This is a genomic window from Megasphaera indica, from assembly GCF_046614755.1.
Classification (GTDB): domain Bacteria; phylum Bacillota; class Negativicutes; order Veillonellales; family Megasphaeraceae; genus Megasphaera; species Megasphaera intestinihominis.
Genome location: NZ_JBKKJR010000022.1, coordinates 1 through 48238, shown reverse-complemented (window position 1 = coordinate 48238; position 48238 = coordinate 1). Strand labels below are relative to the sequence as shown.

Below are 48238 nucleotides of genomic sequence, written 5' to 3'. Positions count from 1 at the left end.
TGCTCAAGTATTCCAGCACTATTTTTTTCTTAAATTCATAACTGTGTTTTGCCATAAAAAAACTGACCCCCAATCGTTAGATTTTTGGTCTAACTATTGGGGGGCAGCTCAAATGTTTTCATGCGTCAGCTCTTTTGGTATGTACGGGCTTTGCGGGATTTCTACAAGCGAGGCGACGGGATTCCCACAAGCGGCCATAAGCGGGCGCCCCCACGGGTCGCCCCTACAAATCCTGAACCACGAGATATTTTAGTTGTAGGGGCTCGCACGTGGCGAGCCCGCTTCCGCATATGTCTGATTTTCCTAACCAGCTTGCCAGGAGAATCATCAAAATTCCAAACGGGTCGCCCACGTGGCGACCCACATCAGACATCAAACTTTCAACTTAAAACTCAAAAAAGGGCTGTCGCATTAAGCAATTTTTGCTTTGTGCGACAGCCCTTTTTTCCGTAGGGGTCATCCCCAAGCTTTTTCAGCCCGTCGGGTGCCGACCTATGGAAGGCACCCGACGGTTGCTGAAACGGACAGCTGAGGATGGATGGCACGCTTGTGGGAATTCCGCAACCTGATACCGCAGGCCGCCGATAAACCTCTCAGTCAGCTGCGCTGACAGCTCTCCTAGCAGGAGAGCCGGGCCGCCCACTGGGACGGCCCCTACGATGCAGCCATCAGGCTGTGAGACCTAACCACTAGCCACTAGCCACGAACCACTGCTTTTTCAAAGGCTGTGCGGGCGGCGGTTATGGTTTTTTCGATGTCTTCGTCGCTGTGGACGCCGGAGACGAAGTTCGTTTCAAACTGGGACGGTGCCAGGTAGATGCCTTGTTCCAGCATGGACAGGAAGTAGCGCCGGAAGGCTTCCTGGTCACTGGCTTCGGATGTGGCATAGTTGGTGACCGGGACGGCACTGAAGAAGACGCTGAACATGGTGCCGGCCCGATGGACCTGGACGGCGGCGCCGGCTTCGTCAGCAGCGGCTTTGAGGCCGTCTGTCAGGATTTTCGTTTTGGCGCAGGCTTTTTCGACGTAATCCGGGTCTTCTGTGATGATGCACAGTGTTTCTAATCCGGCTGCCATGGCCAGGGGATTGCCGCTGAGGGTACCGGCCTGATAGACCGGGCCGGCCGGCGAGACGCAGTCCATGATGTCCTTACGGCCGCCGTAGGCAGCGACGGGCAGGCCGCCGCCGATGATCTTGCCCAAGGTCGTCATGTCCGGGACGATGTGATAGATGCTCTGGGCGCCGTGCAGGGCCGTGCGGAAGCCACACATGACTTCGTCGAAGATGAGGACTGTGCCGTGTTTCTTCGTTTCATCGCGCAGGAGCTGCAAGTAGCCGTCTTCCGGCAGGACCAGGCCCATATTGCCGGCAATGGGTTCGACGATGACGGCGGCAATGTCGTCGCCGCAGCGGTCCATGAGTTCCCGGAAGGCGTCGGCATCGTTATAGGCGACGGTCAGCGTGTCTTTGGCCGTGCCGGCTGTGACGCCCGGGCTGTCAGGCTGACCGAAGGTAGCGGCACCGGAACCGGCCTTGACCAGCAGGCTGTCGCCGTGGCCGTGATAGCAGCCGATGAATTTCACGATTTTATCGCGGCCCGTATAGCCCCGGGCGACGCGGATGGCGCTCATCGTCGCTTCCGTACCGGAGTTGACCATGCGCAGTTTTTCGATGGACGGATAGATTTCTTTGACCAACTGGGCCAGCTGCGATTCAATCAGCGTCGGTGCACCATAGCTCGTGCCGCGGGTGGCCGCTTCCTGCAGGGCCTTGACGACGCGGGGATGGGCGTGGCCGACGATCATGGGGCCCCAGGAACCGACGTAGTCGATGTGCTGGTTGCCGTCGATGTCGCAGATGGTACTGCCTTTGGCCCAGGCAATGAACGGCGGCGGGCAGCCGATGCGGTTATACGAGCGGACCGGGCTGTTGACGCCACCCGGCATGAGGGTCTGCGCTTCTTCAAAAGCGGCAGCTGATTTTTCTAAGTGAAGCATGGAAAGGCCTCCTTATTCTTTGATGTCTAAATTGAAGACGTTCCGCAGTTCGCGGACGACCCGGTCTTCGTCAGGCGTGTTGGCTGCTTCGACCGTGCGGCGCAGGGGAGCACGCAGGATTTTGCGGACCAGGATATGGGATAAGTTCTCGACGACGCGGAACTGGTCATCGGTCAGTTCGGGCAGTTTGTTGCGGGCCCGTTTGACGAAATGGCGCCGTGTCCGTTCGGCCTGCTGGGACAGGCTGAGGACGACGGGGCGGACCGACAGGTATTGATAGCGTTCAATCATGGTGTTCACGGCTTCGTCGACGATATAGCTGGCGGCTACGGCTTCGCGCTGACGCGTGGCTTCATTGTCGTGGACAACTTCCTGGAGGTCGTCGATGTTGTATAAGGTGACGCCGGGCAGACGGGTCACGGCCGGGTCGACGTCGCGCGGTACGGCGATGTCGATGAGCAGCAGGGGCCGGCCCTGGCGTAGTTCCTGGAAGCGCTGCAGCCGGGGGACGGTGATGACGTAGTGCGGTGCCCCCGTCGAGGCGATGATGATGTCTACGTCGGAGACGACGGACTGGACTTCTTTATAGTGGACGGCCTGGCCGCCGACGTCAGCGGCCAGTTCCTGGGCCCGTTCCAGATGGCGGTTGACGATGTACAGTTTCCCGGCGCCTTTGCCTAAGAAATTCTGCGCCGTCAGGCGGGCCATCTGGCCGGCACCGTAGAGCAGGAGATTCCGGCCAGACAGGGAGCCGAGCTGTTTTTCGGCCATCTGGACGGCTGTATAGCTGACGGATACGGCGTTGTGGGCGATGTGCGTTTCCGTCCGGACCCGCTTGCCCGTGGCGATGGCCTGCTGGAAGAGCATGTTCAGGATGGCACTGGTCGCGCCGTTTTCGTGGGCCATGACGTAGGCCTGTTTGACCTGGCTGAGGATCTGACCTTCGCCGAGGACCAGCGAGTCCAGGCTGGCAGCGACGTTGAACAAGTGGTGGATGCAGGCTTTTCCCGTATAGCTGTAGAAATAGGACGGTTCATAAGCCGGACGGCCGGCTGCGTCGAGGAAGAAGTCGCGCAGGGCCTGTTCATTATCGCGCACGTCGTCGACGACGGCATAGACTTCGGCGCGGTTGCACGTCGACAGGATGACGGCTTCGCGCAGGCCGCCGTAATCGTCGAGATGCTGCAGGGCGTCGTGGATGGCGTCGGGTGTCATAGTGAAGTGTTCCCGGATGGCGACGGGGACGGTCTTATGATTGAGGCCGAGGATGACGAGGTCCATTTTATGCCTCGACTTCGCCGTTTTTCAGCCACTTGGCGACGTCGACGGCGTGGTAGGTGATGATGATATCGGCGCCGGCGCGTTTCATGCTGGTCAGTTCTTCCATGACGATGCGTTTTTCGTCGATCCAGCCGTTGCGGGCTGCGGCTTTGACCATGGCGTATTCGCCGCTGACGTTATAGGTCGCAATGGGGCGCTGGCAGCGCTGGCGGGCCTGATAGACGATATCCAGGTAGGAAAGGGCCGGTTTGACCATGATGATGTCGGCGCCTTCTTCCAGATCGAGGTCGATTTCCTTCATGGCTTCGCGGCCATTGGCCGGGTCCATCTGGTACTGGCGGCGGTCGCCGAAGTGCGGTGCCGAATCGGCGGCGTCGCGGAAGGGCCCGTAGAAGCCGGATGCGTATTTGGCGGCATAGGACATAATAATCGTATTGATGAAGCCTTCTTCGTCCAGGGCCTGGCGGATGGATGCGATGCGGCCGTCCATCATATCCGACGGGGCGACGATATCGGCACCGGCTTCGGCCTGGCTGACGGCGACTTTGTTGAGCAGCTTCAGCGTCGCGTCGTTATCGACGTAGTGGTCTTTGACCTGACCGCAGTGGCCGTGGTCGGTGTACTGGCAGAGGCAGACGTCGCCGACGATGACCATGTCCGGCAGGGCTTTCTTGATGGCGCGGATGGCACATTGGACCGGGCTCTGCGGGTCCCAGGCGCTGGAGCCGATTTCGTCTTTATAAGCCGGCAGGCCAAAGACTTCGATAGCCCGCAATCCCAAGGCATAGATGTCTTCGGCCAGGCGTACGGCGTTGTCTACGGACAGGTGATAACAACCGGGCATGCTGGGGATTTCTTCTTTGACATTCGTGCCGGGGACGACGAAGATAGGATAAATCAAATCGTTGAGACATACATGGTTTTCCCGGACCATAGCGCGCAGGGGAGCAGAAAGGCGCAGGCGGCGGGGGCGTAAGGTATTCAATTTCATGATTTTTGGATTCTCCAATCTGTAATACATTCAGCCAGACCGGCTGTGGTGTAGGTCTGGGCTGTGATTATTTTTTTCAGGCCTGCTTCCTGGCAGGTGCGGGCCGTGATGGGACCGATGCAGGCAAAGGTGATGTCGTCGAGGACGTCGGTCGGGGCCTGGTTCAGGGCCAGGAAGTTCTGGACGGCCGACGAACTGGTAAAGGTCACGACGTCGACGGCCCGGCGCGTCAAGAGGTCCGTCAGGGTCTCGCTGTTTTCGCTGGCTGCGACGGTACAGTAGGCCTGGCAGATGTCGACGACGGCACCCCAGCGGCGCAGGGTGTCAGGCAGGACGGACCGGGCTTCTTTGGCCCGAGGGATGAGGATGCGTTCTTTTCCTGACAAATGAGCCTCCAGGGCGGCGGCCAGGTCTTCGGCACAGTAGGCGTCAGGGACGACGTCGGCGCGAAGGCCGTACCGGTTCAGGGCCTCGGCCGTAGCGCTGCCGATGGCGGCCAGTTTGGCCCGGCCCAGGGCCCGGCTGTCGCGGCCGTGGTGCTGGAGGCGGTGGAAAAAGGCATCGACGCCGTTGGTGCTGGTGAAGATGACCCAGTCATAGCTGGCTAATCGGCCGATGGCTTCGTCCAGGGCCTGATAATCGTCAGTCGGCGGCGTGATGCGGATAGTCGGGACTTCCAGGCAGCGGGCGCCCAGTTCTTCCAGTCGGTGTGTCAAGGCCGGTGCCTGGGCATGGGTCCGGGTGACGGCGATGGTCAGGCCAAAGAGGGGCTTGGTATCGAACCACTGCATGGACGGCCGCAGGGCGACGACGTCGCCGACGATGAAGACAGCCGGTGCCTGGAAGTGGCAGGCTGCCGCTTTTTCAGCGATGTCGCCAACTGTGGCTACCAGCGTTTCCTGGTCGGCCTTGGTGCCCCAGCGGACCAGGGCGGCCGGCGTGGAAGCCGGGCGGCCGTAGGTGATGAGCTGTTTGGTAATGGACGGCAGGTTGTGGACGCCCATGAGGAAAATCAGGGTATCTACGGCTGTCGCCAGTTTGTCCCAGTGAATCGATGAATGGCCCTTGGTCGGGTCTTCGTGGCCTGTGACGACGGCAAAGGAAGAGGCCGCCGTTCTATCGGTCACGGGGATGCCGGCATAAGCCGGTGCGCCGATGGCCGATGTGACGCCTGGGATGATTTCAAAGGGCAGGCCGGCGTCGTGAAGGGCCCGGCTTTCTTCACCGCCGCGGCCGAAGACGAAGGGGTCGCCGCCTTTGAGGCGGACGACGGTCTTGCCTTCTTTGGCTTTGGCAATGAGCAGGTCGATGATTTTGTCCTGCGATAACGTATGGTCAGCGGCTTTTTTGCCGACGTAGATTTTTTCAGCATCTGGCGGGGCGAATTCTAGAAGGCGCGGATCGGCCAAGTAGTCGTAGATGACGACGTCGGCCCGGCCCAGGACTTCCTGGCCCCGCAGGGTGAGCAGGCGGTAGTCGCCGGGACCGGCGCCGGTGAGATAAACGATACCGTTCATGGAAAACCTCCTTAGTAAGTCGGCGTAATGCCTAAATCGGTGAGGATGCGGCGGCCGCCGTCATCGAGGAGCGTACAGGCCGCTTCTTTGCCGATGGCAGCGCTGTCGGCGACGGGACCTTGCGTCGTCGTGCGGCAGACCTGGCTGCCGTCTGGGGCGGCGATGATGCTCTGTAAAGTCAGCGTCCCGTCCTGGACCGTGCCGTAGACGCCGACCGGAACCTGACAGCTGCCATTGATGGCGGCCAGGAAGGCCCGTTCTGCTGTCGCAGCGGCGGCCGTGTCCTGGTCGTTGAGGAAGGCCAGGGCCTGCCTCAGTGACATATCGTCGGCGCGGGTTTCGATGGCCAGGGCTCCCTGGCCGACGGCGGGAATCATGGTCGTGACCGGCAGGAGCTGGCAGATGCGGTCGGCCCGGCCCAGGCGCTGCAGGCCGGCTTCGGCCAGGATGATGGCATCGTATTGGCCGTCATCGAGCTTTTTCAGGCGCGTATCGACGTTGCCCCGAAGGTTGCTGACGACCAGGTCCGGCCGGGTGTGGAGCAGCTGGGCTCTGCGGCGCAGGCTCGATGTGCCGATGCAGGCGCCGGCCGGCAGGGATTCCAGGGTGGTATACGTGTTGGAAATGAAGGCGTCGTGGACGTGGTGGCGGGCCGTGATGGCTGCCAGACAGAGGCCGTCCGGGACGTCGGCTGGCAGGTCTTTCAGGCTGTGGACGGCCAGGTCGATGGTGCCGTCCAGGAGGCGCCGTTCCAATTCCGTCGTAAACAGTCCCTTGCCGCCGATGCGGGCTAAGGGGACGTCTAGGATTTTATCGCCTTGCGTGACGATGTGCTGGAGCTGGACGGACAGCTCCGGGTCGTGGCGGCGCAGGGCGTCGGCGATGTAGTTGGCCTGCCACAGGGCCAGCTGGCTGCGCCGCGTACCGATGGTCAGATTACGTTTCATGGTTTTTCCTTTCCCAGGCGGCCAGCCGGTCCCGGAGCAGGGCGCTGGCTGCGTCGATTTCGTTGTTGTCTACCAGGACCATGACGTCGTCCGTCAGGGCCTGGCGCCAGAAGGCCTGGCGGGCCCGGCTGGTCGGGAGAACGGACTGCCCTTGGCGGCGGATAGCTGCTAATTCAGCGAGCCAGCGGCCATAGCGTTCGTCGAAGTGCTGTTCCAGCCGCTTACGGAGCCAGCGCGACAGCGCCGGTGCCTTGCCGTTGGTGGAAATGGTGAGTTGCAGGTCGCCCTGGCGGACGATGGACGGCAGGGTGAAGTTGCACAAATCCGGGACGTCACAGACGTTGAGCAGTTTCCCCTGGGATTTGGCAGCGGCTGTGACGGCGTGGCTGACGGCTTCGTCGTCAGTGGCGCAGATGATGAGGAAGAAGGCTGACTCATCACCGGCCTGGTATGTCCGCGGCTGCCAGGTCAGGCGGTGGCTTTCGGCCAGTTCCTGCAGCGGCCGGGTCAGGGACGGGGCAATGACCGTCACGGCAGCCCCTTCGGCCAGCAGGCGGCAGACCTTGCGTTCGGCGACGGCGCCGCCGCCGAGGACCAGACAGGACTGGCCGTTGAGATCGAGGTTGATTGGATACATAAGAGGAACTCCCTTTCAAAGTTGTACGCTTCTTATTATACCATTATAATGGAAAAAAGCTGTAGTAAATACAACATTTTATGAATGAAAAAGGAGCTGTCGCATCGCGACAGCTCCTTTTTAGCAGTCAGCGGCTAGCTGTTAGCCGTTAGCAGATGGCTTTGAATTTAAAGCCATCATTCCAATTTCTAACGGGTCGCCTACGTGGCGACCCCTGTACTCAAAAAATGCTTTGCGTGCGATAAAAAGAGCAACCTCTCAGTCAGCTTCGCTGACAGCTCTCCTATGAGGAGAGCCAGTGAGTAACGAGCCCTTAGCGGATGAAGTTGGTCATGATTTTGGCTTCTGTTGCCGGGGCATCGATGCCTGCTTTTTTGCCGGCTTCGATGCATTTCAGGATCCAAGCCATGTTGCGGCCGAGGGTACGCATGATCTGCAAGCCTTCTTCGTCTTTCTTGACTTCTTCCGGCGTGTTGCCGTGGACCATGGGCCAGTAGTTGGATGCGACGCTGACCATCTGGTGATAAGCCAGGTATTTATTGAGGACGTTCAGCGTTGCCGTCGTGCCGGCGCGGCGGGCCGAAGCGACGGTGGCGCCGACTTTATGGGTCAGGGCAGCGCCGGCTTTGCCAGCCAGTTTATCCATGAAGGAGATGATTTCACCAGACGGCGAAGCCCAGTAGACCGGCGAGCCGATGACCAGGCCGTCAGCAGCCTTCATTTTTTCAGCGACAGCGTCGACGGTAGCATCGTCGGGAACGGCGTGGACGATTTCAGCATCGATACCGTTTTCTTTGAGCGTGTCGGCGACGACGGATAAAGCCGTATACGTGCAGCCCTTTTCACGGCGGCTGCCATTTAACAAGATAACTTTCATGGGAATCCCTCCTGTAAATATCATGATTACATATAGAAATGATAGAAAACTACCATTCTTGCAAAGATACTATAGCACAGAAAGGGCAAAAAAGCAAATATGCAGGCCGCCGTTCGCAGTTCGCAGGCCGCTGTTCGCAAAACCAGCGGCTAGCCGCTAACTGCTAACGGCTGGTTTTTCCCCAGACGCATAGGGCACTCTGTTTCTATGATATAAAAGTATCAAAATATAAAATTTAAAATGATATTTTTATTGCATTTAGTCAACGGGAATGGTATCATAAAGTCATCGAAAAGATTCCTTACCAAGCTACGTGAAAGGGAGTATGACTCATGAATATCATTACGCCTATGGATTCGGCGAACCAGGAAGTGTGGATCGGCGTCGACGTCGGTACGACCGGGGTCCGGGCCATTGCTTATACGGAAGACGGGACCAACGTCTGCTCGTCGGAAGCCTTTTATCCGCTGTTGACACCTCATCCGGACTGGGCTGAAGAAAGCCCGCTCCAGATCCTCGAAGCTGTCCAGGAAGTCATCAGTAAGACGGCGGCTCAGCTGCGTTATAAGAACAAAGAACTGGCAGGCATCGCCTTGAGTACGGTCATGCACAGTTTTGCCGGCCTCGATGAAGGCAGAGAGCCCCTCATGGACATGCAGACCTGGGCAGACAGCCGCAGTGCGGCCATCGTCCGGGAGATGAAGAAAGACGAAGCCTTGTGCCGCTCCTTCTATGAACGGACGGGCTGCCCCATCCACGCCTGCTATCCCCTGGCCAAGATCATCTGGCTGCGCCAGAATCAGCCGGAACTCTTCCGCCAGATGCGCTATGTGGGCTCGCTGAAGGATTATTTATTCTATCATTTGACTGGCCAATGGGTCATCGATAAGTCTGCTGCCAGCACGAGCGGCATGTACAACGAACAGACTCTGGATTGGGACGATGAAATCCTGGCCTATGCCGGTATCACCAAGGACCAGCTGCCGCCTGTCGTGTCGACGACGTACAGCCAGGGGCTCTGTGAAGAAGCGGCCAAAGCCCTGCGCCTGCCTGTTGGCCTTCCCGTCGTCATCGGCGCTACCGACGGCGTCCTGGTCAATGTCGGCATCGGAGCCGTCGAACCGGGCCAGCTCAGCGGGACCATCGGGACCAGCGGCGCCCTGCGCATGCTGACCCGCCAGCCTAAGACAGACCCGCAGATGCGCACGTGGTGCTACAACCTGACCGACGACATGTGGGTCGCCGGCGGGGCCATCAACAACGGCGGCATGATTCTGCGCTGGGTCCGCGATAAAATCTGCCATTACGGCGGCAGTGCCCTGGAAACGCTGGACATCGACCCTTATGACCTGATGACCATGAAGGCAGAACATGTCGATGCCGGCGCCGACGGCCTCATCTGCCTGCCGTATTTCACGGGTGAACGGGCGCCGTACTGGAATTCGGAACTGCGGGGCATGTTCTTCGGCTTTTCTCTAAATCACAGCCGGTCCCACATGATCCGCGCCGTCATGGAAGGCATCTGTTACAGCCTGAACAGCGTCATGGCAGCCCTCAAGGAATTCGGTGACGTCAAGGACATCCGCGTCAGCGGCAGTTTCACCAAGTCGAAACTGTGGCTCCAGATTTTATCAGACGTCCTCAACCAGCCCATTACCCTGCCGGACAATAGCGAAGGCGCTGCCTTCGGGGCGGCTGTGCTGGGCTTCATTTCCAGCGGCAGGTTGAAGAGCATCGCCGATACGGCCGACCTGGTCCACGCCAAGAAGGTGTATACGCCTATGGAAGAAAACGTTGCCGTCTATCAGCAGCTCTATGACATCTTCGTCCGGCTCTATCATAACTTGCAGCGCGAATTTGCCGACATCACGGCATATCAGCAGAAATTATAATTTCCAGTGAAAAGGAGCGATTGCTATGGCACTTCACGATATTGGCGTCGTCGGCATGGCCGTCATGGGCAGCAACCTGGCCCTGAACATGGCCGACCACGGCTATGACGTTTCGGTTTACAACTATACGCCGGACTTGACGGAACAGTTCCTCCAAGAACGGCCTCATGAAAAGATTACGGGCTACTTCGAGCTGAAAGATTTCCTGGCTTCCCTGAAGCGGCCGCGCAAGGTCATGCTCATGATCATGGCCGGCGCTCCCGTGGACAGCATGCTCGACCAGCTGCTGCCTCTCCTCGATACGGGGGACATCATCATCGACGGCGGCAATTCCTATTTCGGCGATACGCGCCGCCGCTACGACCGTTGCAGGGAAGACGGCATCCACTTCTACGGCATGGGGATTTCCGGTGGGGAAACGGGGGCCCGCCGCGGCCCGGCCATCATGCCTGGCGGCAATAAGGAAACGTACCCGGAAATCCAGCCCATTTACGAGGCCATTGCCGCTAAAGCCGCTGACGGCAAGCCGTGCTGCACGTATATCGGCGAAGACGGTGCCGGCCACTATGTCAAGATGGTCCACAACGGCATCGAATACGCCGACATGCAGCTCATTGCCGAAGCCTATTTGCTGCTCAAATACGTCGGCGGTTACGACAACGCCGCTATTTCCAAGATTTTCCATGAATGGAACCAGGGCGAGTTGAAAAGCTTCCTCATCGGCATCGCTGCAGACATCTTCGCTGAAGACGACGAAGCCGGCGGACAGGTCCTGGATAAGATCGTCGACGCTGCCGGTCAGAAGGGGACAGGACGCTGGACGAGTATCGAGTCGATGAAACAAGGCGTCGATATTTCCATGATCACCGCAGCCTGCAATGCCCGCGTCATGTCCAATGCACCGGGCCGTGCGAAAGCCCAGGCCTGCATCGAAAAGCCTGTCTTGTCCCATCAGCACGGTGATGACTTCGTCGAAGCCGTCCGCCAGAGCCTCTATGCGGCGAAAATCGTCGCTTATGCCCAGGGCTTTTCCCTCTACAAGAGCGCGTCGGAAACGTATGACTGGCACCTCGATTACGGCGCCATTGCTTCCATTTTCCGGGCTGGCTGCATCATCCAGGCCGAATTCCTGACCAAGATTACCGAAGCCTATGACAAGAATCCGGACCTGGACAATCTCTTGTTCGACGACTTCTTCCTGGCAAAGATTAACGCCAATCAGGGCGCCCTGCGGCAGATCATCGGCCTGGCCATCGCCAACGGCCTGCCTATTCCGGCCTTTTCGGCAGCCCTGCAATACCTCGATGCCTACAGCAGTCCCCAGGTCGGGGCCAACCTCATCCAGGCCCTGCGCGATTACTTCGGCGCCCATACGTTCCAGCGCGTCGATAAAGAAGGCACTTTCCATCATCATTGGCACGAGCATTATAGCAAATAAAGGAGGTTTCTCATTATGCCACTCGTTATCCTAGCTATTGGCATTCTCGTCTTATTTTTCCTCATCGTCAAAGTCAAACTCAATAGTTTCCTGGCCCTGCTCCTCGTCGCCGGCGCCGTCGGCCTGGCTGAAGGCATGCCCATCGACAAGCTCATCCCGACCATTGAAAAAGGGCTGGGCGGTACCCTTGGCGGCCTGGCCATCGTCGTTTCTTTCGGCGCCATGCTGGGCAAGCTCATGGCCGAAAGCGGCGGCGCTCAGCGCATCGCCACGACGCTGATCAACGTCTTCGGCCGGGAAAATGTCAAATGGGCCGTCTGCCTGACGGGCTTCATCGTCGGCATCGCCTTGTTCTATGAAATCGGCTTCGTCCTGCTCATTCCCTTGGTCTTCACCATTGCCGCTGAAGCCAAGATTCCCCTGCTGGAAGTCGGTATCCCGATGGCTGCGGCCTTATCGGTCACGCACGGCTTCCTGCCGCCTCATCCGGGGCCGACAGCCATTTCCATCATCTATAATGCCGATATCGGCACGACCCTGGTCTATGGCGCCATCATCGCCATCCCGACGGCCATCGTCGCCGGTCCGCTGTACTGCACGCTGACGCGCGACATCAATCCGGAAATCCTCAAGGGCATGTACAACCCGAAAATCTTTAAAGACGACGAAATGCCCGGCTTCGGCATCTCTGTCTTCACGGCGCTGGTCCCGGTCATCCTCATGGCCGCTTCGGCGATTGCCAAATTGACTATGGGTGCCGATGTCCCGGCCCGTCACGTCCTGACCTTCTTCGGCCAGCCGGATATCGCCCTGACTATTTCCGTCGCCATCGCTATCTATACCTTCGGCCTGGGACGGGGCAAATCCATGGAAGAAGTCATGAAGACCGTCCAGGATGCCGTCCTGACCATTGCCATGATCCTGCTCATCGTCGGCGGTGGCGGTGCCTTGAAACAGGTCCTCATCGACAGCGGCGTTGGCACGTACATCGGCAACCTCGTCGCCGGTTCGGATTTATCGCCGCTGCTCCTGGCCTGGCTGGTCGCTGCTGTCATCCGTACGGCCTGCGGTTCGGCTACGGTTGCAGCCCTGACAGCCGGCGGTATCGCCGCGCCTATCTGCGCCGTTACCGGTGCCAGTCCGGAACTGATGGTCTTGGCCACCGGTGCTGGCTCGCTCATCTTCAGCCCGCCGAACGACCCCGGTTTCTGGCTGTTCAAAGAATTCTTCGGCCTGACAGTCAAGCAGACAGTCCGCACGTGGTGCGCCCTGGAAACGATCATCGCTGTCATGGGCCTGGCAGGTGTACTTGTATTGAACCTCTTTGTAGGCTAAAATAAAAGTGAATACAGAAGTAGGAGGGAAGACGATGGAAGAAACGAAACTCCAGTTATTTCCTGTCCTGCGCAGTGCATACGGCGGTCTGACCAAGTCAGAGCGCCGTATTGCCGATTATATCGTCAATCATACTGGCGAGGTCATGGAGCAGACCGTTTCGGACCTGGCCGTCCATGCGCAGAGTTCGGAAATCACCATTTCCCGGTTTTGCAAGAAACTGGGATGCAGCGGCCTGAAAGAGTTGAAGCTCATGTTGGCTGCAGAATTGTCGGCAGCGCCGCAGAAGGCTTTCCACGACATCCAGGCCGGCGACACCGGGCGGGACGTAGCGGCCAAGGTCTTTGCCAATATTGCCGAGGGATTGCAGGATACGCTGAGTCTCCTCGATTATGACGCTCTTGATGCGGCGGCCCGGCTGCTCTTGAAAGCCCGGCGCATTTACGTCTTTGGTTTTGGCAACTCGGCGACGGTCTGCATGGATATGGCCACGCGTTTCCTGCGCCTGGGCCTGGCTATCCGGGAATATGCCGATTCTCATATGCAGGTCACGGCAGCGGCCCTGATGACGGCCGACGATGTGGTCATCGCCGTGTCACACAGCGGGGCGACGAAGGAACTGTTGCAATCGGTCCAGGCCGCCAAGAAGGCCGGGGCCAGGGTCATCGTCATCACCAGCCACGGTCAGTCGCCACTGGTTGCGTTAGCTGATATCTGTCTGTGTGGCATGGGACGCGAAGTCCAGTATACGTCGGAGGCCGGCGCATCGCGCCTGATCCACATGGCCATCGGCGACGTCCTCTATACGCGCGTGGCCATGCAGGAAGAATCAGTCTTCCGGGACAATATGGAAAAGATGCGCCGCGAAATCGGCAAGAAGCGGCAGCGCTGATTTTGGCTACGAAAATCGGCCGTTCTGTGGTACAATAAAACTGTTCTTATTGCAAACAGAGGAAGGATGATTAGCAGGTGAAGAAATTCTTGGAAATGGCGACTATCGTCGAGAATGAAGCCATTATTCCTGAAGTATGGAAAATGGTATTCCATGCACCGCAGATTGCCCGGGAAGCGCAGCCCGGCCAGTTTGTCAATGTCCATCGCGATGGGGGACAGACCTTTTTGCGCCGGCCTTTTGGCATCGTCGATGCTGATGCCGAAACGGGTCATGTCACCATCATTTACCGCCTGGTCGGCAAGGGCACAGAAGAAATGAAGGGCCTGCACAGCGGTGACGCATTGAGCGTCGAAGGGCCCCTGGGCGAAGGCGTCTTTACGACAACGCCGGGCCAGGTCCTGCTGGCCGGCGGCGGTGTCGGCCTGGCTCCGCTCATCTTTTTGGCCAAGCGCCTGGACCATCCCATCGTGCTCGTCGCCGGCAAGACGGCGGCTGAAACGTTCTGGACCAAGTTCTTTGAACCCTATGCCGGCCAGATTTACGTGACCACTGACGACGGCTCCCTGGGTATCAAGGGCTTTGCCGTCGATGCCCTGCCGCAGATCTTTGCAGAACACGCCATCGACCGCGTATCGGTCTGCGGGCCGACGGTCATGATGAAGACCATCGCCCAGGCGTCGGCCAAAGCCGGCGTCGCCTGTGAAGTGTCCATGGAAAAGCGGATGGCCTGCGGTATCGGCGTCTGCCTGGGCTGCACCTTTGAAAGCCAGCTTGACGGCAAACGCTATAAAGTCTGTGCCGACGGCCCCGTATTTGACGCGAAGGAGGTCTTTGCATGATCAGCGAACGCATTGCCGTCCAGTTTGCCGGTATTTCCATGAAGACACCGGTCATGGGAGCATCGGGGACCTTTGGATTTGGCGTAGAATACAGTGATTTTCTCGACCTCGATCACGTCGGGGCCATTATTTCCAAGGGAATCACGCCGCTGCCGCGGCCGGGCAATCCCGGCGTCCGCGTGGCTGAAACGCCGGCAGGGATGCTCAACTGCATCGGCCTGGAAAACCCTGGCGTCGAAGTCTTCAAGCGGGATATCCTGCCCAAGGTCCATCAGGCCTGCCAGACGCCGCTCATCGTCAATATATCGGCCGGGACTGCCGAAGAATACGGCGAATTGGCAGCTCAGCTCGACGTCGACGGCGTAGCTGCCCTGGAAGTCAATATTTCCTGTCCTAACGTCAAAGAAGGGGGCATCGTCTTCGGGACTCAGCCGGAAGCGGCTGCGGCTGTGACGCGCAGCGTCAAGGACCATACCCGGAAACCGGTCATCGTCAAACTGTCGCCGAACGTCACGGACATTACGGTCATGGCTAAAGCCGTCGAAGCGGCCGGTGCCGATGCCGTATCGCTCATCAATACCCTGACGGGTATGGCCATCGACATCAAGACCCGCCGCCCCTTGCTGGGCAATATCACCGGCGGCCTGTCCGGCCCGGCTGTCAAGCCCGTCGCCCTGCGCATGGTATGGCAGACGGCTCAGGCCGTATCCATCCCCATCCTCGGCCTGGGCGGCATATCGACCTGGCAGGACGCCGTCGAATTCATGCTGGCCGGTGCCAGTGCCGTCGCCGTCGGCGCCCATAACTTCGTCGACCCCAGAGCCGTTGAAACCATCGCCGAAGGCCTGGACCAGTATTGCCGAGAAGAAGGCATCGAACATATACAGGATATTGTAGGGGCATTGGAGATTCGTGGTTAGTGGTTCGTGGCTAGGGATTAGCAGTCAGCAGTCAGCGGTCAGCCGTCAGCAGTTAGCCGCGGTCCCATGGACCGCTTTGTAGGGGCCGTCCCAAAGGGCGGCCCGTTGTGGGAATCCCATTCACGAGCTGCCCTGGATATACGCCAAGACATTTATATACCCATTTGCGTGGACGGGCGCCCCACGGGGCGCCCCTACAGAAAAAAGGAGCTGTCGCATGTGCAACAGCTCCTTTTTTCTATTATTTATTTCTTATTCTTTTTTCGTGATGCGAAGTCGCCGCCGGCCTGGATGACGTTGACGACGACGATGAGGATGATGATCGTCGCCAGCATGACGTCGGGACGGAATCGTTGGTAGCCATAGCGGATGGCGATGTCCCCGAGGCCGCCGCCGCCGATGGCGCCGGCCATGGCCGATGCCCCGATGAGGTTGACGATGAGGACGGTGATGTTATTGATGATTGTCGGCAAGGCTTCGGGAATGAGGACCTTGCGGATAATCTGGAACGGCGTAGCCCCCATGGATTCGGCCGCTTCGACGAGACCGAAGTCGACGTCGCGGATGGACGTTTCGACGAGACGGCTCAGGAAGGGGATAGCAACGATGGTCAAGGGGACGCAGGCTGCCGTCGTACCGATGGACGTGCCGGCAATGAGACGCGTCAGCGGGATGATGGCGACCATGAGGATGATGAACGGGATGGAACGGATGATGTTGACGATCGTGCCAAGGATTTGATTGATGAAGCGGTTTTCCAGGATATGGCCCTTGCTGGTCGTGACCAGGGTGATACCCAGGGGAATGCCGATGATACCGCCAATGACCGTGGCGACGGCGACCATGTAGAACGTTTCTTCAATGCCTTGGAGCATTAACTTAATGATTTCTTGGGACATAACCTAAAACCTCACTTCCAATCGGTAATGTTTTGATGTACGAGAATGCCTTGGCCTGTGTTTCCATATCGCCCATGATGACGACGATGAGGTAGCCGAACGGTTCATCCTGGATGTAGTCGATGTTGCCGTAGAGGACGCTGACTTCGACGTTGAATTTGCGGACGATGTCGGCGACGACGGGGTCGCTGGTCGCAGCGCCTTTGAAGCGCAGGCGGACGAGCATGTAGCGGTCCGGCGACGGCTGGTCGGTGACGCCCAGGTTCTTGATGCCTGCCGGCAGTTCCATGTTGATGATGGACGTGACGAAATCTTTCATGGTCTGGGACTGAGGATTGGTGAAGATGTCGACGACGCGGCCCATTTCCTTGATGACGCCGCTTTCGATGACGGCGACGCGATGGCAGATTTCCTTGACGACGGCCATTTCATGGGTGATGACGACGATGGTGATGCCCAGGCGTTTATTGATGTCCTGGAGCAGTTCCAGGATGGACTTCGTCGTCTGCGGGTCCAGGGCCGATGTGGCTTCGTCGCAGAGCAGGATTTTCGGGTCGCTGGCCAGGGCACGGGCGATGCCGACGCGCTGTTTCTGGCCGCCCGAGAGCTGGGACGGATAGTTGCCGGCCCGGTCACTGAGACCGACCAGGTCGAGGAGGGAAGCGACTTTCTTTTCGATGACGTCTTTGGAAGCGCCGATGAGTTCCAGCGGGAAGGCAATGTTTTCGGCAACCGTACGGGATGATAAGAGATTGAAGTGCTGGAAAATCATGCCGATGTTCTTGCGTTCTGCCCGCAGCTGGGATTCATTCATCTTGGTCAAATCCTTGTCGTCGATGATGACCTGGCCGCTCGTCGGTTTTTCTAACATATTGATGCAGCGGACCAGCGTCGATTTGCCGGCACCGCTCTTGCCGATGATACCGAAGATCTCGCCGTCGTCGATGGTCAGGTTGATGCCTTTCAGGGCCTGGACCTGTGCGGCGCCGCCGTAGGTCTTGGTAATATTTTTCAGTGTAATCACAGTATCAACTCCTCAAAATAGGCGTAACTAGAGAAAGCAACCACAAAAAAGGCCGTCATGCAGATGACGGCCGTATATACGGTTTCATTTCATCTGTCGGAATGTTCCGTTGGAATTGGCACCTTCCCGATAGGGGGTTGCCGCAGCGTCATCGGGCCAGTCCCTCAGCTGCTCTGGATGAAGGGTATATGGTTGTTGCGTCTTATAATAGCACGGATGGCCGGGATTGTCAATGGAAAATCGTTATTGCGCCCAGTCGCCATCGGTAAAGACCGGCACCGTCGTGCCGTCGGCCCTGGTCCCGGTGATGGTCAGGTCCGGCGAACCGACCATGAAGTCGACGTGGATCATGGAGTCGTTGAGGCCGGCTGCGGCAACAGCGTCTTTGTCCATATCGGCACCGCCAGCCAGGCAGGTCGGGTACGATGCGCCCAGGGCCAGGTGGCACGAGGCGTTTTCGTCGAAGAGCGTTTCATAGAAGAGGATGCCCGACAGGGAAATGGGCGAGTGATAGGGGATGAGGGCTACTTCGCCGAGGCAGCAGGCGCCGTCGTCGATAGCGATGAGTTTCTTCAGGACGTCTTCGCCCGTTTCGGCGGCAGCGTCGATGACTTTGCCGTCTTTGAAGGTCAGGTGGAATTTGTCGATGAGGTTGCCGTTATAGACCAGGGGCTTGGTGCTGTAGACCGTGCCGTTGACCGCATCTGCCTTGGGGGCCGAATAGATTTCTTCCGTCGGGATGTTGGCATTGAACAGCAGGTGGTCCGCCGTTTCTTCCATGCCGCCCTGCCAGATATGACCGGCCGGCAGGCCGATAGTCAGGTCCGTTCCCAGGCCGTTCGTATAGTGCAGGCTGGTGAAATGCTGGTCCGTCATCCAGGTCCGGCGCTTCTTCAATTCGGCCAGATGGGCGTCCCAATCGGCCAGGGCATCGGCACCGTCGGCACGGGACGACTGGAGGATTTGCTTCCACAAGGCTTCGTAAGCGGCGGCTGCGTCGAGGTCCGGATAGAGCAGTTTGGCCCAGACGGCACTGGGGACGGCAGCGACGAGCCACGTCGTCTTCGAGGCCATCATGCCGTCGATGTATTCCTTCAAGGCTTCATTCTGGGCTTTCTGCTGGGCAAAGATTTTATGGGTGTCGATGCCGTCCATGAGGTACGGATTCGCCGAGATGAGGCTGAGGAAGGCCGCTTTCTTATGGTAATAATAGAGGCTGAAATCGCGGCGCCAGTCCGGCAGGGACTCGAAATACTGCAAATCTTCGTGTTCGTAGCGCAGGCGGGCCATGTCGTCAGACCGCCAGTTGCAGACGACCTGGGCGGCGCCGGCCGTATAGGCCTCTTTCGTCAGGAGGGCGACGAAGTCGTGCGATTCGACAGGGGCATTGATGACCAGGGTCTGACCTTTCTGGAGATTCAGGCCCTTCTGCAAGAGGACGCGGGCATAAGCCGTTAATTGTTTGGTAGTTGGCATAAAATCACTCCTTAGTAGATGAGGATAGGACAGGGACTTTCCAGGCCGTGTGCTTCCACAGGCGCCAGTTCAGGGCGCTGGCATTGATGGCCAGGCTGATGATGAGGCTGATCCAGTAGCCATAGGGCCCGTAGGATGTGACGTGGGCCATGGCATAGCCCATGGGGATGCTGATGAGCCAGTAGGTCACGAAAGCGACGTAAGTGATGATCTTGACGTCCTTATAGCCGCGCAGGATGCCCTGGACCGGCGTGCCGGCGGCATCGAAGAAGGAAAAGGCGACGGCGTAGAAGATGAACATGCGGATGGCCCAGAACGTTTCGGCATCGCTCGTGAAGATGGCGGCGATATGATCGACAAAGTGGTAAGTCACGACGATGAGGGCGATGGCGATGGTGAAGGCCGTCATCTGGCAGAGCACGGCATACTGCCGGGCAGCGGCGTAGTTGCGGGCGCCGACTTCGTAGCCGATGACGATAGTCGCCGTCAGGCTGATGCTCCAGGGCAGGGTATAGGTCAGGGTCGAGAAACTGATGGCCGCCTGGTTGGCCGCCAGGTATAAGGTGCCGAATTCGGCCATGAGCAGGCCGACGATGGAGAACAGGCTCGTTTCGCAGAAGACGGCGATGAAGATGGGAATGCCCAGCTCCAGCTGATGATAGCCATGGTACCAGCTGAAAGGCCGCAGGCGGCTCCAGAGATGGTAAGAGCGGAAGGGCTCCATCCACTGCAGGACGCCCACGAAGAGCAGGAAGGACAGCCACGACGCGATGGTGATGGCATAGCCTGTACCGATACCGCCCATAGCCGGAATGGGGCCGGCGCCGAAGATGAGCAGGCGGAAGAGGATGATCGTCAGGACCAGGTTGGTCACTAAGATGGCCATGGAAACGTGGGTCTTGCCGTGGGCGTCGACGATGTAGCGCATCGTCGCCTGCAGGCAGATGGGGACCAGCCCCAGGGCCAGGGCCTTGAGGTATTCCCAGGCGATGTAGCGGACCGGTGCGTCGAGGCCCATGAAGTCGAGAAAGGGCGGCAGCAGAAAGGCGCCGGCCAGGAAAATGACGGCCGTAAAGCCCAGGCTCAAGTAGAGGCTCTGCATGATGTACGTCGGGATTTCCTCGGTCTTCTGAGCGCCCCGGAGCTGGGCGATGATCGGCGAGATGCCGAAGAAGATGCCGCACAGGCCGGCAAAGACGGGATACCAGATGTTGACGGCTACGGCGACCCCGGCCAGGTCAATCGTCCCGGCCTGACCGCTGAAGATAGAACTGAAGACGGACGTCCCGACCTGGGCCATCTGGGTCAGGAGCAGGGGAAAGAACAGGGCCAGGAAATGGCGTAATTGGAACCAATGGGGGAACATGATATCCTCCTTGTATGAAAAAGGGCTTGTCGCACAACGACAAGCCCTTTAAAGTTGTTAGTGGCTAGCAGTTAGTTGTTAGCGGATGGCTTTAAATTTAAAGGCCTTCTTCAAACATCAAACCTCAAACTGTACAGAAAAAGGGACCGTGCATGATGGCCGAAACCTTCATGCGCCAGTCCCCCTTTTCAGTCGAACTTATTTACCCATAGCATTGACTTTGGAAGCCAAACGGGATTTTTTACGAGCTGCAGTGTTTTTATGGAGAACGCCTTTCTGTGCGGCGCTGTCGATTACGCTGCTAGCTTTATCGAATGCTTTTTTAACAGCTTCAGCGTCACCAGCGGCGATAGCTTCGGTCGTACGGCGGATAGCGGTATGAACAGAAGATTTAACCTGAGAGTTAGCTGCGTGGCGAGCTGCGTCTTTTTCCATCGTTTTGATATTGGATTTAATCTGCGGCAATGGATTCACCTCCCTAATTTACAAGAACACTAGAAGAAATTTTACCATATGGCGCAGAAAAAAGCAATACCTTTTTTACAAGACATGCGATTAAGCTTTGCCTTCCGAGCCGAGGACACATTTGATCTTGTGAGCGACGATGTCATGGACGAACTGACGGCCGTCGGCGAGGTACTGGCGCGGGTCGAAATGTTCCGGATGCTGTGTCATGTGCTGACGGATGCCGGCAGTCAGGCCGAGACGGAGGTCGGAGTCGATGTTGATTTTGCAGACAGCCATGGAAGCTGCTTTGCGGAGCTGGTCTTCCGGGATGCCGATAGCGTCAGCCAGGTTGCCGCCGTTTTCGTTGATGATCTTGACATATTCCGGTACGACCGAAGATGCGCCGTGGAGGACGATCGGAAAGCCCGGCAGGCGTTTGGAGACTTCTTCGAGGATGTCGAAGCGGAGTGTCGGCGGTACGAGGACGCCGTCAGCGTTGCGCGTGCACTGTTCCGGAGTGAATTTGAAAGCGCCGTGGCTGGTGCCGATAGCGATGGCCAGGGAGTCGACGCCCGTGCGGGATACGAATTCTTCGACTTCTTCCGGACGCGTGTAGTGAGCTTCGTGGGCAGCGACTTTGACATCGTCTTCGATGCCGGCCAGCTGGCCGAGTTCGCCTTCGACGACGACGCCGTGAGCGTGTGCGTATTCAACGACTTTTTTCGTGAGGGCGATATTGTCTTCGAAAGAATGTTTCGAGCCGTCGATCATGACGGAAGTGAAACCGCCGTCGATGCAGTCTTTGCAGGTTTCAAAGTCAGCGCCGTGGTCGAGGTGAAGGGCGATGGGGAGATCATGATCTTCCAAAGCTGCTTCTACGAGATGTTTCAAATACGGCGGTTTAGCGTATTTGCGGGCACCGGCCGAAGCCTGAAGGATGATCGGCGAGTTCAATTCAGCAGCGGCCTGGGTAACGCCCTGGACGATTTCCATGTTGTTGATGTTGAATGCACCGATAGCATAGTGGCCTTCATAGGCTTTTTTAAACATTTCTGTAGTTCCAATTAATGGCATGTTTACATTCCTCCTACATAATACGTAAAAATGGTTAATATATATAATTCCAGCCGGCCCGTCGGACGAGGGCGTCCATATCTTCAGGCAGCCGGGAATTAACGGTGATGAAGCGGTGGCTCATGGGATGAGTGAACTGGAGACAGTAGGCGTGCAGGGCCTGGCGGCCGATGAAGCGGCGCGAACCGCCGTAGAGGTCATCGCCGGCCAGGGGATAGCCCAGGTAACTGCTGTGGACCCGTATCTGATGGGTCCGGCCCGTGTGCAGGACAACTTGGAGCAGGCTGTAGTCCTTGCCAGCTGCGAGGCAGGTGAAATCGGACCAGGCCGGCTTGCCGTCGAGGCGGACACAGCGGGTGATGATGCTATCGGGACATCTTCCGATGGGGGCGTGTACAGTTGTGACCCGCGACGGGTATCGTCCCTCACAGATAGCTAAGTACAAGCGCTTATAGCCCAAGTCCTGCTTATCGAAAGCGTATTGGATCTGCGGTTCCTTGGCGACCATACAGAGACCGGACGTATTCTTATCCAGGCGGTGCATGGGGTGGTAGGAACAGTGCTGCCCCGTCTGTTCGTAATGATAGGCGACGGCGTTGGCCAGTGTCCCGTCCCGTACGGCTGATGTGGGATGCATCAGGAGACCTGCAGGCTTGTCGATGACCATGAGGTAGTCGTCTTCATAGACGATGCCAATGGGTATGTCCTGTGGCGGGAAGGGGTTCTTTTCCGGAAGGGTGACGCAGATCTCGTCGCCTTCATGGACGAAGTCCCGCGTCGAGGCGGCCTGGCCGTTGATAGTACAGATGCCGTTGTGCTTGATACGGCGCCGCAATGTCGACGAAACGCCGAAATGTTTCAAAGCGCCGCCTAACGATGTAGGCCGTATGATCGTCCCTACTGTAAAATGAATCATTTGCATTTCCCCTATATTGGCTTTGTCTACATCTATTATACAAAATGAAAATAAATAAATCCATACATTTCGTGAAAACATGTGGGCTATATTTTAGCCCGCAAGGGCCTGGGAGTGCGGCTATCCAGAAAAAATCATCTCCTGGAAAAGGAAACTTGACGCTCCGCGTCGAAATAGTATATCATAGGAATGTTATGTATCCATTTTTTAGATTTACCTTAAAAGAGTGTTCCCTAAAGAAGGAATTTCACAGGTGGATAGAGAATAATATATACGTCAGCGTTATTGAAATGAAACAGGTGATATGAGTGAAACGGTTTTCCAGCGAATTTATCGAACAGGTCCGGCAGGCCAATGACATCGTCAGCGTCATCTCCGATTATGTGACGCTGAAACGGCGGGGCCGCAACTTCTGGGCCTGCTGCCCTTTCCATAATGAAAAGACCGCCTCCTTCAGCGTCGCTGCCGACAAAGGATTCTTTTATTGCTTTGGCTGCCATGCTCACGGCGATGTCTTCCAATTCATTATGAAGAAAGAAAACCTTTCCTTTTCGGATGCCGTCGAACGCCTGGCTGAACGGGCCCATATCGCCCTGCCTGTCGTCGAACGGTCGGCCGAAGAAATCGCCCGTGATAAACAGCGGGACCGCTTGTATCAGATCAACGAAATGGCGGGCAATTTTTTCCATAACTGCCTGACCCAGACTCATTACGGGCAGCCCGGACTGGCCTATTTCCACAAGCGCCACGTATCGGATGATACCATCGAGGCCTTTAAGCTGGGCTTTGCCCCGGAAAGCTGGGATAAACTGACGACGGCTTTCATGAAAAAAGGTGTCACTGGCAGGGAATTAGTCCTCCTGGGACTGGCTAAAGAAAAGGATGGCCACTTTTACGATGCCTTCCGCGGACGGGTCATGTTCCCCATCCGCGACGGCCGCAGCCGCATCGTCGGTTTCGGTGGCCGCGTCCTCGACGACAGCAAGCCGAAGTATCTCAATTCACCGGAAACGCCGATTTTCAATAAACGGCGGCTCCTCTTCGCCATGGACCTGGCCCATAAAGCGATTTATGAGCAGGGGAAAGCCATCCTGGTCGAAGGCTATATGGATGTCGTTTCCGCTCATAACCGGGGCATCCATAACGTCGTCGCGTCCCTGGGGACCTCCTTTACGCCGGAACAGGCGCGGCTTTTGCAGCGCCAGGCCAAGGAACTCGTCCTGGGCTACGACATGGACGGCGCCGGCCGTCAGGCGACGCAGCGGGCTATGGAAATCGTCCGCGGCCTGGGCATGCGCATCCGCGTCTTGTCCCTGCCGCAGGGCAAGGACCCTGATGAATACATCAATGCCGCCGGGCCGGACAAGTTCCGCCAGGCCGTCGACGAAGCGCCGAATGTGCTCGATTACATGCTCATGCGGGCCTTGCAGCGCTTCGACGTGACGACGCTGGAAGGGAAATCATCCATTACGGCCATGGTCCTGCCCGTCGTCGCCGCCGTCGATAACCGGGTCCTGCTGGAAGCGTTCCTGAAGAAACTGGCAGGTCAGCTGCAGATAGGGGAAAACGCCGTGCGCAGCGAATTCAACAAGTATGTCGCTGCCCATCCGGAAGCAGGCCAGCAGCAGGTCGTCATCTCTTCGTCCGTATCCCAGGAAAATGCCGCAGCCCGCGGGAGCGGTGCCATGGCCGTAGCCGAAGAGAATATCCTGCGTTTCCTCCTGGAAAAGCCGGCTGCCTGCGGGCGGATCCACGCCAAAGTATCGGCGGACCTCTTTGCCGATGAACGGCGGCGCCACATTTACCAGCTCATTTTGGATACGTATGCACACCAAGGGATGTACACACCACATGACATCCAGCAAAAATTAACTCCTGAGGAGGCCGAAGAAGTAGCACGAATTATGGTTCTACAAGATGTCCCACTGGACGAAAATGTACTGATGGATTATGTCAAGCGCTTTCGCATGGCCGATTTACAAAAGCAGTACCTGGCGCACAGCCGCCTGGCTGCCACTTATAGCCGGACTGGCGATGCAAGGCTGGCTGAAGAGCTTGCAGCATGTAAGAAAATTAACGATGAAATGAAACAATGGTCTTGAGGAGCAGAAAGGAGCCTGTACACCATGGTGAATAAAACGACAGATGATACAAAAGTAACGAAGAAAACGACGAAAAAGACGACGCGCCGCAAGCCGTCCAAGAAGAAGGACGCTGCCGCCAAGAAACCGTTGAGTGAAAAAGAACGCCAGGCCCTGGCCCTGCAGCACATCAAGCAGCTCCTGCAAATGGGGCAGAAGAAGGGCAGCCTGACGTATACGGAAATCATGAACCTCATGGAAGAAGACGAACTGACGCCAGACCAGATCGACAAGATGTATGAAGTCTTTGCCGACAAGGGCATCGACATCGTCGGCGAAGACGACTCCATGGCGGAACATGATGATATAGATGATGAAGATACGGAAAAAGTCCCGGACCTTCACAATGTCGACCTCAGCGTGCCGGAAGGCATCAACATCGATGACCCGGTCCGCATGTATTTGAAAGAAATCGGCCGCGTCCCCCTCTTGTCGGCGACGGAAGAAATTACCCTGGCCAAGGCCATCGAAAAGGGCAATGCTCCCGATGCGACAGAAGAAGACATCAAAGCCGGCACGATTGCCAAGAAGAAACTGACCGATGCCAACCTGCGCCTCGTCGTCAGCATCGCCAAGCGCTATGTCGGCCGGGGCATGTTGTTCCTGGACCTCATCCAGGAAGGGAACCTGGGTCTGTTGAAAGCCGTCGATAAATTCGACTACAGCAAAGGCTACAAGTTCAGTACCTATGCGACATGGTGGATCCGCCAGGCCATTACCCGTGCCATTGCCGACCAGGCCCGGACCATCCGCATCCCGGTCCACATGGTCGAAACCATCAACAAGCTGATCCGCATTTCCCGCCAGCTCCTGCAGGACAAAGGCCGCGAACCGCTGCCGGAAGAAATCGCTGAAAAAATGGACATCCCTGTCGAACGCGTCCGGGAAATCATGAAGATCGCCCAGGAACCGGTATCGCTGGAAACACCGATTGGCGAAGAAGAAGACTCGCACCTCGGCGATTTCATCGAAGACTCGGAAGCCGTCGCCCCTGATGACGCCGCCTCCTTCATCTTGCTGAAAGAACAGATCGAAGACGTCTTTTCCTGTCTCACCGACCGGGAACGCAAAGTCCTCTACCTGCGCTTCGGCCTCAAAGATGGCCGCCCGCGCACACTGGAAGAAGTCGGTCAGCACTTCAACGTCACCCGTGAACGTATCCGCCAGATCGAAGGAAAGGCCCTGAGCAAACTGCGCAACTGGGGCAAACGGGAAAAAATCAAGGATTTCCTCTAAGCCGAAATCTCTCCTTGACGCCATACGCTAATTCGCGTATAATAATTTGGTAAGGCCTTGCGCCTTATCCTTTGGGCCTATAGCTCAGTGGTAGAGCCACCGGCTCATAACCGGTTGGTCCTTGGTTCGAACCCAAGTGGGCCCACCATGAATGAAAAGAGCTTGTCGCACGTAATCGTGCCCGGGCTCTTTTTCTGTATACAAAATATTGCCGATAGATGGATGATCCCAGAATAAATTATTTATAGAAATAACCGCTCAAGATTAGGACCTGAAGCGGTTATTTTTGTATTCTCTAATATATTATAGATTTACAGTTTGGCTTTTTTGTTCCAGGTGTTTGCAATGTGTGCCTGGCCTTCGGCATTGGCCGAAGCGACAGAGACGATGCCATCGCGTTTGATACAGTCGAAAAAGACGTTGGTTAACATGGGTATTCCTCCTTTAGCAAAAAAAAGACTACGTTCATTATAGCCAAAGGGAAGGGAAATGTATACGGCCGTGAGGTTTCTGTTAAGATTGTGTTGCCACGAGGCGCCTTGAGGTTATATAATTTATGTATTATGGATAATGTTTTTAGGAGGAAGTATATGGCAGATATTCGTATCATCCGGGGGCAGCGGATCGTCCCCGACGTGGAGCAGGCTCTGCAGTTTGCTGGTTATGAATCGAAAGGGGCAGCTTGGGAACGGGCTGAAGGGATGTGCCGGGATATGGCACCGCTCTTGCGGCGGTCTTTGCAGGCCAAGGCGGTCCTGGCCTTTACAGAGGAACGGCTCTATGTCATCCTGACGGTAGGTGCTGCTGTGAGCCGGCAGATCGACCGCTATCAGGATGACGGGGATGAGCTGGCCGCCGTGCTCTTCGCTGCCATGGCTGATACGTGCCTCTTTGCCCTGGAACAGCAGGTCTTGCAGCAGCTGCGCCTTATTTGCCGGCAAAAGGGCTGTGGCATCGTCTGCCGCCACGAACCGGGCAGCGATTTGCCCTTATCGGTCCAGGCCGATGCGGTCCGTGAGACGGCTGCCGGCCGGACGGCTGGCGTGACGGTCAATGCGGCCATGGCCTTGTCGCCGGAGAAATCCATGAGCCTCGTCTTTGACCTTTGCGAAGACCCGGCTGTATTTCAGGTGAAACATGATTGTACGGCCTGCCCTAAGACGGATTGCCCGCAACGCCAGGCCGAATCGACCCGGGAAGTACGGCTGACCTGCCCTGGCGGCTGCCGGGTCCATGACTATATCCAGTCTCAGGGAACGGCCCTGGCTATGCCCTGCGGCGGCAAGGGCATGTGCGGCAAATGCCGCATCCGCGTCGTCCGGGGGCGGCTTCCCGTCACACCGGAAGACAAGCGCATCTTTTCCGAAGCGCAGCTGGCCCAGGGCTGGCGCCTGGCCTGCAAGGCCATAACCCGGGAAGCGGTCGAAATTGCCGTTCCCGTGCAGGAACAGCAGGGCTTTTCGGCTCTGGCTGCCGAAGCCGCTGACGAGGGAGCCCTTTCGCTGGCAGCGGACCACGACTATGGCCTGGCTGTTGATATCGGGACGACGACGTTGGCCGCTGCTCTGGTAGACTGTACGGATGGAAAAATCCTGGCGACAGCGACGGCAGTCAACAGCCAGCGCTCTTTTGGGGCCGACGTCGTCAGCCGCATCGGTGCCGCCTGCCACGGCAAAGGCAAGGCCTTGCAGAAAGCCGTACGCCGGGACCTGACGCGGCTGACGAAGCAGCTCCTGAAGGACCATCCCGGCACGGCCGCTCGCTGCCGCCAGATGGCCATTGCCGCCAATACGACCATGCTCCACCTGCTCATGGGCTGGCCCTGCGACGGCCTGGGCGACTGGCCGTTCCATCCCGTGTCCCTGGGCGGGAAGACTTATCGCGCCCAGGAGGTCCTGGGACCGCAGTCGCCGCTGGCAGACGCTACAGTGACCCTGCTGCCCGGCATGAGCACCTACGTCGGTGCTGACATTACGGCCGGCATCTGGCAGTGCGGCCTGGCCTCGTCAGACGACGTCAGCCTCTTCGTCGATCTCGGGACGAATGGGGAAATGGTCCTGGGCAATAAGGACCAGCGCTTCATCGCATCAGCTCCGGCCGGTCCAGCTCTGGAAGGGGGCAAGCTGACCTGGGGGACGGGCAGCGTCCCCGGGGCCATATGCGGCGTCCGCATCGAGCGGGGCCGGGCCAAGGTGCGGACTATCGACCACGCCGTTCCCGTCGGTATCTGCGGGACGGGCATCCTCGAAGCCATGGCCGGCCTGGTCCGGGAAGGCCTGGTCGACGAAACGGGGAAACTCGTAGAGCCTTATTTCCATAAAGGCTTTCCTTTGGCGTCGACGTTGGATTATCAGCGCATTACCCTAAGCCAGCAGGATATCCGCGAAATCCAGATGGCCAAGAGCGCCATCCGGGCCGGCATCGAATCGCTCATCGAACGCAGCGGAATCAGCCGTCAGCGCGTCCACCAGGTCTTCCTGGCCGGCGGTTTCGGCTATTACCTGGATCCGCAGAAAGCGGCTGTCATCGGCCTGTTGCCAGCGGATCTGGCCGAACGGACGACGGCTGTCGGCAACACGTCCCTGAAAGGGGCCATCAGCCTTTTGACGGGCGCCGTGACTTTGGAAGAGTTACAGGCCATCGCCGCCGGGGCAGAGGAAATCGTCCTCGGCAACGACGAAGCCTTTCAACGCTTATACATTGATTATCTGAATTTTTAGGGGGACTTAGATTGACTAACGAAGCATTTCAACAACTTCTACAGGGCGGTGTTGTCCTGCTCGACGGGGCGACGGGGACGAACCTGCAACAGGCGGGCATGCCTATCGGCGTCTGCCCGGAACAATGGATCTTAGAGAACCGCGACGTCATGATCGATTTGCAGCGCCGTTTCGTCGAAGCGGGCTCGCAGATCCTCTATGCGCCGACCTTTACGGGTAACCGGCTCAAATTGGCCGAATACGGCCTCGATGACCAGCTCGTCGCCATCAATCAGGGCTTGGTCGCTATCTCCAAAGAAGCGGCCCAGGGGAAAGCCCTGGTTGCCGGCGACATGACCATGACGGGCCAGCAGCTCTATCCTATGGGTGAACTGACCTTTGACGACCTCGTCGACGTCTATCGCGAACAGGCCCAGGCCTTGTACGATGCCGGTGTCGACCTGTTCATCGTCGAAACCATGATGAGCCTCCAGGAAACGCGGGCTTGTGTCCTGGCTATCAAGGAGGTCTGCGACCTGCCCATCATGGCGACGCTGACCTTTGAAAAGGACGGCCGTACCCTCTATGGGACGCCGCCGGAAGCGGCTGTCGTCGTCTTGCAGAACCTCGGCGTCGATGCCGTCGGCCTGAACTGCTCGACAGGACCGGCCGACATGGTGGAAACGGTTCGGAAGATGTATGAATATGCGACGATTCCCCTCATTGCCAAGCCCAATGCCGGTTTGCCGGAATTGGATGGTGACAAGACGGTCTATAAGACGACGCCGGAAGAATTCGCCCAGGACGGCCGGCTGCTCATCGAAGCCGGTGCCCATATCGTCGGCGGCTGCTGCGGCACGACGCCGGACCATATCCGGGCCCTTCACGAGGCTGTCTGCCGGCTGACGCCGAAAGCGCCGCATGCCAGCCATCACCGTGTCCTGGCCTCGGAACGGCAGGTCGTAGAAATCAAGCTCGACGGCTCTTTCCAGGTCATTGGCGAACGCATCAATCCGACGGGCAAGAAGAAGCTCCAGGCTGAACTGCGGGCGGGCAAGCTGGACATGGTCCGCGCCATGGCCCGCGAACAGGAACGCAACGGCGCGTCTATCCTCGACGTCAACATGGGGACCAACGGCATCGATGAAAAAGAAATGATGCTCAAGGCCATTTACGAAGTGACAGGCGTATCGGGCCTGCCCCTCAGCATCGACACGAGCTCACCGGACATCATGGAAGCGGCCCTGCGCATCTATCCCGGCCGGGCCCTGGTCAATTCCATTTCCTGTGAAACGGAAAAGCGAAAGAAACTTCTGCCTGTCGTCAAAAAGTACGGCGCCATGTTCATCGCCCTGCCTGTTTCGGATAACGGTATCCCCAAGACCCTCGAAGAAAAACATGCCGTCCTCGACGAGCTCCTGGCCGATGCCTACGACCACGGCTTTTCGCCGGAAGATGTCGTCGTCGACGCCCTGGTAGCGACGGTCGGGGCTGCGCCGACGTCGGCCCTGGACTGCATGGCCACGTTTTCCCATTGCAAGCAGGACCTGGGACTAGCCACGGTCTGCGGCCTGTCCAACATCTCCTTCGGCCTGCCGGATCGGATCTATGTCAACGCCACCTTCTTGGGCATGGCCATTGCCAGCGGCCTGACCATGGCCATTGCCAATCCGTCCCAGGATTTGCTCATGAATACGGCAGCAGCGGCCAATATGCTAATGAATAAAGAGGGCAGCGATTTGGCCTACATCCACCGCATGCAGTATTTCGACAAGAAAGAAGCCGAAAGAAAACGGCAGGAAGAAGCAGAACTCCTGGCCAGCCACGGTACGGCTGGGGCTGTCGAAACGGCGGAGGAGTCCCAAGGCGCTGAGCAGGGGCCGGTCAATCCGGTCTACCAGGCCGTTCTGGAAGGGGAAAAGGACGCCGTCGTCGCCTTGGCTCAGGAAGAACTGGCCAAGGGTATGGCACCGGATGCCATCATCAACGACCTGCTCATTCCGGCCATCACTGAGGTCGGCGATTTATACGATAAACAGATTTACTTCCTGCCCCAGCTCATTGCCAGTGCCAATACGATGGAGACAGCCATTGCCTATTTGGAACCGCTCATCAAGAAAGACCCGGGCCAGCAGGACATGGCGACCATCGTCATTGCCACCGTCGAAGGCGACGTCCACGATATCGGCAAGAACCTGGTCGGCCTCATGCTGCGCAACTACGGCTATAAGGTCATCGACCTGGGCAAGGATGTGCCGGCCGGCACCATCATCGAGACGGCGCTGCGCGAAAAGGCGTCTGTCGTCGGCTTGTCAGCCTTGATGACGACGACGATGATGCACATGAAAGATGTCATCGCCGAAGCGGCGGATAAACAGTATGGCGGCAAGATCATCATCGGCGGCGCAGCCGTTACGCCGAGTTTCTCCGATGAAATCGGTGCCGATGGCTATTCCAAAGATGCGGCAGACTGTGTCAAGCTCGTCAGCCGCCTGTTATCGTAAAAGGGGGAATCATTATGCCAGCATATCGTTGGGCGACTTTGGGCTGCGGCGTCATCGGTAATGAACTGGCCCAGGCTATGCAGGCCCTGGGCGGGACTTTGTACAGTGTCGGCAACCGGACCCATGAAAAGGCCTTGTCTTTTGCTGAAAAATACGGCATCGCCAAGGTCTACGACAAGCCAGAGGATATCTTTTCGGATCCCGACGTCGATATCGTCTATATTTCGACGCCCCATAATACGCATATCCGTTATCTGCTGCCGGCGCTGGCAGCGGGCAAACACGTGCTCTGCGAAAAATCCATTACCCTCAACAGCCTGGAACTGGACCAGGCCCGGCGCTGTGCTGATGAACACGGCGTCGTCCTGGCCGAAGCCATGACCTTATATCATATGCCTATTTACAAACAGCTCGCTGACCTCATCCGTTCCGGCGCCCTGGGGCCGCTGCGTTTCATTCAGATGAATTTCGGCAGTTATAAAGAGTACGATATGAATAACCGCTTCTTCAACCGCTCCCTGGCCGGCGGTGCCCTCCTCGATATCGGCGTCTATGCGCTGTCCTTCGTCCGCTATTTCATGAGCTGTCAGCCCGACCAGATCGCGTCTCAGGTCCGCCTGGCACCGACCGGTGTCGACGAGCAGGCAGGTATCCTCTTGCAGAACCGGGAAGGGGAGATGGCGACGCTTTCCTTATCGCTCCATGCCAAGCAGCCGAAACGGGGCATGGCCGCCTTCGATAAGGGCTATATCGAAATCTACGACTATCCCCGGGCCGATACGGCGACCATCACCTATACGGCCGACGGCCATCAGGATGTCCTGCAGGCCGGCAGTCAGTCCAAGGCCTTGCAGTACGAAATCCGGGACATGGAAGACGCCGTGGCCCACGGCGGCCAGGGCATGTGCCAGGCTTATACGAAAGATGTCATGGACCTCATGACGGCCATCCGCCAGCAGTGGGGCCTGACCTATCCCGAAGAAGAGGGGGGAGCGCAATGAGTTATTCATCGGTCGATACCTTCTGGATCCTCATGGCGGCCGTCCTGGTCTTCTTCATGCAGCCCGGTTTCGCCATGCTCGAAGCCGGCCTGACGCGGGGCAAGAATGCCGGCAATATCGTCATGAAGAATTTCATGAACTTTTCCCTCGGGACCCTGGCTTTCTGGATCGTCGGCTTCAGCCTGCTCTTTGGCCGCGACATAGGCGGATTCATCGGCATGCCCGATTTCTTCGCCCAGCATATGGACCTCATGGCCGGGACGCCTTATCCGGATCTGGCCTTTTTGCTCTTCCAGACCGTTCTCTGTGCCGTGACGGCGGCCATCGTGTCCGGCGCTATGGCTGAACGGACGGAATTTTCGTCATCCTGTCTGATTACGATCCTCATCAGTCTGCTCATCTATCCCATCGTCGGGCACTGGTCCTGGGGCGGCGGCTGGCTGGCAGGCCTGGGCTTCCATGACTTCGCCGGCGCTTCTGTCGTCAGCCTGACCGGCGGCATCTGCGCCCTGACCGGGGCCAAGGCCCTGGGGCCGCGCATCGGCAAATATAATGACGATGGCTCGGTCAATGCCATTCCCGGCCACAGCCTGCCCCTGGCTTGTCTGGGCATGTTCATCTTATGGTTCGGCTGGTTCGGCTTCAATGGAGGCCAGACCCTGTCCCTGACGGGGGAACAGACCATCCTAAAAGCCGCGTCTATCTTCTTTACGACCAATATTGCCGCCGCTGCCGGGACGACGACGGCCATGGTGACGACATGGATCCGCTATGGCAAGCCCGACGTATCCATGACCCTCGACGGCAGCCTGGCGGCGCTGGTGGCCATTACGGCCGGCTGTGATGTCGTCAGCGTGCCTGGGGCCTTTGTCATCGGTGCCCTGGCCGGCATCGTGACGGTCTTCCTCATCGAATTCATCGACCAGAAATTGCGCATCGACGACCCGGTCGGGGCTATTGCCGCTCACGGCGGCTGCGGTGCCTTGGGGACCCTCCTGACGGGCCTGTTCAGCGTCCAAGACGGCCTGTTCTATACGGGAGAAATCCGTCTGTTCCTGATCCAGCTGGCCGGCGTCGTGGCTATGGCCCTGTTCGTCTTCGTCTCTATGACCCTGGTTTTCCGCATCCTCCAGGCGACGATAGGCCTGCGCGTCTCGGCAGCCGAAGAAATCAACGGCCTGGACTTCAAGGAAAACGGCCTGGTACCGGCTTACGAACTGGACCGCAGCGACGATTTGGAGGACTTGTCGCAAGCCTTGAAGGCCGGGGAAGCGCCGGAAGGGGCCCAAGAAATCCCCTTGGACCAGGCTATTCCCGATTCGGTCATGGCCAGTCCTCAGCCGGTCGGCGGCCATGCCCTGTATAACGTGACTATCATTACCGATGAAAAGCGCTTTGAAACCTTGAAAGACGCCATGGAAGCCATCGGCATCACGGGCATGACCATTACCCGCGCCCTGGGATTCGGCATCGAAAAGGGACGGACTGAATTCTACCGCGGCGCCAAAGTGTCGGCCAAACTCCTGCCCAAGGTCCGCGTCGAAATGGTCGTTTCCAAAGTGTCACCGCGAACCATCATCGAAACAGCGAAGAAAGTGCTCTATACGGGCAATTACGGCGACGGCAAGGTCTTCGTGTCGGCCATCGACAACGCCGTCAAGATCCGGACCGGCGAAGAAGGCTACGACGCCCTGCAGGACTATCCCGTCGTCCAGAAGAAATGACCTTTTACAGACATTTCCCTTGATTTTTGCAAAAAACATACAGGCTCTGGCTATACTGAAACTGTACAGCCAGAGCCTGTTTTTTCATGGATGAAGGAGGAAATGCCATAAGACCATATCCTCATCCGGACCTATGACCATACCCGCGGCGAGTGGCTACCGGCCTTCGACCGTACCGTAACCCTGCCGGAATGGTGCTGCCTCACGGCGTGAGGGGCGGTGTGTGAACATCGCCCAAATACCGACGGGTCGCCCACGTGGCGCCCCCTACGATTCCCCGTTGGGAAAATCTTGCTAACCCCTAGCCGCTAGCCACTAACCACTTAAAAAGGCTTGTCGCACGCGACAAGCCTTTTTTCTACTCTTCTTCTATTTTCAACTGGTCCGGTGTGGTGCAGAATGTGAATTCCGGGTTCCGCTCGACGATCCAGTTGGTCTGCCATTCGTTGGCGATGAGCAGGACGACGCGCTGTTTATGGTCCTTGACGATCATGGCGCTGTCGATGTTCTTCAGTTCTTTGTAGTCGTGGCCGTTGGTCTGAATCCAGCGGGCGACGGTGTAGGGTAGGCGGTTCATTTCCAGGTCGACGCCGTATTCGTGTTTCAGGCGGTATTCCAGGACTTCGAACTGGAGTTGCCCGACGGCACCGACGATGTAGCTTTCCATGGAGCCCAGGTTTTCATAAATCTGGACGGCCCCTTCCTGGGCCAGCTGGGTCATGCCCTTGAGGAACTGTTTGCGCTTCATCGAATCCTTGGCGCGGATGCGGGCGAAGAGTTCCGGCGGGAAGGTCGGGAAGTCCTTGAAGGTGACTTTCTTCTTGCCCGAATAGAGGGTGTCGCCGACGCCCATGGTGCCGTTATCGAAGACGCCGATGATGTCTCCCGGATAGGCATCTTCGACGATGGTCCGTTCCGTTGCCAGGAACTGCTGAGGCTGCATGAGGCGCAGGGTCTTGCCGGACTGGCGGTGCGTGACGGTCATGCCTTTTTCAAACTTGCCCGAGCAGATGCGCATGAAGACGATGCGGTCGTGATGCTGGGGGTTCATGTTGGCCTGAATCTTGAAGACGAACGACGTGAACTGGTCCGATGTCGGTTCGACGACGCCTTCCAGGCATTTGCGCGGCTGCGGCTTCGGAGCCATGCGCAGGAATTCTTCCAGGAAGGGCTTGACGCCGAAGTTGGTCATAGCCGAGCCGAAGAACATCGGCGTCAGTTCGCCGCGCTTGACTTTTTCCATGTCGAATTCATCGCCCGCTTCATCGAGGAGCTCGATGTCGTCGATGAGGCCCTGGTGGACGTCTTCGTCGAGGAGTTCTTTGAAAATCGGGTCGTCTGCCGAGCCCTTGGTCGATGCCAGTTTGCGCTGGCCGTGGGTCGTGTCTTTTTCAAAGAGTTCGATAGACGACGAAGCCCGGTCGTAGATGCCCTGGTAGTTGCCATTCAGGCCGATAGGCCAGTTCATGGGGTAGGCGTGGATGCCCAGGATGTCTTCGATTTCATCCATGAGGTCGAAGGGGTTGCGGCCGAAGTGGTCGATCTTGTTGACGAAGGTGAAAATGGGGATGCCCCGTTCTTTACAGACGCGGAAGAGCTTCTTCGTCTGGGCTTCGACGCCTTTGGCGACGTCGATGAGCATGACGGCGCTGTCGGCAGCCATGAGGGTCCGGTACGTATCTTCACTGAAGTCCTGATGGCCCGGCGTGTCGAGGATATTGATATGATGACCTTCGTAGTCGAACTGGAGGACCGAACTGGTGACGGAGATACCACGCTGTTTTTCAATTTCCATCCAGTCCGAAACGGCATGTTTTGCCGTCTTGCGGGCCTTGACGGAACCGGCCAGGTGAATGGCACCTCCGTAGAGCAGTAATTTTTCAGTCAACGTCGTCTTGCCGGCATCAGGGTGGGAGATGATGGCAAAAGTACGGCGATTATTTACTTCATCGATTAATGACATAGTACACCTCATCTGTAGTTAAAGCTAAAACATGCAAACACTATTTATTATATCGGGTTTTTCTGGTAACCGCAAGGCATTTACGACTGGCATTTCTCGTCATTTCACGTTATAATAGACTTAATCTATACAGAATGAGAAGGAGCGTCTTACATCGTGATTATTACCAGAGAAACAGACTATGCCATCCGCATTTTACGATCCCTGGCTGATTTACAGCTGAAAAATATACGGGAAATCAGCGACGAACAGCTCGTCCCCCGGCAGTTCGCCTACAAGATTTCCAAGAAACTCGAACGGGCCGGGTTCATCGAAATCATCCGCGGCGCCCAGGGCGGATGCCGCCTGACACGGGATTTGCACGGCATTACCCTCATGGACATCATTAACGTCATGGAACGGGAAAACATGATCACCAGCTGCCTGGACGGCGATTTCCAGTGCCCGTACCATCACCGCTATGGTTTCTGTGACGTCCACGAAGCCCTGGCCGGGGTACAGGGCAAGCTGGCCGATTATCTGTCGACATTGAATCTATATGACATCATGTTTCCCCATGGGGGACCGGCCGTTTTGAAAGGGTCGGATACGTCGCACAATTTGTTATAAAGGAGCCTATTTATGAAAAAAACGACTCTTATCGCCGTTTGTGTCTTTGCTTTGTGGACGGCCCTGGCCCTGCCGACTGTCCCGTCTTCCGTACAGGCCGCCAAAGGTGGTGGCGGTGCCCGCGTATCGGCGCCGAAATCGCTGCCGGCCCCGGCGCCTAAGAATGTGACACCGAAAACGGGGACGACGAAAAATGAAGCGCCCAGCCTGGGCAATACAAAACCGAATGGGCAGACGCAGGCCCGCAAGGCTGAAACGGCTCAGGCCAATGCCAGCCGGACGACGTCTTCGTCCCGCCTGGGCAGCGTCATGCGCGGTATCGGCCTCTTTGCCGGCGGCATGTTCCTGGGCAGTATGCTCAGCCATCTCTTCGGCTGGGGTTCCCTGGGCTGGGGTGCCGATATCCTCGGCCTGTTAGTGAATATCTTCATCCTCTACCTGGTCATCAAGGGCGCAGCGGCCCTCTGGCGCTGGCTGCGCGACCGCCGCAGAAGGTGACGTATGGACGAATCGTTTATGAAAGAACGGGCGATTTTGCCTCTCATCGCTTCCATGGCCCTGCCGGCCGTCGTGTCGATGATCGTCAATTCGCTCTATAATATCGTCGACAGCCTGTTCGTCGCCATGATCAGCGAACAGGCCATGACGGCTGTGTCCCTGGTCTTTCCCATGCAGAACTTCGTCAATGCCGTCTGCATAGGCTTTGGCGTCGGCCTCAATGCCATTATTTCCATCTGCCTCGGTGCCGGTCAGAAGGGGACGGCCGATGTGGCTGCGACACACGGTGTCTTCCTGGCTGTCATCCATGGTCTGGTCATGACGGCAGGCTGTATCTGGGCTGTGCCGTCTTTTTTGCGGGCTTTTACGCAGGACGCGGGACTCATCGACCTGGGCCTGCGCTATGCCGTCATCGTCTTTGCCTTTTCTACGATCCTCAGCGTCGACCTGGTCTATGAAAAGATGTTCCAGGCCGTCGGCCGCATGCAGGTCACCATGGCCGGCTTATCCCTGGGCTGCCTGGTCAATATCATCGGCGACCCGATCCTCATCTTTGGCCTGGGACCGGTTCCGGCCATGGGGATTGAAGGCGCGGCCTGGGCGACGGGCCTGGGCCAGACGGTGAACCTCCTCTTCTATGCCGTGGTCTGTCATTGGCGGCCGCTGCGGGTCGAAGTTTGCCGCCGCCATCTCCACTGGGACATCGAACTCGATAAACGGCTCTATGGCATCGGCATCCCGGCGGCCCTCAACATGGGCCTGTCGTCGGTCTTCCTCGTCGCCCTGAACCATCTCCTGGCGCCTTTTTCGCCGACGTATATTTTCATCCTCGGCGTCTATTATAAGCTCCAGACCTTTCTTTCTATGCCGACAAATGGTATCATTCAAGGTGTGCGGCCGCTGATCGGCTATAATTACGGAGCTGGGGAACTGGGCCGCGTGCGCCGCATTTATCGGACGACGCTGGTCCTCAACGGCCTGGTCATGGCGGCAGGTCTGGTCATCTGCCTGGCCGTCCCGGACGTCCTCATGGGCTGGTTCACGTCCCGTGAGGAAACCATCGCAGCCGGTGCGTCGGCCCTGGACATCATTGCCTGGGGATTCGTACCGTCGGCCTTGTCTATTACGGCGTCTGGCGCCCTGGAAGGGCTGGGGAAGGGCAATCCGTCCTTTGCCATCACCCTGCTGCGCTACGTCGTCATCAGCCTGCCGGCGGCGTGGCTCCTCTGCCGCGTTTATGGACCGGACGGCGTGTGGCACGCCTTCTGGATCTTTGAATGTCTGGCAGCACTGGCAGCCTGGAAGATTTACGACCACTATGCCCCAGCCGTTACGAAAGAAAAGGAGACGACATGAAGTATAAGATCATTGCTTGTGATATGGATGAAACGCTGCTCAGCAGCGACGCGACGATTTGCCGGCGCAATATCGAAGCCATTACGGCAGCCATTGCCAAAGGCGTGAAATTCGTGCCCTGTACGGGTCGGGGCTTCCGTTCCATCGAAGGCGTCCTGAGGACTCTGGGCCTCTACGACCAGGCGGACCAGTACGTCATCGGCTTCAACGGCGCCAATATTACGGAAAACAAGGGCAGCCGCTCCCTCTTCTGGGACCCGATCCCCTTTGACCTGGCCGACCGGATTTTCCGCCGCTGCTGTGCCTATGGCCAATGTATGCATATCTATACGCGTGATGTCGTCTACATCACGAATATTACGCCCGACGAAGAAGCCTTCCTCCACGGCCGCATGGGCTACGTGCCCGTCGAAGCGGAGGACCTCGATTTCATCCGCGGCAAAGAAGAAGTCTGCAAGCTCATCGTGACCAATACGGATTACGACTATTTACAGCAGATACACGCTGAAATCCGCCCCTTGCTGGACGACATTACGGTCAGCTTCTCCAGCAACCGCTATATCGAATTCATGCACAAAGGCGTCAATAAAGGGGCGGGCCTGTGGAAATTGGCGGATATCCTCGGTGTAGCCCATGAAGAAACCATGGCCATTGGCGACAACATCAACGACATCGACATGCTGAAGGCCGCCGGCCTTTCCGTCGGCGTCCATAACCTCAACCCCGTCATCCGCCAATACTGCGACGTCGTCACCGACGCCACCAATAACGAAGGCGCCGTCGCCGAAGCCATCGAGAAGTATGTGTTGTGAGCGTGGTTCGTGATTCGTGGCTCGTGGCTCGTAAGAAACTGAACTGCGAAGGCCGCGGCCGCAGGTCGCAGACCATAAGCCTCTCCTGATAGGAGAGGTGGCCCGCAGGGCCGGAGAGGTTGAACCTCTCAGTCAGCTTTGCTGACAGCTCTCCTATAAAGAGAGCCAATGGGCATTTACATCGAAAGCCATTCACTAGCCACTAACCACTAACCACTAACAACTTAAAAGGAGCTGTCGCGATGCGACAGCTCCTTTTGTGCTATAATATAAGGCAAAAGGGGGCTTTCTCATGGATAGCAAAGAATTGAGCCGTCATGCGGCTCACGTGCGGCAGGATATCGTCAAGATGGTCACCCTGGCCCAATCCGGTCATCCCGGCGGCTCTTTGTCCATCGTCGATATGCTGCAAGTCTTGTATTTCGATGTCATGCGGATCGATCCCAAGCGGCCTCACTGGCCGGACCGGGACCGTTTCGTCCTCTCCAAGGGCCATACCGTACCGGCTCTGTATGCGACGCTGGCCGAACGGGGCTTTTTCCCGGAAGATGAATTGTGGCACCTGCGTCAGTGCGGCGCCATGCTCCAGGGCAATCCCGACATGAATACGACGCCGGGCATCGACATGACGACGGGATCCCTGGGACAGGGCTTGTCGGCTGCTAACGGCATGGCCATGACGGCCAAGCTGGACGGGGCGGACTGGCGGGTCTACGTCATCGCCGGCGACGGCGAAATCGAAGAAGGCCAGATCTGGGAAGCGGCCATGTCGGCAGCTCAATATAAACTGGAAAACCTGCCCCTGATCATCGACCATAACGGACTGCAGATCGACGGGTCCAATGAAGACGTCATGGACGTCATGCCCATTGCCGACAAATTCCGGGCCTTCCGCTGGAACGTCCTGGAAATCGACGGCCACGATTACGACGCCATCGGCGCTGCATTGCACCAGGCGCAGGCCGCAAAAGGGAAGCCGACGGTCATCATCGCCCAGACCGTCAAGGGCAAGGGCGTATCGTTCATGGAAAATGCCGTGTCCTGGCATGGCAAGGCGCCGACGAAAGAAGAATGTGAACGGGCATTACGTGAATTAGGGGGCGAAGGCTGATGGCAAGGGCAACGCGCGATGCCTACGGGCATCTCTTAGAAACGGAATTGTATAAAAATCCGAGGATTGTCGTCCTCGACGCCGACCTCGGTTCGTCGACGCGGTCGATTGCTTTTAAAAAGGTAGCGCCGGAACGCTATTTCGATATGGGCATTTCGGAACAGGATATGATGGGCACGGCGGCAGGCTTCGCCGCTTGCGGCAAGATTCCCCTGGCCAGCACTTTTGCCGTCTTCGGCACGGGTCGGGCCTTTGAACAGATTCGCAACTCCATCTGCCTGCCAAAGCTCAACGTCAAGATCTGTGCGACCCACGCCGGCCTCAGCGTCGGCGAAGACGGGGCGACCCATCAGTTCGTTGAAGACATGGCCATCATGCGCAGTCTGCCGAATATGACCGTCGTCTGTCCGGCTGACGGCGCCGAAACGGAAGCTGTCATCCGGGCGGCTGTCGCTCATGACGGGCCGGTCTACGTGCGCATGGGCCGAGACAAAGTCGACGACGTCTATCAATCTGGCTGTCCCTTCCAGTGGGGGAAGGGGACGGTCCTGCGCGACGGCTGTGATGCCGCCGTCATCGCCACGGGGCTCATGGTCCAGGAAGCCCTGAAAGCAGCCGATATCCTGGCCAATCGGGGCCGTCAGGTCATGGTCATCGACATGGCCGCCATCAAACCGCTCGACGAAGACCTGGTCGTCGCTGCAGCCAGGAAGACGGGCTTCGTCGTCACTGCCGAAGAACACAGCGTCATCGGCGGCCTGGGCGGCGCCGTGGCGGAAACCTTGTCGCGCCGCTGTCCGACGCGCCAGGCTTACGTCGGCATCCAGGATTGTTTCGGTGAATCCGGCAAGGCCGGAGATCTTTTGAAAAAGTACGGCCTGACGGCAGAAGCCATTGTCGACGCTTGCCTTTTGGCCTGATTTTCAGTATGATAAGAGGCAGCGGACGCTGTCCGCTAAATCGAAGAAAGGAAACATCCCTACATGATAACTACAGAAGCGATGATGAAATTACAGAATGGCAGTGACGTCCGCGGCGTCGCCATCGCCGGCGTTCCCGGTGAAGACGTCACCTTGGTCCCGGAAGCGGTCAACCGCATTGCCGCTGGATTTGCCAAGTTTTTAGCCAAGAAGCTGAATAAACAGACGAGTGACCTGCGCATTGCCGTCGGCCACGATTCCCGCGTGTCGGCGGGCATGATGAAAGAAGCCGTATTCGGCGGCCTCCTCGGTCAGGGCGTCCACGTCACGGACTGCGGCTTGGCTTCGACGCCGGCCATGTTCATGTCCATTATTTTTGAAGATACCCACATGGATGGCTCCATCATGATTACGGCCAGCCATTTGCCCTATAACCGCAATGGCCTGAAATTCTTTACCGTCGACGGCGGCCTGGAAAAGAGCGAAGTCAAAGAAGTCCTGACCCTGGCTTCCCAGTCGTCGGCCATGGCCGTATCGTCGGCTGCCATTGCCTCGCTGGACCTGATCGACCTCTACGCCCTGCACCTGCGCCGTAAGATTTGTGCCGGCCTCTGTTCCGGCATGTACGACCGTCCCCTGGAAGGGATGCATATCGTCGTCGACGCCGGCAACGGCAGCGGCGGTTTCTTTGCCACTAAGGTCCTGGCGGAACTCGGCGCCGATACGACGGGCAGCCAGTTCCTCGAACCGGATGGCATGTTCCCCAACCATATCCCTAACCCGGAAAATGCCGATGCCATGGCCTCTATCCGTAAGGCTGTCCTCGACAACAAAGCCGACTTGGGCCTCATTTTCGATACCGACGTGGACCGCATGAGCGCTGTCTTGCCCGATGGGGAAGAAATCAACCGCAACGCTCTCATCGCCATGATGGCCGCCATCTTGGCGCCTGATTATCCCGGCAGCACTATCGTCACCGACTCGGTCACGTCCGATGAACTGACGACGTTCCTCCAGGATGAACTCCACCTGGTCCATCACCGCTATATGCGGGGCTATAAGAATGTCATCGACGAATGTATCCGCCTCAACAAGGCCGGTACAGTCTCGCCGCTGGCCATCGAAACATCCGGCCACGGCGCGCTGAGTGAAAACTACTACCTCGACGACGGCGCGTACCTGGCCGTCAAACTGCTCATCGCTGCGACGAAAGCCAAGAAGGAAGGCAAACAGCTCGGCGACCTCATTGCCAAATTGGGCCATCCTGCGGAAGGCGTTGAATTCCGCCTGAAAATCATCGGCACAGACGACGTCCAGGCCTACGGCGCTGACGTACTTAAACAGTTTGAAGAACGGGCCGCTCAAGCGGGCATCGCCATCGCCAAGCCGTCCTATGAAGGCGTGCGCCTCGTATTCCCTAACGGCTGGGCCCTGCTGCGCATGTCCCTCCACGACCCGAACATGCCGCTGAACATCGAAAGCAGGGAAAAAGGCGGTTGTCAGCAGATTGCCAGTCAGGTGAAAGGCCTGCTCACGGGCTTTGAACACCTCGATACCAGCGTGATCCAGTAAGATGTCCTGAAAAAGAACCCTTGACCAGAGGGTTCTTTTTTTGTATAATGAAGCTATAATCATGTGACTGACGGAAGTGGAGTTACCACGGGGAGCATGATTTCTTAAAGCCGACCGTCTGGGCAACCTTCCAGCGGAGCGGCCTTTTTTTATGCAAAGAAAAGAACAGGAGTGACAACTACTATGGCAAAGGTATTGAGCGATATCGAAATTGCACAGCAGACGAAATTGGAACCGATTACGGCCATTGCAAAACAAGTCGGCCTCACCGATGATGACTTGGAACTCTACGGAAAATATAAAGCAAAGATTTCTTTTGACGCCATTAAGCGCCTGTCGAAGAATAAAGACGGGAAACTGGTCCTGGTCACGGCCATCACGCCGACACCGGCTGGCGAAGGCAAGACCTTGACCACTATCGGCCTGGCTCAGGCACTGAACTACATGGGCCATAAGGCTGTCGTCGCCCTGCGCGAACCGTCCCTGGGACCGGTCTTCGGCATCAAAGGCGGCGCTGCTGGCGGCGGCTATTCCCAGGTCCTGCCCATGGAAGATATCAACCTGCACTTCACCGGTGACATGCACGCCATTACGGCAGCCAACAACCTCTTGGCCGCAGCCATCGACAACCATGTCCATCAAGGCAACGCCCTGCGCATCGATGTGCGCCGCATCATCTGGAAACGCGTCATGGATATGAACGACCGGGCTTTGCGCAACGTCGTCGTCGGCATGGGCGGCAAAGTCTGCGGCTTCCCGCGGGAAGACCATTTCATGATCACTGTCGCTTCGGAAATCATGGCAGCCCTTTGCCTGGCCAACGACCTCATGGACCTCAAGAAGCGCATGGGCGACATCACCGTGGCCTATGACCTGGACGGCAATCTGGTCAAAGCCCGTCAGCTCGGCGTCGAAGGCGCCATGGCCATCCTCATGAAAGATGCCATCAAGCCGAATTTGGTCCAGACCATCGAACATACGCCGGCCTTGGTCCACGGCGGTCCCTTCGCCAACATCGCCCACGGCTGCAACTCCGTCGTTGCAACCAAACTGGCTATGAAGATGGGCGATATCGCCGTTACGGAAGCCGGTTTCGGTGCCGACCTGGGTGCTGAAAAATTCATGGACATCAAATGCCGTTTCGCCGGTATCAAACCCGATGCCGTCGTCATCGTTGCGACCGTCCGTGCCCTGAAGATGCACGGTGGCGTCGACAAGAAGAACTTGCAGGAAGAAAATGTCGAAGCCTTGAAGAAGGGCTTTGCCAACCTGGCCAAACACATCGAAAATATGCGCCTCTTCGACGTACCCGTCGTCGTAGGCATCAATAAATTCATCAGCGATACAGATGAAGAAATCGCTACGCTGCGGAAACTCTGCGAAGATTACGGCGTCGAAGTCGCCCTCAACAACTGCTGGGCCGAAGGCGGCAAAGGCGGCGTCGAAATGGGCGAAAAAGTCCTGAAACTGCTGCAGCAGCCGAAGACCCCGTACAAACCGCTCTACGACGTCAACGCTTCGATTCCTGAAAAACTGGAAACTATCGTCAAGAAAGTCTACGGCGGCGACGGCGTCCTCTTTGAAGGCAACGCTCAGAAACAGATCAAGGAACTGGAAGCCTTTGGCCTCGATAAAATGCCGATTTGCGTGGCCAAGACGCAGTATTCCCTGTCCGATAACCCGGCGCTCCTGGGGGCACCGAAGGGCTTCAAGGTCACGGTCAAAGACGTCCGCGTCTGCACCGGTGCGGGCTTCATCGTTTGCCAGACGAGCAATATCATGACCATGCCGGGCCTGCCGAAAGTACCGGCTGCCAACCGCATGGACATCGACGAAAATGGCGTCATTACGGGATTGTTCTAAGATGGATTTTGCACAATTCCAATCCATGCCCCTCGACGGGCTCCTGGAAGTCACGGCTTCCAAGGAACCCGTTCCCGGCGGCGGCGGCATCGCCGCTATGACCGCTGCTTCGGCAGCAGCGCTCGTAGAGATGGTCGCCAACCTGACTATCGGCAAGAAGGGCTACGATGAAATCGAGAAACTCATGGTATCCATCCGCGATAAGGCCCACGGTCTGCGCCAGCGCTACCTCGACGGCATCGCCGAGGACGCAGCGGCCTTCGACAGCGTCATCCGCGCCGTCCGCCTGCCCAAGGATACGCCGGACCGGGCGGCCAAGGTCCAGCAGGCCTTTAAGGATGCGGCTCTGTCGCCCTTTGAACTGGGCAAGGACATCTTCGTCCTCCTCCAGCTGGCAGAACAAGTCGTCCGCTACGGCAACGCCTGGGTCATCACGGATGGCGTCATTGCCACCATGAACGCCAGGGCGGCTATGCGCTCGGCTTTTTACAGCGTCCGCATCAACCTGAAATCCATCAAGGATGAAACCTTCGTGACGAAGATGATCAACGAAATCCGCGAAATCGAAGAAAAAGCGGCCATCGTCGAACAAAACGTAGAATATGAATACCGGAAGCGGTGAAAAAAGGCGCTGTCGCATGAAGACAGCGCCTTTTTTAGCAGTCAGCAGTCAGCAGTCAGCGGCTAACCCCTGACCCCTAGCCCCTGACCCCTAGCCCCTGACCCCTAGCCCCTGACCCCTAGCCCTTAGCCCCTAACTCCTAGCCACATCTTGTTATCTTCCCCTGGATACCGTATAATAGAAATATTAACGAAAGGAGAATTCTATGTTCGATTTTAATATACTTTCTATTATTGCCGGGATTCCCGGCCTGCTCATCGCCATGGTCATCCATGAATACGCTCATGCCCAGGTGGCAGACTGGATGGGCGATGATACGCCGCGTCTGATGGGGCGCCTTACGTTGAACCCGGTGGCTCATATCGACCCGGTCGGCCTGATCATGCTGCTCGTCGCCCAGTTCGGCTGGGCCAAGCCGGTTACGATCCAAGTCGGCAATTTCCGGAACTGGCGGAAAGGGGAAATCTGTGTATCCCTGGCTGGTCCCGTGTCCAACCTGATCACGGCTTTCGTCGCCTTGGTCATTGAAGTCATCTTTGTCAAGCTCCATCTCTTTACGACGACGGCCCTGCCCATGGTCCTTCACCTCATCGTCTTGTACAACGTCAACTTTGCCATCTTCAACATGATTCCCTTGCCGCCTCTCGACGGCTCGCGGGTCCTCATGTGTTTCCTGCCGACGTCGTGGAACTATAAGCTGGCCAGCCTCGAACGCTACAGCTTCCTCATCCTCATCGCCCTGATGATGACGCCTTTTTTCACGTATATCCTCATTCCCTTGCAGCGTCTGGTCTTCGCCTTGTTCAGCTTGATCTTGACGCCATTCCTGTAAAGGAGGAATTCTCATGACCTGTAAAAAATTAATGGCAGCAGCCCTGTTATGGGCGACATTGACGGTTCCGGCCGGTGCTTTTGACTACAACCAGTCTGTCGATGAAATCGCCGAAAGCCCGCTCACGGCGTATCAGACGGTCTATCTCGGTATGCCCCGGGCTGATTTCGATGCCAATTTCTCCATCCTGTCCGACTGGACTTTCTACGGCAGCACGGTATCCTTTACGGAACGGGCTGAACGGACGTCGGTCGTCAAGAACGTATCCGTTACGGAAGGCATCGAAATCTTCTCGGCCGATACGTCGGCCAAGGGCAAGGTCCTGGCTTTCGATAATTACTTTAAGACGACTGACAAGGCGACAGCCAAGAGCATTTATTCCCGCCTGGTAGCGACGATTTATTCCAATATGGAAAACTTCCCAGTCAAACAGAGTGATAAAGAAGTCGAATGGACCCAGGATGACGTGTCGATCACTGTCGCCTTTGACGGCCAGAAAGACGCGAAAGGGCAATATATCGTCTACATCCGGCGCTACAACAACAAGATATTGAAGTAACCTCTTTATTGACAACCATATTGACAACGAACATAAGACCGTATATAATGAGAGTGTAACGAATTTTACCTTTTGACTTTTAGCTTCTTGATAGGAGTTGATTTTATGAATCGTGTAAAAACCGTATTTCTCATGACGGCCCTGGCGGGTATCCTCATGGCCATCGGCGGCCTCATCGGCGGCCGCAGCGGCGTCATGGTCATGTTCCTCATCGCTACGGCGATGAACTTCATTTCCTACTGGTTCAGTGATACTATGGTCTTGAAAGCCTATCGGGCACAGGAAGTCGGAGAAGACCACTACCTGTACCGCATCGTCGCCGACCTGGCTCAGCGGGCGGACCTGCCCATGCCCAAGGTCTACATCATCCCGACGGAAGTACCCAATGCCTTCGCTACGGGCCGCAGCCCGTCCCATGCAGCTGTCGCTGCGACGGCTGGGATCCTGGACCTCCTCGATGAAGATGAAATCCGCGGTGTCCTGGCCCATGAAATGAGCCATATCCTGCATCGGGATATCCTCATCAGCACTATCGTGGCCTGCTTTGCCAGCGCCATCGGCATGATTGCCAACATCGCCCAGTGGGCTGCCATCTTCGGCGGCGGCCGCGACGATGATGGGGAAGGCAATCCTGTAGCCCTCTTGGTGACGGCTATCGTAGCGCCCCTGGCTGCGTCTATCATCCAGCTCGGCATTTCCCGGACGCGGGAATATATGGCCGACGAAGAAGGGGGCCGCATGATCGACGACCCCATCGCCCTGGCCAGAGCTTTGGCGAAAATCGATAACTACGCTCATCATTACGCCCTGCCAGGTGCGACGAAGGCGACGGCTCACATGTGCATCATCAACCCCTTCGCCGGTGCCGGCAGTGCCATTGCCAACCTCTTCAGTACCCATCCGTCGACAGAAAAACGTATCGAACGGCTGGAAGAACTGGACAAAGAATTACATGATTAATGTTTTACCATAGGGGCCGTGTCGCATGAAGGCTTATTCCACCGTGCTAGGTCCCGTTTGCCTTATAGTTTGCAGTACAGAGTTTGTAGTTTTCAGAGAAAACCTTTAAATTTAAAGCCATCCGCTAACAACTAACTGCTAGCCACTAGCCACTTAAAAGGGGGCTGTCGCATTAAGCCATTTTGGCTTCGTGCGACAGCCCCCCCCCCTTTTTTTATTCTATTTCATCGTTCTATTCTCTTTTTTCTCGCTAAACGTAAAAAGGTATACGAAACAGACCGGCATCCAGTCGGCAAAAAAAACATGTACCTTTGCTATGTATATAGTTATTCAAGCGCTCTTTTTCACTTTTTTTAAGGAATAAAGGTATGTCCCAAAATTACCGGATTGCAGCTTGTGATGTAAGGTCAAGACATTGTGGGCCATTGCCAGTATGATGCTAGTTGCTAGGGCATTTTCAGTTCCATGGCTCAAAAAACGTCGGAAC

The 48238-nt window shown here is 57.3% G+C and carries 40 protein-coding genes, 1 tRNA gene and 2 riboswitches; of the genes, 25 read left to right on the top strand and 16 right to left on the bottom strand.

The window, feature by feature from the left end:
- Positions 1–696: 696 nt before the first annotated feature.
- From hemL to ACFCTO_RS10360, 7 genes are all read right to left on the bottom strand, one after another.
- The gene (hemL, locus tag ACFCTO_RS10390) at positions 697–1998 is read right to left on the bottom strand and encodes a glutamate-1-semialdehyde 2,1-aminomutase (protein ID WP_499876836.1); all 1302 of its coding nucleotides are present in this window, start codon (positions 1996–1998) and stop codon (positions 697–699) included.
- Positions 1999–2010: 12 nt separating this feature from the next.
- The gene (hemA, locus tag ACFCTO_RS10385; protein WP_499876835.1) at positions 2011–3279 is read right to left on the bottom strand and encodes a glutamyl-tRNA reductase; all 1269 of its coding nucleotides are present in this window, start codon (positions 3277–3279) and stop codon (positions 2011–2013) included.
- A 1-nt stretch (position 3280) separates the two neighbouring features.
- Entirely contained in the window at positions 3281–4270 is a 990-nt protein-coding gene (gene hemB / locus ACFCTO_RS10380) for a porphobilinogen synthase (protein WP_292262017.1), read from the bottom strand.
- Complete coding sequence (gene cobA / locus ACFCTO_RS10375; protein ID WP_481325171.1) at positions 4267–5787, bottom strand: uroporphyrinogen-III C-methyltransferase; 1521 nt, start codon at positions 5785–5787, stop codon at positions 4267–4269. Before cobA ends, hemB begins: the two co-directional genes overlap by 4 nt.
- Before the next feature lie 11 nt (positions 5788–5798).
- Positions 5799–6734: a hydroxymethylbilane synthase gene (gene hemC / locus ACFCTO_RS10370; protein ID WP_481325172.1), complete on the bottom strand. Its 936-nt coding sequence runs from the start codon at positions 6732–6734 to the stop codon at positions 5799–5801.
- Positions 6724–7371 carry a precorrin-2 dehydrogenase/sirohydrochlorin ferrochelatase family protein gene (locus ACFCTO_RS10365; RefSeq protein WP_481325173.1) on the bottom strand — a complete coding sequence of 216 codons (648 nt, stop codon included), beginning with the start codon at positions 7369–7371 and terminating at the stop codon, positions 6724–6726. The genes hemC and ACFCTO_RS10365 overlap by 11 nt, the downstream gene beginning before the upstream one ends.
- Before the next feature lie 313 nt (positions 7372–7684).
- Positions 7685–8248, bottom strand: a complete 564-nt coding sequence (locus tag ACFCTO_RS10360) for a flavodoxin family protein (protein WP_499876834.1) — start codon at positions 8246–8248, stop codon at positions 7685–7687.
- A gap of 332 nt (positions 8249–8580) precedes the next feature.
- On the opposite strand from ACFCTO_RS10360, the gene ACFCTO_RS10355 reads away from it, so the two are divergent.
- The 6 genes from ACFCTO_RS10355 to ACFCTO_RS10330 all read left to right on the top strand — a co-directional run bounded on the left by ACFCTO_RS10355 (position 8581) and on the right by ACFCTO_RS10330 (position 15567).
- Positions 8581–10140, top strand: coding sequence for a gluconokinase (locus ACFCTO_RS10355; RefSeq protein WP_292262228.1), 1560 nt, complete (start codon positions 8581–8583; stop codon positions 10138–10140).
- Between the two features lie 25 nt (positions 10141–10165).
- Positions 10166–11578, top strand: coding sequence for a decarboxylating NADP(+)-dependent phosphogluconate dehydrogenase (gnd, locus tag ACFCTO_RS10350; RefSeq protein WP_481325174.1), 1413 nt, complete (start codon positions 10166–10168; stop codon positions 11576–11578).
- Between the two features lie 15 nt (positions 11579–11593).
- Positions 11594–12913: a gluconate:H+ symporter gene (locus ACFCTO_RS10345; RefSeq protein WP_499876833.1), complete on the top strand. Its 1320-nt coding sequence runs from the start codon at positions 11594–11596 to the stop codon at positions 12911–12913.
- Positions 12914–12947: 34 nt separating this feature from the next.
- Positions 12948–13805 carry a MurR/RpiR family transcriptional regulator gene (locus tag ACFCTO_RS10340; RefSeq protein WP_481325175.1) on the top strand — a complete coding sequence of 286 codons (858 nt, stop codon included), beginning with the start codon at positions 12948–12950 and terminating at the stop codon, positions 13803–13805.
- Positions 13806–13882: 77 nt separating this feature from the next.
- The gene (locus tag ACFCTO_RS10335) at positions 13883–14647 is read left to right on the top strand and encodes a dihydroorotate dehydrogenase electron transfer subunit (protein WP_499876832.1); all 765 of its coding nucleotides are present in this window, start codon (positions 13883–13885) and stop codon (positions 14645–14647) included.
- Entirely contained in the window at positions 14644–15567 is a 924-nt protein-coding gene (locus ACFCTO_RS10330) for a dihydroorotate dehydrogenase (protein ID WP_292298798.1), read from the top strand. The genes ACFCTO_RS10335 and ACFCTO_RS10330 overlap by 4 nt, the downstream gene beginning before the upstream one ends.
- A gap of 245 nt (positions 15568–15812) precedes the next feature.
- Here the strand turns inward: ACFCTO_RS10330 and ACFCTO_RS10325 are convergent, their stop codons facing one another.
- The 7 genes from ACFCTO_RS10325 to ACFCTO_RS10295 all read right to left on the bottom strand — a co-directional run bounded on the left by ACFCTO_RS10325 (position 15813) and on the right by ACFCTO_RS10295 (position 22769).
- On the bottom strand, positions 15813–16466 hold the full coding sequence (locus tag ACFCTO_RS10325; protein ID WP_020311089.1) for a methionine ABC transporter permease: 654 nt from the start codon (positions 16464–16466) through the stop codon (positions 15813–15815).
- Positions 16447–17490: a methionine ABC transporter ATP-binding protein gene (locus tag ACFCTO_RS10320; protein ID WP_292260326.1), complete on the bottom strand. Its 1044-nt coding sequence runs from the start codon at positions 17488–17490 to the stop codon at positions 16447–16449. The genes ACFCTO_RS10325 and ACFCTO_RS10320 overlap by 20 nt, the downstream gene beginning before the upstream one ends.
- A gap of 86 nt (positions 17491–17576) precedes the next feature.
- A riboswitch (SAM riboswitch) is annotated at positions 17577–17674 on the bottom strand.
- Positions 17675–17733: 59 nt separating this feature from the next.
- A complete protein-coding gene (locus tag ACFCTO_RS10315) occupies positions 17734–18966 on the bottom strand; it encodes an aminopeptidase (protein WP_499876831.1) in 1233 nt (410 codons plus the stop codon).
- Between the two features lie 4 nt (positions 18967–18970).
- The gene (locus ACFCTO_RS10310; RefSeq protein ID WP_298676515.1) at positions 18971–20332 is read right to left on the bottom strand and encodes an MATE family efflux transporter; all 1362 of its coding nucleotides are present in this window, start codon (positions 20330–20332) and stop codon (positions 18971–18973) included.
- A gap of 198 nt (positions 20333–20530) precedes the next feature.
- Complete coding sequence (gene rpsT, locus ACFCTO_RS10305; RefSeq protein ID WP_014016800.1) at positions 20531–20797, bottom strand: 30S ribosomal protein S20; 267 nt, start codon at positions 20795–20797, stop codon at positions 20531–20533.
- 90 nt (positions 20798–20887) lie between these two features.
- On the bottom strand, positions 20888–21853 hold the full coding sequence (fba, locus tag ACFCTO_RS10300; RefSeq protein WP_481325178.1) for a class II fructose-1,6-bisphosphate aldolase: 966 nt from the start codon (positions 21851–21853) through the stop codon (positions 20888–20890).
- 34 nt (positions 21854–21887) lie between these two features.
- On the bottom strand, positions 21888–22769 hold the full coding sequence (locus ACFCTO_RS10295; protein ID WP_292260318.1) for an RluA family pseudouridine synthase: 882 nt from the start codon (positions 22767–22769) through the stop codon (positions 21888–21890).
- A gap of 308 nt (positions 22770–23077) precedes the next feature.
- Here ACFCTO_RS10295 and dnaG point away from each other — a divergent pair, with 308 nt between their 5' ends.
- The 3 genes from dnaG (at position 23078) to ACFCTO_RS10280 (ending at position 26294) form a co-directional block, all read left to right on the top strand.
- Positions 23078–24871 carry a DNA primase gene (gene dnaG, locus ACFCTO_RS10290; RefSeq protein WP_481325179.1) on the top strand — a complete coding sequence of 598 codons (1794 nt, stop codon included), beginning with the start codon at positions 23078–23080 and terminating at the stop codon, positions 24869–24871.
- A gap of 24 nt (positions 24872–24895) precedes the next feature.
- Positions 24896–26146: an RNA polymerase sigma factor RpoD gene (rpoD, locus tag ACFCTO_RS10285; protein WP_499876830.1), complete on the top strand. Its 1251-nt coding sequence runs from the start codon at positions 24896–24898 to the stop codon at positions 26144–26146.
- A 73-nt stretch (positions 26147–26219) separates the two neighbouring features.
- A tRNA-Ile gene (locus ACFCTO_RS10280) sits at positions 26220–26294 on the top strand.
- A 163-nt stretch (positions 26295–26457) separates the two neighbouring features.
- On the opposite strand, the gene ACFCTO_RS10275 is transcribed toward ACFCTO_RS10280, so the two are convergent.
- Positions 26458–26577, bottom strand: coding sequence for a pyridoxamine 5'-phosphate oxidase (locus ACFCTO_RS10275; protein ID WP_292260313.1), 120 nt, complete (start codon positions 26575–26577; stop codon positions 26458–26460).
- A 159-nt stretch (positions 26578–26736) separates the two neighbouring features.
- Here ACFCTO_RS10275 and ACFCTO_RS10270 point away from each other — a divergent pair, with 159 nt between their 5' ends.
- The 4 genes from ACFCTO_RS10270 to ACFCTO_RS10255 are packed head-to-tail and all read left to right on the top strand — an operon-like array spanning position 26737 to position 34074.
- A complete protein-coding gene (locus tag ACFCTO_RS10270) occupies positions 26737–28866 on the top strand; it encodes an ASKHA domain-containing protein (RefSeq protein WP_499876829.1) in 2130 nt (709 codons plus the stop codon).
- 11 nt (positions 28867–28877) lie between these two features.
- Positions 28878–31349: a homocysteine S-methyltransferase family protein gene (locus tag ACFCTO_RS10265; protein WP_292260306.1), complete on the top strand. Its 2472-nt coding sequence runs from the start codon at positions 28878–28880 to the stop codon at positions 31347–31349.
- Positions 31350–31363: 14 nt separating this feature from the next.
- Positions 31364–32350, top strand: a complete 987-nt coding sequence (locus tag ACFCTO_RS10260) for a Gfo/Idh/MocA family protein (protein WP_499876828.1) — start codon at positions 31364–31366, stop codon at positions 32348–32350.
- Positions 32347–34074, top strand: a complete 1728-nt coding sequence (locus tag ACFCTO_RS10255; protein WP_292301410.1) for an ammonium transporter — start codon at positions 32347–32349, stop codon at positions 34072–34074. Before ACFCTO_RS10260 ends, ACFCTO_RS10255 begins: the two co-directional genes overlap by 4 nt.
- A 358-nt stretch (positions 34075–34432) precedes the next feature.
- Here ACFCTO_RS10255 and ACFCTO_RS10250 read toward each other — a convergent pair whose 3' ends face one another.
- On the bottom strand, positions 34433–36037 hold the full coding sequence (locus ACFCTO_RS10250) for a peptide chain release factor 3 (protein ID WP_020311075.1): 1605 nt from the start codon (positions 36035–36037) through the stop codon (positions 34433–34435).
- A gap of 156 nt (positions 36038–36193) precedes the next feature.
- On the opposite strand from ACFCTO_RS10250, the gene ACFCTO_RS10245 reads away from it, so the two are divergent.
- From ACFCTO_RS10245 to htpX, 12 genes are all read left to right on the top strand, one after another.
- On the top strand, positions 36194–36646 hold the full coding sequence (locus tag ACFCTO_RS10245; RefSeq protein WP_292301826.1) for an RrF2 family transcriptional regulator: 453 nt from the start codon (positions 36194–36196) through the stop codon (positions 36644–36646).
- A 12-nt stretch (positions 36647–36658) separates the two neighbouring features.
- The gene (locus ACFCTO_RS10240; RefSeq protein ID WP_292301824.1) at positions 36659–37144 is read left to right on the top strand and encodes a DUF2076 domain-containing protein; all 486 of its coding nucleotides are present in this window, start codon (positions 36659–36661) and stop codon (positions 37142–37144) included.
- Between the two features lie 3 nt (positions 37145–37147).
- Complete coding sequence (locus ACFCTO_RS10235) at positions 37148–38500, top strand: MATE family efflux transporter (RefSeq protein ID WP_499876827.1); 1353 nt, start codon at positions 37148–37150, stop codon at positions 38498–38500.
- Positions 38497–39312: a Cof-type HAD-IIB family hydrolase gene (locus ACFCTO_RS10230; RefSeq protein WP_292260288.1), complete on the top strand. Its 816-nt coding sequence runs from the start codon at positions 38497–38499 to the stop codon at positions 39310–39312. Before ACFCTO_RS10235 ends, ACFCTO_RS10230 begins: the two co-directional genes overlap by 4 nt.
- 292 nt (positions 39313–39604) lie before the next feature.
- Positions 39605–40423 (top strand): transketolase, encoded by an 819-nt coding sequence (locus tag ACFCTO_RS10225; protein WP_499876826.1) that lies wholly within the window; start codon positions 39605–39607, stop codon positions 40421–40423.
- Positions 40423–41343 carry a transketolase family protein gene (locus tag ACFCTO_RS10220; RefSeq protein WP_302485831.1) on the top strand — a complete coding sequence of 307 codons (921 nt, stop codon included), beginning with the start codon at positions 40423–40425 and terminating at the stop codon, positions 41341–41343. Before ACFCTO_RS10225 ends, ACFCTO_RS10220 begins: the two co-directional genes overlap by 1 nt.
- 63 nt (positions 41344–41406) lie before the next feature.
- A complete protein-coding gene (locus ACFCTO_RS10215) occupies positions 41407–42915 on the top strand; it encodes a phosphohexomutase domain-containing protein (RefSeq protein ID WP_499876825.1) in 1509 nt (502 codons plus the stop codon).
- Positions 42916–42968: 53 nt separating this feature from the next.
- A riboswitch (ZMP/ZTP riboswitch) is annotated at positions 42969–43046 on the top strand.
- A gap of 52 nt (positions 43047–43098) precedes the next feature.
- The gene (locus ACFCTO_RS10210) at positions 43099–44778 is read left to right on the top strand and encodes a formate--tetrahydrofolate ligase (RefSeq protein ID WP_499876824.1); all 1680 of its coding nucleotides are present in this window, start codon (positions 43099–43101) and stop codon (positions 44776–44778) included.
- Between the two features lies 1 nt (position 44779).
- The gene (locus tag ACFCTO_RS10205) at positions 44780–45400 is read left to right on the top strand and encodes a cyclodeaminase/cyclohydrolase family protein (protein WP_292261883.1); all 621 of its coding nucleotides are present in this window, start codon (positions 44780–44782) and stop codon (positions 45398–45400) included.
- A 205-nt stretch (positions 45401–45605) separates the two neighbouring features.
- The gene (locus tag ACFCTO_RS10200; RefSeq protein ID WP_020311877.1) at positions 45606–46232 is read left to right on the top strand and encodes a site-2 protease family protein; all 627 of its coding nucleotides are present in this window, start codon (positions 45606–45608) and stop codon (positions 46230–46232) included.
- Between the two features lie 13 nt (positions 46233–46245).
- The gene (locus tag ACFCTO_RS10195) at positions 46246–46791 is read left to right on the top strand and encodes a hypothetical protein (RefSeq protein WP_292302157.1); all 546 of its coding nucleotides are present in this window, start codon (positions 46246–46248) and stop codon (positions 46789–46791) included.
- 105 nt (positions 46792–46896) lie between these two features.
- Positions 46897–47751 carry a zinc metalloprotease HtpX gene (gene htpX / locus ACFCTO_RS10190; protein ID WP_020311695.1) on the top strand — a complete coding sequence of 285 codons (855 nt, stop codon included), beginning with the start codon at positions 46897–46899 and terminating at the stop codon, positions 47749–47751.
- Positions 47752–48238 lie beyond the last annotated feature (487 nt).

Bases quoted from the DNA above. Each gene is read 5' to 3' on its own strand.
- hemL (WP_499876836.1), bottom strand. From the start codon at position 1,998: ATGCTTCACTTAGAAAAATCAGCTGCCGCTTTTGAAGAAGCGCAGACC.
- hemA (WP_499876835.1), bottom strand. From the start codon at position 3,279: ATGGACCTCGTCATCCTCGGCCTCAATCATAAGACCGTCCCCGTCGCC.
- hemB (WP_292262017.1), bottom strand. From the start codon at position 4,270: ATGAAATTGAATACCTTACGCCCCCGCCGCCTGCGCCTTTCTGCTCCC.
- cobA (WP_481325171.1), bottom strand. From the start codon at position 5,787: ATGAACGGTATCGTTTATCTCACCGGCGCCGGTCCCGGCGACTACCGC.
- hemC (WP_481325172.1), bottom strand. From the start codon at position 6,734: ATGAAACGTAATCTGACCATCGGTACGCGGCGCAGCCAGCTGGCCCTG.
- ACFCTO_RS10365 (WP_481325173.1), bottom strand. From the start codon at position 7,371: ATGTATCCAATCAACCTCGATCTCAACGGCCAGTCCTGTCTGGTCCTC.
- ACFCTO_RS10360 (WP_499876834.1), bottom strand. From the start codon at position 8,248: ATGAAAGTTATCTTGTTAAATGGCAGCCGCCGTGAAAAGGGCTGCACG.
- ACFCTO_RS10355 (WP_292262228.1), top strand. From the start codon at position 8,581: ATGAATATCATTACGCCTATGGATTCGGCGAACCAGGAAGTGTGGATC.
- gnd (WP_481325174.1), top strand. From the start codon at position 10,166: ATGGCACTTCACGATATTGGCGTCGTCGGCATGGCCGTCATGGGCAGC.
- ACFCTO_RS10345 (WP_499876833.1), top strand. From the start codon at position 11,594: ATGCCACTCGTTATCCTAGCTATTGGCATTCTCGTCTTATTTTTCCTC.
- ACFCTO_RS10340 (WP_481325175.1), top strand. From the start codon at position 12,948: ATGGAAGAAACGAAACTCCAGTTATTTCCTGTCCTGCGCAGTGCATAC.
- ACFCTO_RS10330 (WP_292298798.1), top strand. From the start codon at position 14,644: ATGATCAGCGAACGCATTGCCGTCCAGTTTGCCGGTATTTCCATGAAG.
- ACFCTO_RS10325 (WP_020311089.1), bottom strand. From the start codon at position 16,466: ATGTCCCAAGAAATCATTAAGTTAATGCTCCAAGGCATTGAAGAAACG.
- ACFCTO_RS10315 (WP_499876831.1), bottom strand. From the start codon at position 18,966: ATGCCAACTACCAAACAATTAACGGCTTATGCCCGCGTCCTCTTGCAG.
- ACFCTO_RS10310 (WP_298676515.1), bottom strand. From the start codon at position 20,332: ATGTTCCCCCATTGGTTCCAATTACGCCATTTCCTGGCCCTGTTCTTT.
- fba (WP_481325178.1), bottom strand. From the start codon at position 21,853: ATGCCATTAATTGGAACTACAGAAATGTTTAAAAAAGCCTATGAAGGC.
- ACFCTO_RS10295 (WP_292260318.1), bottom strand. From the start codon at position 22,769: ATGATTCATTTTACAGTAGGGACGATCATACGGCCTACATCGTTAGGC.
- rpoD (WP_499876830.1), top strand. From the start codon at position 24,896: ATGGTGAATAAAACGACAGATGATACAAAAGTAACGAAGAAAACGACG.
- ACFCTO_RS10275 (WP_292260313.1), bottom strand. From the start codon at position 26,577: ATGTTAACCAACGTCTTTTTCGACTGTATCAAACGCGATGGCATCGTC.
- ACFCTO_RS10270 (WP_499876829.1), top strand. From the start codon at position 26,737: ATGGCAGATATTCGTATCATCCGGGGGCAGCGGATCGTCCCCGACGTG.
- ACFCTO_RS10260 (WP_499876828.1), top strand. From the start codon at position 31,364: ATGCCAGCATATCGTTGGGCGACTTTGGGCTGCGGCGTCATCGGTAAT.
- ACFCTO_RS10255 (WP_292301410.1), top strand. From the start codon at position 32,347: ATGAGTTATTCATCGGTCGATACCTTCTGGATCCTCATGGCGGCCGTC.
- ACFCTO_RS10250 (WP_020311075.1), bottom strand. From the start codon at position 36,037: ATGTCATTAATCGATGAAGTAAATAATCGCCGTACTTTTGCCATCATC.
- ACFCTO_RS10240 (WP_292301824.1), top strand. From the start codon at position 36,659: ATGAAAAAAACGACTCTTATCGCCGTTTGTGTCTTTGCTTTGTGGACG.
- ACFCTO_RS10235 (WP_499876827.1), top strand. From the start codon at position 37,148: ATGGACGAATCGTTTATGAAAGAACGGGCGATTTTGCCTCTCATCGCT.
- ACFCTO_RS10230 (WP_292260288.1), top strand. From the start codon at position 38,497: ATGAAGTATAAGATCATTGCTTGTGATATGGATGAAACGCTGCTCAGC.
- ACFCTO_RS10225 (WP_499876826.1), top strand. From the start codon at position 39,605: ATGGATAGCAAAGAATTGAGCCGTCATGCGGCTCACGTGCGGCAGGAT.
- ACFCTO_RS10220 (WP_302485831.1), top strand. From the start codon at position 40,423: ATGGCAAGGGCAACGCGCGATGCCTACGGGCATCTCTTAGAAACGGAA.
- ACFCTO_RS10215 (WP_499876825.1), top strand. From the start codon at position 41,407: ATGATAACTACAGAAGCGATGATGAAATTACAGAATGGCAGTGACGTC.
- ACFCTO_RS10210 (WP_499876824.1), top strand. From the start codon at position 43,099: ATGGCAAAGGTATTGAGCGATATCGAAATTGCACAGCAGACGAAATTG.
- ACFCTO_RS10205 (WP_292261883.1), top strand. From the start codon at position 44,780: ATGGATTTTGCACAATTCCAATCCATGCCCCTCGACGGGCTCCTGGAA.
- ACFCTO_RS10200 (WP_020311877.1), top strand. From the start codon at position 45,606: ATGTTCGATTTTAATATACTTTCTATTATTGCCGGGATTCCCGGCCTG.
- ACFCTO_RS10195 (WP_292302157.1), top strand. From the start codon at position 46,246: ATGACCTGTAAAAAATTAATGGCAGCAGCCCTGTTATGGGCGACATTG.
- htpX (WP_020311695.1), top strand. From the start codon at position 46,897: ATGAATCGTGTAAAAACCGTATTTCTCATGACGGCCCTGGCGGGTATC.